This window comes from Flavobacterium sp. PLA-DH12, assembly GCF_059511845.1.
The window spans coordinates 1-57671 of sequence record NZ_JCAMPD010000014.1 but is presented as its reverse complement, the minus strand read 5'-3'; the positions used below and the strand labels follow the sequence as shown (position 1 = coordinate 57671).

Below are 57671 nucleotides of genomic sequence, written 5' to 3'. Positions count from 1 at the left end.
GATAATTAATAATTTATAATTAACAATTAAAAAAATAATATCATGGCAACAGCAGTAAATCCATATTTAATGTTTAACGGAACTTGCGAAGCAGCATTTCTGTTTTACAAATCAGTTTTTGGCGGAGATTTTCCGTATATCGGAAAATTTAAAGATGCTCCAGCGGAAGAAGGCGAAGTGCTTTCTGAAGAAGCTTTAAATCGAATCATGCATGTATCTCTTCCAATCGGAAGTAGTATTTTAATGGGAAGCGACACCCACCCACGATACGGAGATGTCGGTTTTGGAGATAACTTTTCTGTTTCTGTTAATGCAGAAAGCAGAGAAGATGCAGATAAAATCTTTAACGGACTTTCAGCTGGAGGAAAAGTAGAAATGCCATTGAATGACACTTTCTGGGGATCTTACTTTGGAATGTTTAAAGATAAATTCGGCATCAATTGGATGGTGAGTTTTGATAAAAATGAACCAATGAAATAATGTAAAAGTTACGTTATTTTAATAGTAGAGCATAATTGTTAAATTACTCTGAAAAGCACATGAAAATGTGCTTTTTCGTTTTAAAAAAACAAGGATTATTCTTTTTTATCAACGAGAGATTGCCGATTTTTGTCGCTTCAAAATCAAGAAAGAAAAATGGCAGCAGAAGACAAAGAAATAATTTTATTAAAAGTTTCTGGACACGATAAAATTGGAGTTACAGCAGGATTAACAGCTGTATTGGCAGCATACGACGCCAATATTTTAGATATCGGGCAGGCAGATATTCATGATACGCTTTCTTTAGGAATTTTGTTCGAAATTGCTGCAGGTTCTTCTTCGGCACCCGTTTTAAAAGATCTTTTGTTCAAAGCATATGAATTGGAAATTAAAGTAAAATTTATTCCGATTTCTATCGAAGATTATGAAACTTGGGTAAAATCACAATCAAAACAGCGTTACATCATCAATATTTTGGGAGAGACACTGGCGGCTTCACAACTATCTGCAGTTACACAAATATTGTCAGATCAAAATTTAAATATTGACTCTATTATCCGATTAACAGGAAGAACTTCTGTTGTAGAAAAGGAAGAATATCCGCGTTCTTGTATTCAATTATCTGTTACAGGCGAAATTGTCAACAAGATCATCATGACGGCAAGTTTTATGGAAATTTCCAGAACGCTAAACGTTGATATCTCTTTCCAAGAAGATAATATTTATAGAAGAAACCGCCGTTTGGTTTGCTTCGATATGGATTCGACTTTAATTCAAACCGAAGTAATCGATGAGCTTGCTGAATTGAATGGAGTTGGAGATCAAGTGCGAGCTATTACAGAATCGGCTATGAACGGTGAAATTGATTTCAACGAAAGCTTCAAAAAGCGCATGGCTCTTCTAGAAGGTTTAAGTGAAGAAGTTTTGCAAAATGTTGCTATCAATTTGCCGATTACACAAGGAGCCCATCGTTTGATGAAAGCCTTAAAATACTACGGCTATAAAACCGCAATTCTTTCTGGAGGATTTACTTATTTTGGAGAATATCTTCAAAAAGAATTAGGAATAGACTACGTTCACGCCAATCAATTAGAAATAAAAGATGGTAAGCTGACAGGTAAATATTTAGGTGACATTGTAGATGGTCAGAAAAAAGCAGAATTATTAAAAGCAATTGCAGAAAAAGAAGGAATTCATATTAATCAGACAATCGCGGTGGGAGATGGAGCAAACGATTTGCCAATGCTAAACTTAGCTGGTCTAGGGATTGCTTTCCATGCCAAACCAAAAGTTAAAGAAAGTGCTTCAACTTCAATTTCAAGTTTAGGTCTTGATGGTGTTTTGTATCTTTTAGGATATCACGATAGATATATTGATATGATGTAAAGTCTAGTTTGTCATTTCGATCATAGGTAGAAAGCACACTAGAAATTCGACAATCAAAATAAAAAAAAACAAACCTCAGTCTTTTAAAATAAAAGGTTGAGGTTTTTTATATGGGCATGTCCCTACGGGTCGGGCTATCCGTTCCAATCTTTTGTGGTGAACCCCACCACAAAAGGATTTCCACTTCTATCCCTCATGCGGGTTTAGTGGAATCATTAGTTTTGAAGTTGTAAGTAAGATTTGCATTTGAATTGCCTCTAGCTTTAGCTGGAGGAATAAAGGATGAAGATTAAAATTGGCTTTAGCTAAATTAACGGGTACGATAATTCGGCTAAAGCCAATAAATATTTAGAGACTCATTTAACCACTAACTAAAGTTAGTTGCAATTCAAGAATAATGTTTCTAAGAATTTTTGTAATTACTGATTTCTAGATTCCAACTCCTTCTTCATCTCTTTCAGATTTTTGAGATTTAGAAAAAGAATAGGCAATAACGCAACAGGAATAATATTCATAGCGCTAAATCCTTTCATAAAAACAATGAATGTGTTAAGAATGAATAACATAAAAAGAACAACGCAAAAAATAGTATTCACTGTTTTTAATGTCTTCTGATTTTTAATCAGTTCTTCGTTGCTCATTTCGCTAAATTTTGTGTCTTTCATTTTTATAAGTTGTTATTAGCACATTTCTTTCAATTGCTCCAAATAATCTCTCTGATTCGAAAGCCTCGGAATCTTATGCTGGCCTCCTAATTTGTCTCTTTCTTTCAGCCAATCATAAAATAAATTCTCTCGAGCAACATTAATCACCAAAGGATTTAAAGTCATATTATTGTAGCGTTTAGCTTCGTAATCTGAATTTAGAGTTTGAAGAGTTTCATCCAGCACTTTTTGGAAAAGGCCAACATCAGCGGGATGCTTCTTAAATTCAATCATCCATTCGTGAGCACCTTTTTCTTTATCATGCATAAAAATAGGAGCAACCGTATAATCGATAACTTCAGTTTGTGTTACTTGACAAGCTTTTGCAATAGCCTGATCGGTATTTTCTACCATTAATTCTTCGCCAAAAACATTGATATGATGTTTGGTTCTTCCCGTTACTCTAATTCTGTATGGATTTAAAGAAGTAAAACGAACCGTGTCGCCAATTAAATAACGCCACAAACCAGAATTTGTAGTGATAACAATAGCGTAATTTTTATTCAATTCAACATCGGCCAAGCGAACTACTTTTTGGTTTGGAGATCCAAAAGTGTCCATCGGAATAAATTCGTAGAAAATTCCGTAATCCAGCATTAATAATAAGTCGCTTGAATTATTCAAATCCTGAATTGCAAAAAAGCCTTCAGAAGCATTGTATATTTCGTAATATCTAAAATCCTTGCTTGGCAAAAGTTTTTTATACTGTTCTCTATAAGGAGAAAAACTTACGCCTCCGTGAAAGTAAACTTCCAGATTTGGCCAAAGTTCCAGTAGACTCTGTTTTCCTGTATTTTCAAGGACTTTATTCATTAAAACCAGCATCCAAGAAGGAACTCCTGCAAAACTGGTTACGTTTTCGTTTTTAGTTTCATTGATAATAGCGGCAATTTTCGTTTCCCATTCGCTCATTAGAGAAGTTTTGCTGCTTGGCGTACTGCTGAATTCAGCCCAAATAGGCATGTTTTCAATTAAAATAGCCGATAAATCTCCAAAGAAAGTATTATTGTTTTCGTAAATCTGAGAACTTCCTCCTAAACGAAGGCTTTTTCCTAGAAACAATTCAGAATCTTCATTATTATTTAGATAAAGACACAAAAGATCTTTACTGCCTTTGTAATGGCAATCCTCCAAAGCCTCATTACTTACAGGAATAAATTTACTTTTTGCATTTGTAGTACCGCTCGATTTGGCAAACCATTTAATAGGGCTTTCCCAAAAAACATTTTGTTCTCCCAAACGGGTACGTTCAATAAGTGGCTGTAATTCCTCGTAAGTTGCAATCGGAACTCTTTCAGCAAAGGTTTGATAGGAACTAATGGTAGAAAATTCATATTTTTTTCCAATAACCGTATTTTCAGATGCCGTCAATAAGTTATGCAATAATTCTTCCTGAACTTCATTTGGGTATTTTAAAAAAAGCTCGATTTGGTGAATCCTTTGTTTGAGGACCCAAGATGCAAACGAATTGATAATAGATAAAGGCATGAATCTGTTTTTTAGTTAACTAATTTTAGATTTTAAATCTTACAATCTGTGCAAAACAAAAAACTTAAAATTTGAATATCGATAGACAAATAGTAACTTTGTCTTCATATCAAAAATAATATTTTTTTGTAATAAACAATTCAATTTACGGTAAAGATTCTACCAAAAAAGTCGAATTTAACACAAAAAACTTTAAATCTTTTGAGAAGTTTAAATCAGCAATTATAAATAAAAAATTCAAATGCAATATCAAGGCGTACTGACAAAAATGCAAACCGAACTTGGGAGTCCAATTCAATATTATTTGGTTTTCGAGGATAGTTTCTTAAACATGAATCAATTATTAGATAAAGAAATTGAAATCAATTTTGTGGGTTGCCAATGTTTGAATTGCGGTAAAAAGAAAAAAATATACCGACAAGGTTTTTGTTATGAATGTTTTTATTCAAGTCCAGCTGTTGGAGATTGGATTATGAGGCCAGAATTGAGTACGGCACATTTGGGAATTGCAGACAGGGATTTAGAATATGAATCTAAAGTTCAGTTACAACCGCATATTGTATATTTGGCTTCGGCATGCGAGATAAAAGTAGGTGTTACTCGTAAAACTCAAGTTCCAACCAGATGGATCGATCAAGGCGCTTCTCAAGCGATTGCCATTGTTGAGGTTCCAAACCGTTATTTGGCAGGAATTACAGAGGTAGCATTAAAAGATCATTATACAGACAAAACCAATTGGAGAAAAATGCTTCAGAACTCTGTTGAGACTTTTGATCTGATTGCAGAGAAAGCCAAAATCGAAAGTTTAATTCCTGCAGAAGTCAAAGACTATTTTTACGCTCAAAAAAATGATGTTTACGAACTTCAATATCCAGTGTTAAGTTATCCTGCAAAAGTAAATAGTTTGAACTTGGATAAATCTCCTTCGTTCACTGGAAAATTGACAGGAATTAAAGGTCAGTATCTATTATTTGAAAACGGAACAGTTTTTAATGTACGTGGTTCCGAAGGTTATGTCGTCACAATAAACGTCTAGGTTTATCGGGAAGTTGTCGATGTTTTTTAGCTAACTGTCTATAAATTTGTTGATTACGTAATAATTTATTGTAAATTTATATCGCTTCCAAAAGCAAAAAATGTGAATATTGATACATTTCGTTACAATTTTGTAACAAATGCTTATTGGAAGAATTTATTTTTAGAAGATAAAAGAAATTAGATTTGAGACCTGCTCTTAATGCTAGTTTTCTAAAATTAAATTGAGATTTATAATCCGTAAATTATTCCATAAATGAGTGTTTTAAACAAAATAAACGTACACAGGCGCAGCATAATGCGGAACCTAACTAAGAATGTTGGAAAAGCAAATATGCAGGACGATTTTATTTTAGTCGATAAGAACGAAATCAAAAAAGTTCTTATTTGCAGACCAAATGGAAGGTTAGGAAATCTTTTACTGATTACACCACTTGTTCAGGAAGTGTCGGAAATGTTTCCAAATTGTACAATTGATTTATTTGTAAAAGGCACATTGGCTCCAATTATTTTTGAAAAATACGATGTTGTTGATAAAATAATTCATTTGCCTAAAAAACCATTTAAAAGTTTAGTGGAATACTCAAAGGTTTGGATTTCGTTAAAAAAAGCACATTACGATTTAGCAATCAATGTTGATCAAAATTCTTCTTCGGGCCGATTAGCGGTTCAGTTTTCAAATGCCAAATACAAGTTTTTCGGAGATTCTGAAGAGGAATTAACAGAGCAGAAAAGCGATTTTGAACACATTGCAAAATACCCAGTTTATAATTTTAGAAATTATTTGTCAAAACTGAGATTACCAACAAACAGCAATAAAATAATTGCTCCTTTGGATCTTAAATTAACAATTTCTGAAATCACTGAAGGCAAAAAAATATTGAACGAACTTACTGATAATAACAAAAAAACGATTTGCATTTTTACCTACGCAACAGGAGCAAAATGTCTTTCAGAAGAGTGGTGGGAAAAGTTTTATTCAATGCTTACCGGAGAATATAAAGATTATAATATTATTGAAATTCTGCCTGTAGAAAATGTATCTCAAATTGGTTTTAAAGCACCAACATTTTATAGTAAAGACATAAGAGAAATAGGGGCTGTTATTACAAATGCTGATTTGTTTATTGGTGCCGACAGCGGAATTATGCATTTATCAAGCGCTGTACATACACCAACCATCGGGCTGTTTTCTGTTTCAAATTTGAAAAAATACGAGCCTTATGATAATTGCAGCATTGGTCTAGATGTTAATCTGTACACGAAAAAGGAATATATAAAAACAATAAATTCTATTTTGAATAACGGTCGATTAAGTAGCTATTCAAAAGCAATATAAAAACAAAAAATCCTGTTCATTCGAACAGGATTTTTTGTTTTTTAAGGAGCTAAGCTTCTTAGGTGCTGAGGTTCTAAGTTTTTCTAAAGAAAAAAACTTAGAACCTTAGAGGCTTAGCATCTCAGTACCTTTTTATGGATTCTTTTTCTTAAACAATCCGTTCAATAAATCACTAGCTTTTTTAGTTACTTCTTGAGTTTTCTGCTCTTTTTCAGTTTTAGCAGCCTGAGTTGTATCTTTAGCTTTAGTGTTTTTGTTGATCAAATCGGTAAGTGCTGAGGTTCCTTTTTGAGTCAGTTTTTCTTTCTGCTGATTTACCAATTGTGTTGTCAAATTGCTCACAGCAGTTTTCATATCGGTACTGATTTTAGGATTTGAGAAATTACCTGTCAAAGAAGCATTGATTGGAATATTATCTAGTTTTGCAGCATCTGCAGGAGACATTTTTGCAATTAAGTTGTTAGCTTCGGTTCCCAAATATTTAGCAGGAACATCAAATTTTAGAGTATAATTCATAGTTTGATCGAAACCATGAGTTCCTCCAACCGTTACTTTAATATCTTGGTATTTAATGTCAAAAGGTTTAACATTTACTTTTCCATTGTCAAAAGTTAAAGCAGCTTTAATGTCATTCAGATTCACTTTATTTAAATCAAGAAACTTTACATTAGAACTTAATGCAGTAAGTAAAGTAGAGTTACTCGAGTTTACTGTAGTAGACAGTAATTGACCAATTAAATCTCCTGAAATTGATTTAAGATCTGGAGTAAATTCTTTTGCATCCAAATTACCATTCAGTTTGATTGTTGAATTCAGTTTCCCGTTAATGATTCCAGCAATAGGCGCAATTTTTTTCATCATATCCAACTGCGTAAATGTCTGTGCAATATCAACTTGATTAAAACCTAAATTCATATCAAAAGTTGGCACTTTTTCTTTTGTAGAAACTGCTCCGTTAAGACCAATTGATCCTCCGAAAATATTTGTTTTAAAGTTTTCAAGAGTTGCTTTTTCGTCTTTAATAAGCAGTCTTCCAGAAACATCTTTTAGTTTTAAATTATCATATAAAACCGTTGTTGCTTTTGCATTTAATGTACAATTCAAGAAAGCAGGAATCTTCATTGCATCGGCTGGTTTTGCAGGAGTTTTTGTTTCTTCTTTTGCAGATTCGCCAGCAGTCATAAAATCATCAACAGCCAATTGGTTTGAACTCATATTGAAGTTTCCTTTTAGTTCTTGTTTCTTAAACATAAAACCATAGAAATTCTCTAAAACACCGTTAATGCTGATATCACTTTTACCAGTCGTAGCATCAAATTGTTTTAAGTTAATTTTGCTCGGATTAAATTCAACCATCGCTGTGCTAATGTTCATCGATTTGTTGTTTTCGTCAGTATATTTAAATCCTGACAAGCTCATCGTACCAGCATTTTTGATGTTTTGATATTGGCTTTTTTCTACAGAAGCCATGTCAAAATTGGTAGTAACATCAGCTTTTAAAATACCAGCCAAAGGTTTATCCATTTTAATTGGATATGCTTTTGAAAGATTAGCCAAGTTGATCGTTCCTTTTAAAGCCGCATCGATAATAGGATTTACCGTTATGTTTTTAATATTCGCTTTAGCGTTAAAAACATCCTGATCGATTCTAAAAGATAACTTATCTAGGTTGACATAAGTATCATTTAAAATTCCAGTTTCGTTAATGATTTTTGTATCAATTACAATATTTTGAACCGATTTTGGTAGATTCGGATATTGGAAAGAAGCATTATTGGACGCAATTTCAACATTAAATTTCGGAACGGTTGTATCTGTAAGTTCTCCTTTTGCAAAACCGTTTACAGTAAAATCTCCAGTAGTTTTTACACCATCTAAACCTGCGGCATAAGCCGAAGGAATTAAACCTAAGAAATTGGTAAAAGAAGAAGTAGGAGTTTTAAACTTTAAATCGTAAATCTGCGCTTTCTCTGCCATTTGAATGAATCCATCAAATTCTAAAGGCAACTGATTGATTAAAGCTTTGTTTTCTTTAAAAGTATATTTGCTTTTTTCTAAATCAATTCCAAGAACAGCGTCTAAAGTTAGTTTTACATTTTTCATGTAATTTATTTTATCCATGTCCAATGAAACTTTTGCAGTAGATTTTGTAGTTAAATCTAGTTTAGAATTGGTAAAATCTCCAGTTCCTTCGTGATTTAAACTGTCAATTACCATTTTAATTTTAGAACCTTGATCGATGTATCTAAAAGTAAAATTTTCGATTTTATAGTTTTGAATTTTTAATGCAAGTGGTTTGCTTGCTTCGTCTTTCTTCTCTTCTTTTTTGTCTTTTAGAGCAATATCGAAGTTTCCAACACCATCTTTATTAAAAATAATGTTTACTAATCCGTTGGTAGAACTAATTCCCTGAATGCTTAAAGGCTCTTCTTTTCCTTTGAAAAGTTCTTTAATGCTCATTTTTAAATTCAATTCTCCAAGAGAAACCAAAGTGTCGCCTTCAAAAGGAGCTTTGTTAATGATAACTAATTTCTCGATTCCAACTGTAGCGTTTGGAAAATTTTTAAATAAACTTAAATCGGCATCAGTAAAACTTACTTTGGCATCAACACTTTCGTTGATAGCTTCGACGATTTTTGACTTGATCTGGTCTTTAAACAAAAATGGAATGGCAAATAATGCAGCAACAAATACCACAAGAACTATGGCACTTATTTTTAAAACTTTTTTTAGCATATAAATAGATTTGAGGGTTTACATCTTAAAATCGACTCCTGCAAAAATAGCTTTTTTTACTAGAGTTTGAAGATAAAGTTTTCTTAATTTTGTAAGAAATTTATTAAAATTGTTAAATAAAAAAAATCCGTTGAGAACTATTTTCAAAACGGATTTTTTAGGGTGTTTATTTTATTATTTCTGAATAAATGAAACTATTTTTTCAACCAGGATTTCAGAAATAGGAAGTGTTTCATTATTGTAACTGGCCAAATTATCTTCCTGGTTGCCGTCAATAATCTTCATAATATGATTCATCTTATCAATAATCTGTAAATCTGCATTTTTGTTGGCTTGCTTTAAATTTTCGGCATCTTTTACAGCAATCTGAATGTCATTATTTCCCTGTACTATTAAAACAGGAATTGTAAGTTTTTGTATTTCCGTCTGAGGATTGTATTTGAACCAAGAAATCAGATAAGGTTGAATGCTGGGTCTAAAAAGAGAATTCAGCATCGGATCGACTTTTTTTACCTCAAATCCGTTTTTTAAACTATCAATAATAGGGAAGGTCAAGTCATTAAGTGGTTTCATTGACTTGGCACCAATTTGAGTTTTTAAAATCTGATCTGCCGGTTCGCCTGCGCCTGCGATCGAAATAAATTTGTCTGCTTTTCCACTGGCAACCATGCCGATTAAAGAACCTTCGCTGTGACCGATTATAATTATTTTAGAAAAACGTTTATCCTGTTTTAAATAATTAATCCAGCTTTTTGCATCTTGAATGTAGTTTTCAAAAACAAGACTACTTTCAGATCCACCGGCAGCTTTACTTTCTCCGATTGCTCTTTTGTCGTATCGTAATGACGCAATTCCGTTTTTTGCCAAAGCTTCTGCCAGCATTTTTAAAGAATTGTTTTTCATCATTGGATTATTTCCGTTTCGGTCAGTTGGGCCAGAACCGGCAATGATTAAAGCAACTGGAAATTTTTTGGTCAAATCTGGCGTCGTCAGTGTACCAAAAATCTGATCGTTATTTATTTTTAATATAGCTGGTGTTTCCTTAAACGTGATTTCTTTTTGGGTTTGAGCATTTAAGAAACTCCAAAACAAAACCGTTAGAAAAAGAATTACTTTATTCATCTTTTAACTCAATTAATAAATATTGATTCCGTAAGGCAAAATTGCTTGTACTCCTTTTTGTTTTTGAAATTTCTTTACCTGTTCAATAAGAAGATAGTTTTCTTCTCCTATTTCTTCTTTAATGAAAGCTTCTTTCGATTTTGCAAAAGGAAGATTGCCCAATAGATCGTTTAACGTTTTCTCGTATTCAGGATAATTCTGAGTGCTGTATTTTTTTAATTTAGCGATTTTGGCAGCTTCAGCAATTGCATCATTTAGTCCTCCAATTTTATCCACTAAGCCAATTTTTAAAGCTTCAGTTCCAGACCAAACCCTTCCTTGAGCAATAGAATCTACTTGAGCAAAAGTCATTTTACGGCCTTCAGCAACATGTTTTACAAAAGTGTTATAGATTTTTTCAACGCCTTCTAAGGTAAAAGCCTTAAATTTCTCATCAACTGGTAAAAACGGACTGTAATTTGCAGAATTCTCATGTGTTTTAACCTGCTCAGAATTAATTCCTAATTTATTAGCCAAAGGGCTGAAATTTGGCAGCATTCCGAAAACTCCAATAGATCCTGTAATTGTATTGTTTTCAGCAAATATTTTATTAGCGTTGCAAGCAATATAATAACCGCCAGAAGCAGCATAATTACCCATCGAAACTATAACAGGCTTAACTTTTTTTGTAATTTCGATTTCTCTCCAAATTAAATCAGAAGTTAGAGCGCTTCCACCAGGACTGTCAATTCTAAGAACAATTGCTTTAACATCGTCATTTTTTCTCGCTTCTTGCAAAGAGCGTCTCATTGAGCCTTCGCCAATAGTATTTACATCTCCTTCGCCGCTTCCGATTTCGCCTTGAGCATAAATAATAGCAATCTGATCTGATGCTGTATTTGCTAATGCTGTTGTTAAGTGATTTTGAGTATAATCTGAGATCGAAATTTTATTGTAATCCTCGTCTTTGTCTACTTTCAGGGCTTTTCTAATAGCATCATGATAAACATCTTCATAAGCAATAATATCAACCAAATGCTGTTGTTTCGCCATTTCTGGAGTTCTTGCCAAAAGTCCGTTTGCAATTTCGTTTAATTTAGGCAACGGAATATTTCTGCTTTTTGAAATATCAGCAGAAACGGTAGACCAAATAGAATTTAAAAGTGCAGTGATTTGTTCTCTATTGGCATCGCTCATTTTGTTTTCTAAGAAAGGCTCAACGGCACTTTTATATTTTCCGTGACGAATGACTTCCATGTGAATTCCTGATTTATCCTGAAAATCTTTAAAAAACATAATTTCAGAAGAAAGACCTTTAAAATCAAGATCTCCCGCTGGATTTATATAAATAGTGTTGGCAATAGAATTTAAATAATATTCTTTTTGCGAATAAGTATTAGCATAAGCCCAAACAAACTTCCCTGATTTTTTAAAACTTTCTAATGCATTTCTTAAGTCTTTGTATTGTGCAAGACCAAGGGAAGATTCATCGTTTAAAATCGAAATACCTTTAATATTGTCGTCTGTTTTTGCAGCTTCAATTGCATTGATAACATCGGTCAAGCCAATGCCTTTTTTGTCCGAAAAGACAGTTACCCAAGGATCTTTATATTTTCCTGCGTAATCGTTTTTAATTTCTTTTAGATTGAATTCAATAACAGAATCTGACTTGACAGAAACGGAGTCGTCTCCACCAAAAATGGCTCCAATAAAGATCACTCCAAAAAAGAAGAGCATAATAAATACAAAAATGCCAATAACTGTGGCAATTACATTTCCTAAAAACTTCATATGTATATTTTTTTAATAAGTAGCGAAAAAGAGTAAAATGTTACAAATTAGACTTCTAAATTATGAATAAGATTTGAGACGTCGTTTCACAAATATATTGGTTAATTCTAAAATAGTTTTAGTTAATTTGCATTAATTATGAAATTACAGCATCAAGTCGTTTTATCGATAGGCAGCAACCAAGGCAGCAGACTAGAAAACATTCAAAAATGTATTGATTTAATACACGAAAATGTTGGGACTGTTATTCAGGTTTCAAAGCTTTATGAGACTCCTGCATGGGGTTTTGAGAGTGATGCTTTTTATAATTGTGCGCTGTTGCTTCACACCAATTCATCGGCCCAAAAAATACTCAATCAAGTTTTAAAAGTTGAAAAAGAACTTGGAAGAATTCGGTTGAACCAAGAAGGTTACCAATCAAGAATTATAGATGTTGATTTAATCGCTTTTGATAATGAAATAATTGATACGGAAAAACTTCAGGTTCCGCATCCGTTAATGCAGAATAGAAATTTCGTTTTGCTGCCAATGCAGGACTTAATGCTAAATTGGAAACACCCGATTTTACAGAAAACAATTTCTGAACTGATCGCGGTTACGCCAGATGAGAGTGTATGCACGGTTGTTCAGGATTTGAAAAGCCCAATTAGTGAAATTCCAATCAATCAATTCAATTATGTTGCTTTTGAGGGAAATATTGGAGCAGGAAAAACGACTTTGGTGCACAAAATTGCAGAAGATTTTAACGGAAAAACAGTTTTAGAAAGATTTGCTGATAATCCGTTTTTGCCAAAGTTTTATAAAGATCAGAACCGATATGCTTTTCCTTTAGAAATGTCTTTTCTGGCTGATCGTTATCAGCAATTAGCAGATGATTTGGCACAGTTTGATTTGTTTAAAGATTTTATAGTTGCAGATTATCATATTTTTAAATCATTGATTTTTGCGAAGATAACGCTTGCTGAAGATGAATATCGTTTGTATAGAAACTTATTCGATATCATTTACAAAGAAATGCCAAAACCAGATTTGTATATTTATTTGTATCAAAACACCGATCGTCTTTTGCAAAACATCAAAAAACGCGGACGGGTTTATGAACAGAATATTGAAGCTGCGTATTTAGAAAAAATCAATAACGGTTACTTGGAATATATAAAATCCCAAACTGATTTGAATGTTTTAATCATTGATATTTCAGATCGTGATTTTGTGAAAAAACACGAAGACTACCTTTATATATTAAATGAAATAAAAAAGAAAACGGCTTCTTAAACTTTAGATTATTCCGAGCTGTTTTTTAAGTTTTGCTGATAGTTTTTCCTGAACAAGACGATAAGACTGCTGAATGTACGTTTCCCACTCTGATTTTTTCATTCGAGTAATATCATCAATTAAAACCCATTTGTATTTAGCCACATAGGGCGCTGGTTTAAATCCAGGTTTATTGCTTATTTCTTCAAATTCTTCATCTGAAACTTTAAATGAAGCCGATGTGGGATTTTGGTCAAGTCCAATAACACAATACATTTTTGAGCCTACTGAGAATACAAGGTCGTGTTCCCATTTTATATCTTCAGTTGTGCCAGTTAGTTTTTGACAGATTTCTCGAATGGTTTCTATATTCATATTATCTTTTTAATGTAAAATGTCCTCTTAAAACTGGCATTGAATCGTCGACTTTTAGAGCATACCAATAATCAGATGCAGGAAGCGGAACTTGATTTAAAGTGCCATCCCAGCTCATTTTGAAACGGCTTAACTGCGCGACTAATTTTCCGTATCGATCAAAAATCGTAACTACAGCCTGAGGATAATTTTCCATTCCAGTTACTTCCCAGATATCATTGTAGGTGTCATTATTTGGCGTAAAGAACGGAGGGAAAACAAGTACTACAAATTGTTTTTCAGTTTCGCCGCATCCACTTTTTTCTCGTGCATAAGCAGTTTGTAATCCGCCAGGTACATCGTAAAAAATAGTTGAATCTTGATAATTAATACCATCAACAGAATACTCAAAATAATCTTCTTCTTTTACAGGGTAAATGATGGCTCTTGTTCCTTCAACATCCACACGGGCAATTTGAGGGACCATATGTTCTTCAACCGTAATTGTTTTTGTATTCGAACAGCCTTCAGGACTGGTTACAAGTACGGTGTATTTGCCTCCTTTGCTAACGGTAATTTGTTGAGTAGTTTCATTCGCATTTGACCATGAATAACTCATTCCAGAAATTCCTGCATCTAACGTTATAGATTGAAACTGGCATAAAGTCAAAGTCTCATCTGTAACAACTGGAGGTGTATATATTACAATGTTTACTGGAGTTCTGGTCGTATTTATGCATCCATTATTTGATGCCTCGGCATAGTAAGTTGTATTGGAAGAAATTGTTGGAGTTGTAAAAGTTGTTCCTTGAAAAACACTTGTTCCGTTAGTTGGCGAAGTAAACCAGTTTATAATTCCAATATTTGAAGTTGCTTTAATCGTTACAGTTCCTGGTCCACAGTTCTTATAGGTATCTTGTTCTGCAATTGGATCTGCAGGAGTTACATATACATTTGCTTTTACTGATTTGCGATTGGATTCGCAACCAGCATCAACAAAATAAGTTGTAGTTGCAGTTATTGTTGGGGTAGTGTAAGTTGGTCCAGTTGCTAATAAATTCCCTCCAACAAGAGCATCAAACCATCTAATTGTTGCTCCAGCAGTTGCAGTTGCATTAAAGGTAAAACTTCCAAAATCACAAACTGGGGTTGGGTCAATAGCTGGAGTTGCCATAGGAATTGTGATTTTGGTACTAGCAGCAATTTCTAATGGAGCCTCACCTGGCATTCCTCCGTATTCGACAATATATCCTTTTGGCTGATAAGCATCTCCAGGTGTAAGTGATCCTGAATTTGATAAATCATTCCAAGAGCCTCTTATTCCTACACCGGGTTGTGTGATGTGCGCATAGTCTTCATCGCCTTGCTGGTTGGGTTCGCCAGTGTTCCAAAAAGCATAATTTGGTGTTGAGCCATTTGCATTTCCGTTCCAAAAAATAGTTCCGGTTTCTGGGCCCGTAACCCATTTCCAAATCCCCTCTGTCTCGGCATCACTTCCTCCAATCCATCCAGTTCCAGAAGCTTGCTCGCCAATTAATTTGGCTTCATCAGCAGATAAGATAGTAGCTAAATAACCTTGAAGACCATAGTAAGTGCTTGAAGCAGCTAAATCTCGCGCTCTTGTCCAAGTCACTCCTATATTGGGAATAAAGAGATAATAATGACCAGTAGAGGGTAAATAATTAGCTTGTCCAATTGTAATGGAAAATGTTCTTGTTCCACTAGCTGTTGCAGAAGAATTAGTGAATACAACATCTTTCACTGCTGAGACAAAATCGTCATAAGGAATTTCGGAAGCAGTTGTTCCAGACAACCTTAGTTTTCCAGAAGTAGCGTCCCAACTGGTTACAATATTGGGATGAAAGCTCGGATTTGTTAGTTCTAATCGATCAAAACCATTTGAATAACCAGACGAAATCTGGATGTAAAGCACTTGTGTTCCGTTTTCGGCACTATCATGATCAATGCTAAAGTCGGTTACAATGTTAATTGATGTCTGCGGGCAATAAAATTGGTCTCCCTGCGCAATAAGCTTAGGAGGATCGATTACAAAACTACTTTTCTCTTGTTTTTTTATTTTTGATTTTACGTTAGATTTTGAGAAGTACGCATTTTTTTTGTTAAAAGTTTTTATATTTTCACTCGCATTAGAAAAATTAAAACTTAAAACAGAAAATAAAAAGAAAAAGGTTGCTAATTTGATATTCTTCATTCGCTAAAAATATCAATTAATTAAGAATAAAAAAATAAATTTTTATTCTGGCCAGTTTATTTTTTGAAACAAGTCCCAAACCACAATTCCGGCACTTACAGAAATATTTAGAGAGTGTTTTGTTCCAAGCTGTGGAATTTCAATACATCCGTCACAGATTGCAACAGCTTCTTGCGATACACCAAATACTTCATTACCAAAAACCAAAGCATATTTCTGCTTCTTTTCAATTTTAAAATCTTGAAGAAAAATCGCACTTTCAACTTGCTCAATAGCCATAGTCAAAACATTTTCTTTTTTTAGATTTTCGATAACTTCTAAAATATTTTCATGATGTTCCCAAGCAACAGTTTCAGTTGCGCCAAGAGCCGTTTTATGAATTTCTTTATTTGGAGGGGTTGCAGTAATACCGCAAAGAATTATTTTTTCAATCAAAAATGCATCAGCTGTTCTAAAAACAGAACCAATATTATGCAGACTTCTAATATCATCTAAAACTAATATTAAAGGTGTTTTTTCAGATTTTTTAAAATCTTCAATTGATTTGCGTTCCAGTTCGCTATTTTCGAGTTTTCTCATTGTTTTTAAATTCTAGTCATAAAAAAAGCTTCCAAAGATAAGGAAGCTTTTTGATTATTTTAAATGTTTCTCAGATTAGCTTTTTACTGGATCTGGTAAAACAGTACCTTTAATAGTAAGGATTTTTGTTGGTTGTCCTTCAGCGTTAGAAGTTACAGTTACAGTTTTTGTAAAAGCACCAACTCTGTCAGTAGCATATTTTACACCAATAACACCTTTAGCGCCTGGAGCGATTGGTTCTTTTGGAGTAGTTGGAACTGTACATCCGCAAGATCCTTGAGTGTTTGTAATGATTAATGGTTTTGTACCATTGTTAACAAAAACGAACTCACGTTTTCCATCTGCATTGTGAGCGATAGTTCCGTAATCGATAGTTTCAGTTTCGAAAAGCATTCCTGCTCCTTCAACTTTTGCAACTTTAGCAGCTTTAGCTTTTTTAGTTGTTTGTGCATTAGTAACTGTGATACCAGCAACAGCTAACATAGCGAATAAAATTATTTTTTTCATCTTTAAGGGTCTTTTTTTAAATGATAAACAAAGCTATATAAAAAACTTAAACCGCAACCTAAAAATGTCTTAAAAATATTTTAATTTTTGAAGCTTTCGATTTGCCACCAAAAAATCATAAATTCGCTGTCTTAATTTTTTCATTTAAAATATAATAATTTGGCAGCTAAAGAGAAAGTGGTGAAAGAAACACCTTTAATGAAACAGTACAACGAAATCAAGGCTAAATATCCTGATGCATGTCTGCTTTTCAGAGTAGGAGATTTTTATGAAACCTTTGGAGAAGACGCCATTAGAGCTTCTAAAATTTTAGGGATAACCTTAACTAAAAGAGGAGCAGGTTCTGATACTGAAACAGCATTGGCTGGGTTTCCGCATCATTCTGTAAATACTTATTTGCCAAAATTGGTAAAAGCTGGACTTCGTGTTGCAATTTGCGATCAGTTGGAAGATCCAAAAATGACAAAGACCATTGTAAAAAGAGGAGTGACAGAACTTGTAACTCCGGGAGTTTCTCTGAATGATGAGGTTTTACAGTCAAAATCGAATAACTTCTTAGCATCTGTTTATTTTGCTAATAAAAATATCGGAATTTCATTTTTAGATGTTTCGACAGGAGAGTTTTTAACAGCTCAAGGGAATGCAGAATATATTGATAAATTATTGCAGAACTTTAATCCAAGTGAGGTTTTGGTTCCAAAAAATAATAAGAATGATTTTAAAACTGCTTTTGGAGAAGATTTTCATAGTTTCTATCTAGAAGATTGGATTTATAAAGAAGATTATGCTTTAGAAACCTTAACAAAGCATTTTCAGACGAATTCCTTAAAAGGATTTGGAGTTGAAGAATTGAAAGAAGGAATTATTGCTTCTGGTGCCATTTTGTATTATCTGTCGGAAACACAGCATAATCGTGTGCAGCATATTACAGCAATTCAGCGTATTGCTGAAGATGCTTACGTTTGGATGGATCGCTTTACGATTAGAAACTTAGAATTATATCACAGTTATAATCCAAACGCAGTTACGCTTTTGGATGTTATTGATAAAACACTTTCTCCAATGGGGGGACGTTTGCTTAAGCGGTGGCTGGCTTTGCCATTGAAAGATGCTAACAAGGTAAAAGGTAGGCATGAAGTTGTAGCTTATTTAAAGTCAAATCCTGAAATCCTTCATAATATCCAATATCAAATCAAACAGATTTCAGATTTAGAACGTTTAATTTCTAAAATTGCTGCGGGAAAAGTTTCTCCTCGTGAAATCGTGTATTTAAAGGAATCTTTGGATGCGATTATTCCAATTAAAACTCTTGCGCTAGAAAGTCCGCAGGAAGCTGTGAAGGTTATTGGGGATAGTTTGCATGCTTGCGATTTGCTTCGTGAAAAAATTAAAACTACACTAAATCAAGATGCTCCAGTTGCCATTTCGAAAGGAAATGCTATTGCGAGCGGAATAAATGAAGAGCTGGATGAACTTCGTGCGATTTCGACTTCGGGAAAAGAGTTTTTAGAAGGAATTGAAAAAAGAGAATCTGAAAGAACTGGAATTTCGTCATTGAAAATTTCTTTTAATAATGTTTTCGGATATTATATAGAAGTTAGAAACACGCATAAAGATAAAGTCCCAGAAGAATGGATTCGTAAACAGACTTTGGTAAATGCGGAACGTTATATTACCGAAGAATTAAAAGAATACGAAACTAAGATCTTAGGGGCTGAAGAAAAAATCTATAAAATCGAAAGCGAACTTTTTGAGCAATTGGTAGCTTGGATTTCTACTTATATCAAACCAGTTCAAATGAACGCGTATTTGGTTGCGCAATTGGATTGTTTGTGTTCGTTTACGCAAATGGCTGTCGAAAATCAATATGTGCAACCTGAAATCGATGATACATTCGAATTGGATATCAAAAACGGAAGACACCCTGTAATTGAAAAACAATTGCCAGTTGGTACGCCGTATATTGCCAATGATGTTTTCTTAGACAGAGAAACGCAGCAGATTATTATGATTACCGGACCTAATATGTCGGGTAAGTCGGCGATTTTGAGACAAACGGCTTTGATTGTGCTTTTGGCTCAAATGGGAAGTTTTGTTCCTGCTGATAATGTTAGAATGGGAATCGTAGATAAGATTTTTACCAGAGTAGGAGCTTCAGATAATATTTCGATGGGAGAATCTACTTTTATGGTAGAAATGAATGAAACGGCTTCTATTTTGAATAATCTATCAGATAGAAGTTTGGTGTTGTTGGATGAGATTGGAAGAGGAACAAGTACTTATGACGGAATCTCGATTGCTTGGGCAATTGCTGAATTTTTGCACGAACATCCAGGAAGAGCAAAAACGCTTTTTGCAACGCATTATCATGAGCTGAATGAAATGACAGAATCGATGCCGAGAATCCAGAATTTCAATGTGGCTGTAAAAGAATTAAAAGATACCGTTCTTTTTGTTAGAAAGCTTGTAAAAGGAGGAAGTGCTCATAGTTTTGGAATTCACGTGGCAAAAATGGCTGGAATGCCTCAATTGGTTATTTCGAAAGCGCAAAAGCTGTTAAAGAAATTAGAAAAGAATCATTCAAGCGATGCTTTAAACGGAATAAAATCGGCAAATGAAGAAATGCAGATGAGTTTCTTTAATTTAGATGATCCTTTGTTGGAAGAGATAAAAGAAGAAATTTTAAATCTCGATATTAATGCAATTACACCAGTAGAAGCGTTAATGAAACTGAATGAGATTAAAAGAATGCTGGTTAAAAAATAAAATTTAAAAATTTTTCAAATTTAAACTTTAGGTTATCAGAAAGTTATAAAATAAGTGGATTTTTTTTTGAAAAAACGCTTGTGTAATTGAATAAATGTCCTAAATTTGCACTCGCAATACGAAACAAAACAAGTGTTGCGGTTCTTAATAAATTTGAAAATGCGAAAATAGCTCAGTTGGTAGAGCGCGACCTTGCCAAGGTCGAGGTCGCGGGTTCGAGCCCCGTTTTTCGCTCTAAAACCATACAATGCTCGGATGGTGAAATTGGTAGACACGCTGGACTTAAAATCCAGTGAACAGCAATGTTCGTGCGGGTTCAAGTCCCGCTCTGAGTACTAAAGCCTCTTCTTTTGAAGAGGCTTTTTTTATTTGCAGACTTGCAGAAGATAAATTTACGTAGTAAATTTATGAGAATCTCAGAATCTCAGAATCTCAGAATCTCAGAATCTCAGAATCTCAGAATCTCAGAATCTAAAAAAATCAACAATCTAATATCTAAAATTTATAAATGGGTGCTTTTGTAATTAGCAAGCGATTTAATGATGAATATAAGTTTACGTTTACTTCTCGAAAAGGGAAAGTTATTTTTACAAGTTTGAGTTATGAGTTGAGGTTTGAATGTGAAGAAGATATTGAGAAGTTTAAAGCAAATGTAGAACTTGCGAAATTCTTGAAGTTTAAAGGCTCTGGAGGGAAGTATTTTTTTAAATTGATGTTGGGTGATGTCCATTTTGCTACAAGTCGAAAATACAGTACGGAACTGCTTTTGCAGAAAGGGATAAAAGAAATTGTGACATATTCTTCTAGGTCGGAAATTTTGGACTTCTCTTCGAGTGAGTCGATTTTTGGAGATGATGAGGTTGAAGAAGAAATGGAAGAGGCGGCTGAATAAATAAAAAAAAAGCGTTCATGATTTGTGAACGCTTTTTTTATTGCTTGTAGATTAATGGAAAAATTAATCACAAAAAAAAACCATCTAAAAGATGGTTTTAAAATCGTTAGAATTTAGGTTCTAATTATTTTTTTACTTCTTCTACTTTAGCAGCAGCAGAATCAACTTTAGCAGCAGCAGAATCAACAGTTGCAGCAGCAGAATCAACAACAGCAGCAGCTGAATCAACAGCAACAGCAGTAGAATCTACAGCAGGAGCTTCAGCAGCAGCGTCAGCTTTTTTACAAGATACAACAGTTAATACAGCAACAACAGCTAAACTTAAAAATACTTTTTTCATCTTACTTTATTATAAAAGGTTAATTATTAATTCGTGGCAAAGATATAAATTTTTTAATATGTAAAATATTTTTTCACTTTTTTTTTAAAATATTTTCCTTACTCACGTTTATCTTATTTATCAAAGAATATGCCAAAATTATAAATTTTTCTTAAATTATCTAATTTCTCGTCTAAATTATTTTTTGTTGAATAATCTTTATGAAAATCAGCTATTTAGTTTCTCAGATTTAGGGTTTGTTTTGTTTTTTAAGAATATTTAAGCAAGATCTTTTTACTTATTTTTTCAAATTTAACAACCTTTGACAAATCAAAAGGTTACGAGATGCGTTTTATAATCGTTTCGGTGGCTCCTTTATTATCTTGAATAAACACTTTGCAGATCTTGCTTTTTTCTTCTAGAAAGTTTTTATCATTCAATAATTGATCAAAAACTGCTTTAAGTTCTGCGTTTGTCGATATTGTTAAGCAGCCGCCAATTTCAACTAAAGCGACAGCTTCTGCAAAATTCGAATAGTTTGGCCCAATTACAATTGGAATTCCAAAAGTAGCAGGTTCTAATATATTATGTATTCCTGGGTTTCCAAATCCGCCTCCTACGTATGCGATCGTTCCATAGCTGTAAATCTTAGTCAAAATGCCAATTGTATCTATTATAAGAACATTATAATTAGATAAATCTTTATTTTCTTTTTCTGAGAATAAAATGGTTGGTTTTGTGATTTTCGATAATAGATCTGAAATTTGATCTGGCTTAATATTATGTGGAGCAATAATGAATTTTACATTTTCAGGAGCTTGATTGATGTACTCAGCAATTAATACTTCGTCTTTTGGCCATGAGCTTCCAACGACAATTGTGGGTTGGTTATTTTTGAAATTCTCTACAAAATCTAAGCGATTGTCTCTTTCTAAAATAGCATTTACACGATCAAAACGGGTGTCGCCAGAAACAATTACATTTTTAAAACCAAGTGATTCTATTTTTTGTTTGGAGCTTTCATTCTGAACAAAAAAATAGGTGAATGCATTCAATGCTTTTCGGTAAAAACCGCCATACCATTTAAAAAACATTTGATTGTCTCTGAAAATTCCTGAAATTAAATAAGTCGGAGTTTCGTTTTTTTCTAATTCCTTTAAATAGTTTAGCCAGAATTCGTATTTAATAAAAAATGCAAATTCAGGATGAACTAGTTTTAAAAATCTCTTTGCATTGCTTTTAGTATCAAGCGGTAAATAAATGGTCACATCGGCAACTGTGTTATTTTTACGCACTTCGTATCCAGATGGTGAAAAAAAGGTTACAATAATTTTATGAGAAGGGTATTTTTCTTTGATTTTTTCGATTACCGGAAGACCTTGTTCATACTCGCCCAATGAAGCAGAATGAAACCAGATTGTTTTGTCGCTTGCTTTAATTTTTTCTTCTAAAATTGAAAATACATTTTTTCGCCCTTCAACAAAAAGCTTAATTTTCGGACTAAATAGCGCTATGATTTTTAAGAAAAATCCTGCGATGTAAATGGTTAGATTGTATAAAAAAAGCATGTAATTTTTTTTGCAGCTAAATTACATTTCTTTCGACTATTTTCATTGGTTTGAAGCTATTAATAACTATTTTTGTTCCTCCTTTTAGAGATTTCTGTTAAAAATAGAGTCTTTAATTTTTAAATATTATTCGAAAATGAAAAAAATACAAATGGTTGACTTAAAAAGTCAATACGAGAAAATAAAATCTACTGTAGATGCTTCAATCCAAGAAGTTTTAGATACAAATACTTATATCAACGGACCTTTAGTTCATCAGTTTCAAAAGAATCTTGAAGATTATTTGGGTGCAAAACACGTTATTCCTTGTGCTAACGGTACAGATGCGTTGCAGATTGCCATGATGGGATTAGATCTGAAGCCAGGAGACGAAGTTATTACTGCCGATTTTACTTTTGCAGCAACTGTTGAAGTTATTGCATTGTTGCAATTGACTCCAGTTTTGGTTGATGTTGATTTGCATAATATGAACATCGATATCGAAGTGGTTAAAAAAGCAATTACACCAAAAACAAAAGCAATTGTTCCGGTTCATTTATTTGGACGTGCAGCTAATATGAATGCAATTATGGAAATTGCTAAAGAACATAATTTATATGTAATCGAAGATAACGCACAAGCAATTGGTGCAGATTATATTTCTAAATCTGGATCAAAAGTGAAAGTAGGTACAATTGGGCACGTTGCGGCAACTTCATTCTTTCCTTCTAAAAATTTAGGTTGTTATGGAGATGGAGGAGCAATTTTTACAAATGATGATAAACTAGCTCACATCATCCGCGGAATTGTAAACCACGGAATGTATGAGCGTTACCATCACGATGTTGTAGGAGTGAATTCTCGTTTGGATAGTATTCAAGCAGGGGTTTTAAATGCTAAATTACCGTTGTTAGATGAATATAATGCAGCGCGTCGTTTGGCGGCAACAAAATACAATGCAGCTTTTGCTGGAAATGCAAAAATTATCACTCCAGATTTTGATGTAAACGAGAATGATCACGTTTTTCATCAATACGTTTTAAGAATTTTAGACACAGACAGAAATGCTTTAATGCAATATTTATTAGATAAAGGAATTCCATGTGCAATTTATTATCCAATTCCATTGCATTCTCAAAAAGCATATTTAGATCCTCGTTATAAAGAGGAGCAATTTCCGGTTACAAACCAGTTAGTGCAGGAAGTAATTGCTTTACCAATGCACACAGAACTTGACGACGAACAAATTAAATTTATTACCGATTCTGTTTTAGAATTTTTGAATAAATAAAGATGAGAAAAGGTAGTCTTTTAATTTTAATGATTTTTCTTCAGTTTTCGGTTTTGGCTCAAAAAACGAATTCTAAAGAAGAGAATGCTGTCAGCAGTCAAGTTGAAATTTTGCGTCAGGCAATGATTGAAGCTGATGGAGCGAAATTGAAAGCGCTAACTTCTGACAAATTAAATTATGTCCACTCAAATGGTAATTTTCAAAACCAAGCTGAATTTATAGAAGGAATCGTAAGTGGAAAATCTGATTTTGTTTCGATCGATTTTCAGAATCAAACTATAACTATTCAGAATGATGTTGCCATAGTTCGACATGTTTTATCGGCTCATACCAAAGACGATGGAATAGATCGAGACATTAAAATAGGAATAATGCTCGTGTGGCAGAAACAAAAAGGCAAATGGGTTTTAATTGCTAGACAAGCTTATAAATTAACTACATAAAACAACCACGAAAAAATGAAAGTATTAGTAACAGGAGGATTAGGATTTATCGGTTCTCACACTGTAGTCGAATTACAAAATGAAGGCTTCGAAGTTGTGATCATTGATAATCTTTCTAATTCTTCAGAAGATGTTTTAAAAGGAATTACCGCTATTACAGGAAAAACGCCTTTATTCGAGAAAATTGATTTAAGAGAGAAAAGTGCCGTTCGGGATTTTTTTAAAAAACATAATGATGTTACTGGTGTCATTCATTTTGCTGCTTCAAAAGCTGTTGGTGAAAGTGTTGAACAGCCTTTGTTGTATTACGAAAACAACATTAGCAGTTTAGTTTATCTTTTACAAGAATTACAGCAAAAACCTGAAGCAAGTTTTATTTTTAGTTCTTCTTGTACAGTTTACGGTCAAGCTGAAAAGATGCCAATTACAGAAGATGCTCCAGTTCAGGCAGCGATGTCTCCGTACGGAAACACCAAACAGATTGGAGAAGAAATTATTACAGATACAGCTAAAGTTACCAACATCAGCGCTATTTTATTGCGTTACTTTAATCCAGTAGGAGCACACGAATCTGTTGAAATTGGAGAATTGCCATTAGGAGTTCCTCAAAATTTGGTTCCGTTTATTACACAAACTGGAGTAGGATTGCGTCAGGAATTATCGGTTTTTGGGAATGACTATCCAACACCAGACGGAACTGCTGTTCGTGATTACATTCACGTCGTAGATTTAGCAAAAGCACACGTAATTGCTTTACAGCGTTTGTTAAACAAAAAGAACTTGGCAAAAGTAGAAACCTTTAATTTAGGAACAGGAAAAGGAAGTTCTGTTCTAGAGGTCATTCATAGTTTTGAAAAAGTCAGCGGTAAAAAACTGCCTTACAAGATGATGCCTCGTCGTGAAGGTGATATTACTGAAGCTTATGCAAATACAGATAAGGCAAATAATGTCTTAGGATGGAAAGCTGAACTAAGTTTAGACGAAGCAATGGCAAGTGCTTGGAAATGGGAACAAAAAGTGAGGAATAAGTAGTTTTTTAAATAAAATTATAAATTTTTAAGATCCCAGATTATAGCAATATAGTTTGGGATTTTTTATTAACTGACATTTTATGAAACAGAATTTAGATTATAAATTAATTATAGCCCTTGCTGCTGTTGGAATCGTTTGGGGCACAACATTTTTAGGAATTAAGGTGGCAGTTGAAACGATCCCGCCTTGGTTTGTAACTTCAATTCGTCAGGGATTGGCGGGATTGATTATGATGACGATTTTATTATTCAAAAAAGAATTAGAATGGATTGGTTGGCAGAATTTCAAACAACAGCTTATTGCTTCGGTTTTAATGCTTGTAATTGCAAATGGTTTTACAACAATTGCAGAGCAGAATATCCCAAGCGGACTAGCATCGGTCATAAATGCGCTGACTCCAATTCTTATTTTCTTGGGTAGTATTATGTTTGGATTGCAAAAAATGAGTTTAAAGGGATTTACAGGAGTGATTATTGGGTTTTCTGGTGTAGTTTTTATTTTTAAAGATGGACTTGTATCGTTTTTAGATGCTAATTATAGAACAGGAATGATGTTTATGGGATTTGCAATTTTGGCTTGGGCAGCAGGGACAATTTATACCAAAACGCATGCTAATAAATCGAAAAATATAACCCTTAATTTGTTTTATCAATTTACAATCTCATCTTGTATCCAGTTAGTTTTGGCTTCGATTTTTTCACCAAATCCTGACTTTACTTCGTGGAGTTCAAGAAGTATTTTTGCAGCTTTGTATTTATCAATCTTTGGATCTGTGATTGCTTTCTTCTGTTATAATTATGCTTTAAAACATGTTACAGCAGTTCAGGTTTCTATTTTGTCCTATATCAATACTATAATTGCAGTTTTTCTAGGTTGGTTGCTTTTGGATGAAGTAATTACAATTGATTTTATTATTGCTACAGCTCTCATTATTCTTGGAGTTTTTATTGTGAATTACAAAAAGAAGGAGAAGAAAGCTGTATAAATTTTGATTCAATTTATTTTGTAAATTTGTAAGATTAAAATGTAGGAATAATGAATTCGGATAAAGAAAATAAAAAGAATAACAAGGTCGAAGAGCCAAGAGTAGAATACGAAGCTCAAAAAACTAAATTTAAAGGTATAGATCATGAAACTTTTGATTTTGATGCTGAATTTGCAAAAGGATTAACACCCGAGGAGTTTAAAGCTGAAATGTCTAAAAGAATAAAAGCTTATCCTTGGAAAAAATAATTTTTGAAAATAGCGTTCTAGAATATTTTGATAATTTAGTTTTTGTTCTTTTTGAAAAAGAGTATTTCGGGTTCGTTGAGTCAGCCCAAATTTATATCAACAAAATAGTAGATTATATTAAATCAAATATATCAACCTTTCCACCCAGCAAAACTCCAGATTCTCTCCGTTATCTAGGTTCAAATTATATTTTCTATAAAACTAGCTCAAGAACAACTTGGTATATATTTTTTGAAAAGAGTAATCAAAATTATCTGATTACTGGAATTCTAAATAATTGTGCTGAAGAAGCAAAGGAATTATAAAATAAAATCCTCATAAACTTTTCAAAGTATATGAGGATTTATTGTTTTTATACAGTTAACAACTGAAAACTATCACTGTGACTGAATACTAAAAATTAAGCGTTAGCAACAGCAGCTTCTTTATCAATTTTATTAATCAAACCAGTTAATACTTTTCCAGGACCAACTTCAGTAAACAAAGTAGCGCCGTCAGCGATCATTTGCTGTACAGATTGTGTCCATCTTACAGGAGCAGTCAATTGAATGATTAAGTTCTTTTTAATTTCATTTGCATCAGAAACAGCATTTGCAGTTACGTTTTGATATACTGGGCAAATAGGAGTAGAGAAAGTTGTCGCTTCAATTGCAGCTGCCAATTCTTCTCTCGCTGGTTCCATCATCGGAGAGTGGAAAGCACCACCAACAGGTAATATTAAAGCACGTTTTGCTCCAGCCACTTTCATTGCTTCGCAAGCTTTTTCAACAGCAGTAGTTTCTCCAGAAATTACTAATTGTCCTGGGCAGTTATAATTTGCTGCAACCACAACTCCATCAATAGAAGCGCAAACTTCTTCAACAACATTATCAGCTAAACCTAAAACAGCAGCCATTGTAGATGGAGTGATTTCGCATGCTTTTTGCATTGCAAGAGCACGTTGAGAAACCAATTTTAAGCCATCTTCAAAAGACAAAGTTCCGTTTGCTACCAAAGCTGAAAATTCTCCTAAAGAGTGTCCTGCAACCATTTCCGGTTTGAAATCTTCTAAAGTTTTAGCTAAAATAACAGAGTGTAAAAATACAGCTGGTTGTGTTACTTTAGTTTCTTTTAGTTCTTCGGCAGTGCCTTCAAACATGATATCTGTAATTCTGAAACCTAATATTTCATTAGCTTTTTCGAATAATTCTTTGGCTAAAGCCGAATTTTCATAAAGGTCTTTACCCATTCCTGTGAATTGTGCACCTTGACCTGGAAATACGTATGCTTTCATTTGTCTAATTTGTTTTTTATTTTTTTGGAATTGAAAATTAGCTTCAATTGAAAGGCAAAAATAATACTTTTTTATTTCGTATAATCCTTAAACATGTAAATCCATGCTAATCGTGAAAATCGTAGATTGAAAGAAGTGAGCAAAGTGATCACAACAGCAATAATTGGAATGATTCGTAAATCGAAATTTTTCTCAAAGAAAAACTGAGCAATACAATACGTTGCAATTCCTTGAGCTACTGTTAATCCGTAATTTACGTACATAGCTCCAAAAAAATAACCCGGCTCTTTTTGGAATTTATAGTTGCAATGACTGCAGTATTCGTTCATTTTTGGAAGACCAAAAGTCAGAAAAATATTTTTGTCTGTAAAGACTTTTCCTTTATGACAAACAGGACATTCGTTGCTTAAAATATGAGTTAGTGCATTTGACATGACTTTGATGTTTTTTATTTGTACAAAGGTAATTTGGAGTAGAATGAAAGTCTTTTTAGTATCTTCGCTTATTATAGCACAATAAAGACATTTTTTATGAAACGATATCCCATTTATAGCGTCCAGAATTTTAGCTGTAACGATATTCACCGTGATTTTTATGTCAATACTTTTACGGAACATTTAAAGAATCACAGTTTTGTCGAAGAACCGCATCGTCATGATTCGTATTTAATGGTTTTTTTTACAAAAGGTTCAGGATTGCATGAAGTCGATTTTGACCAATTCGAAATCAAAAGAGGAAGCCTTTTTGTGCTACAGCCTGGACAAATGCATCATTGGAATTTATCTAAAGACGTTCAGGGTTTTGTAATTATCTTTTCACAGGAATTGTACAATCTGTATTTCGGACAGAAAAAAATTAACGACTACAATTTTTATCATTCTATTCAAAACCGGCCAGAAATGGTTTTTGAAGAAAAAGAAATCCCGAAAATCCAGCCTTATTTCGATTTACTGATTCAGGAAAATAACCAAGACAATAAATATCAATTAGATAAATTATTGAATTTACTAGACTGCATTCACATCGAAGTAGCAAGAAAATATGGAGAAACCTATTCGCACCAAACGCATTCATACAATATCAAAATTAACAGGTTCGAATCGCTTTTAGAAGAATATTTTAGAACCGAGAAACTGCCTTCGTTTTATGCAGAAAAATTAAATATAACGCTGAAACATTTAAACCGAATCTGCAATGAAATCCTTCAAAAAACCGCTACAGACGTAATCACTGACAGAGTAATTCTGGAAATAAAAAGAATGTTGATTGATAAGCAATTAGCTGTAAACGAAGTTGCCTTTAAAGTAGGTTACGAAGATTATTCCTATTTCTCTCGATTCTTCAAAAAACAAACAGGAATGTCGCCGACTGAATTTAGAAACACAGTACGATGAATTTTGAGGTCTTCCAATAATTACACGAATTTCCACGAATTATTTTTTAGCCACAGATTAAAAAGATTATCTGGATTTCTAATCTGTGGAAATCCTTTAAATCTGTGGCAAAATTTCGGCTTTAAGAGAAAAAATTTGTGGAAATTCGTGTAATTTGAGGCAAACAAAAAGCCCTGCAAAATGCAGAGCTTCAATAACCAACCAATTAAATCCGAGAATGCTTAATTAGGCTTGTTTTACAAATTGTAATTCAATGTTTAAACGAACTTCTTCACCAACCAAAACACCACCTGTTTCAAGAGCTGAGTTCCAGTTTAAACCCCAATCTTTACGATTAATTTTTCCTTCTATGCTTAAACCTACTTTTGTATTTCCCCAAGGATCAGTCATGATTCCACTAAATTCAACTGGGAATTTTACTGTTTTAGAAACACCTTTGATGTTTAAATCTCCAGTTAATTCAAATTCACCATCATTGATTTTTTTGAAAGAAGAAGATTTGAAAGTTAATTTTGGATGATTCTCAGCGTCAAAGAAATCACCGCTTCTTAAATGTCCGTCACGATCTGCATTTGCAGTATCTACTGAAGCGATATCAGCAGAAAAACTGAAATCTGCATTATCAAAACTATCTCCTTCTGTGATTGCAGAAGCTTCATAAGTTCCAAATTTTCCTGAAACATTTGTAAACATCATGTGTTTAACTTTAAAACCAATTTCTGAGTGAGTTGGGTCAATTGACCATTTTGTAGTTGCCATAATTTTATTTTTTAAATATTTTAAATAATTAATTTCATTTTGATAGGACAAAGTTACGGTAACAGTTGTCCTGAAGCACTTAATCTAGATTAAGAAATAAAAAATGTGATGATTTTGCCACAGATTACACAGGATAGAGGGTTAAAAAGTATATTGAAACGAATTGTACGAATTACCACGAAATAAATTGAATCAAAATTTGTGAAAATTTGCGCAATTTGTGGCAAAAAAAATCAGTTTAATCCTTTTAATCTGTGGCAAAAAAACTGTGCGAAAAGCTTAACTTTTATTATTCATGTAAAAGCTCAACGCTCCGGAAGGGCACTTATTAACTGTCGAAATTATTTTCTCAGTTGTAGATTTTTCTGGAGTAATCCAAGGTTTTTCTTTTGGACGAAAGACATCTGGATTGTTTTTGACACAATTTGTCGAATGAATACATTTTCCAGATTGCCATACAATCGTAACTTCTCCGTTTGTATATTCTTTAATGAGGTTGTTTGGATTCATGGTTTAAAATTTTAAGGATGAATTTAATTTTAAAGTCAGACCAATTTTCTTATTTATAAAGTTAGTCTTTCTTTTTTTAAATTGAACAAAAAAAGAAACGATAATAGTCTGATTTACAGATTTATTATCGTTTCAAGGTACAGGTATTAATTGTTTTTGTTTGAATTAATAATTCATCGGAATGTCCATTAATAAAAATTCAGCGTCTGTATTGGCTTTAATATTCAACGTATCAGTTCCTGAAATTCCAACTGCATCACGAGTGTTCAATTCCTGACCGTTGATTGTAACATTTCCTTTTAAAACGAAAGCATAAACTCCGTTTCCTTCTTTTTTGATTTTATATTCAGTTGCAGTTCCTGCATCAAAATTTCCCATGTTGAACCACGCATCTTGGTGAATCCAAACTCCTTCGTCATCGGCATTTGGAGATAAAACCTGAGCTAATTTATTATGTCTGTCGGCAACATTTAAAGTAATTTGCTGGTAACGCGGGGTAACGTTTCTTTTGTTTGGAAACAACCAAATCTGCAATAATTTAGTCTGCTGATCTGCATTTGGGTTAAACTCACTATGCTGAATTCCAGTTCCAGCACTCATAACCTGAATGTCACCGTTTTTAATAACTTCAGTATTTCCCATGCTGTCTTTGTGAGCCAAATCACCTTCTAACGGAATCGTAATAATTTCCATATTATCATGAGGGTGAGTTCCAAATCCCATTCCGGCTGCAATCGTATCATCGTTCAAAACACGAAGTGCTCCAAACTGAATTCTATCTGGATTGTACCAGCTTGCAAAACTAAAACTATGATAAGCATTTAACCATCCGTGATTTGCATTTCCTCTTGTGTCTGCTTTGTGCAATACTATATTTTCCATGATTTTGTCTTTTATTGATTTTGATAGTACAAAGATACAGCCGATGTAAACGAAAAGCACTTAATGTAGATTAAGAAAAGATTCTGAGGCTCTAAGATGCTAAGTTTCTAAGTTTTTTTCTGAAGCAGATATTTTTGTTTTCAAAAGACGTTTAGTCCCGCTATCCGTTGCAATCTTTTGTGGTGAACCCCACCACAAAAGGATTTCCACTTCTATCGGGGCTATGTGAGAAGTTTTATTTTTATAAGAAGGTTCAAAGGTGCGAAGTTGCAGAGGTTTAAAGGTTCTACCTCAAAGTAACCACACGGTTTGTCATTTCGACGAAGGAGAAATCTTCGCAAGTAACTCTACAAAGATTGGATTTTTTTTATTATATAGCTTCAAATTAATCATACGGTTTGTCATCCTGAGGAACGAAGGATCACACGAGAAATTCCGCCTGCATACTCGCAAATCTTTGTCGACTTTCGAGTATGATCCTTCGTTTCTCAGGATGACAAGAATGCGCTGAATTACTTAATCCTAATCAATTTTCCTTTCCCAACCACTTCATCAAGATAATTTGTAGAAGAGCTTTTTTTATCATGCATGAAAAAAGGAATAGTATCTTTTTCGATTTGATCTTTAGCAATACTTATAACTAAATCGGTATTGATGAAATTATCCAATACTATTTTGTTGCCATAAGAAACTTTTCCTTTTGGCAGATATTTGTTATCAAAGGCAAAAATGCTGTCCTTAAAAGTAATTTTATCTTTTTGAATATAAGTATTGTTCTCTTCAATCAAGTAATTGTAACGGCCAATAAGCTTGTCTGTTTTCTGAGTAAAATTAATTAAAAGCAGTGTCGTTATTAAGGCAAAATATTTCATGGCATTCTAACTATATTGATTCATAAACTGCTGTACAACAGCATCGGTATTCTCATGGCTTTTTTTTCTTTCTAGAACAATTGGCGGCGCCGCTCTTTCTAGACAATCTTTTACAGCACAGGTTTCGCAAGTTACACCAACAATTCGTTTCACCAAAGGTTTTCCGTCAATGACCTTGAATTTCTTTTTCATTGTTGGATTAATCAAAATGCCGACAGAAATACTTCGAATGGTATCATGTAAAAAAGGATCTTTTGTGGCCGATGAAAATACTAAATATTCATTTCCGCTATTAGCATAACTCGAAATTTGAGCATCAAAAAAATGAGATTTATTTTGTTTAATGGCTTCATCAATCGTTTTAACCGAAACCCATCTTCGGCAATAATGCTCATTGGCTTCGTTGGCATGGGGTTCCTGCTGATGTGTAATGTGTAATTCCTTATTTATTTGGTAAATGTCAGAATCTACGCGATGTGATAATCTTAAAAAGAATAAGTTTTTCAGCTGAAAATCTTTCGGTAACAAATTGGTCAATCTTTGGTAAAACGATTCAGGTGAAACTTCAAAACTTTCAATTAATTGAACAAATTCTTCTGGTTTCGGATTTTCATTTTCTAAAAACGAATTGATTTTGTCAACAACTAATTTTCTAGGCAATAATAAAGCGCCGGCAAAATAAGAAGCGTAAAAATTATGCAAAACCTGATCGAAATTTTCAAACTTAATCCAGCTGAAAGTCAGTAAGCGATCTGATATTTTTAAGTAATTATAAGCAATTTCTTTGGCTAAAATAAATGCTTTCTGCGGAGCGTCAAGTTCTGTGGAAAGCAATAATGTTTTGCTTTTCGGAACATAAATTGAACGCAAATCGCCCAATGCTTCCTGATCTGTAAAAGCGATTTCTTTAATGTTGTATTCGTATTCCTCTTTTAAAATCGCTTCCAGTTCTTCAATGCTGATTTTAGAATCCAAATTGATTTGAAATGACTTCGAAAATGCAATTACTTTTTCTTCTAAATCTTCAAAATAATTACTGTGTGCTTCCTGATACGAGCGCAAAGCGGCTAAAAAGAAACTTTCGCGGCTTAAATTATAGTGCTGTGCAATTTCGATAATCGTACTAATAAAGGCATTGACTTTTGCAGGAGCATTAGCAATAATATCAATTAAATCGGCTTCCTGAATTCCGAAAAGTTCCAACGGAATCTCTTTTAAAATACCTGATTTCAAGATTTCGCCAATAGGAGCGAGGTTATTATCGAGTTTTAAAGACACCATTTGGTCGTAAGTCACGTCCAAATGTTCGCAGAGCAGTAGAATTTTATCTGTTTTTGGATATTTTTTTCCCTTTTCAATTTCGTTTAAATACGATTTTGAAAGATTTGTCAATTTGGCCAAGCCAAAAAGAGACAGATTTTTTTGCGTTCTGACTTGCTTCAATTTTAGTCCGAAGATCAGCTTTATATAGTCTTTTTCGATATCCATGAACCAAATATAGGTATTCTAAAAATAATCGCCAAAAAATTATTTTTCATTTTTAGCGAACGTTCGCTTGTTTTGTAAAAAACTTTTTTCTAATATTGTGGTGTAGAAAATATTAATTATCAGTTTGTTATGTATTTGTGTTTTTGAAAAACATATAAACGATTCAATTGCTGCTAATGAAATTAAAAACCACAGCTATGAAAAACCAATTAGAAATTACCGAAACGGCGATGGAATTTTTAGCCGAAAAGAAGCTTCGTTATCCAAAGATCTGGACAGAGGAAGCCATTGTTTTTATAACTGAATTGCATAGAAAATTCGAATCACAGCGAAAACTATTGCTTTTACAGCGCGAACAGAAACAAGTCACTTTTGATCAGGGAATTATGCCGGTTTTTATTCCGGAAACCAAAAGCATCAGAGAAGGTAATTGGAAAGCTGGTGAAATTCCGAAAGATTTACTGGATCGAAGAGTTGAAATTACTGGACCAGTTGATCGCAAAATGATCATCAACGCTTTGAATTCGGGAGCTAAAACTTTTATGGCCGATTTTGAAGACAGCACTTCACCAACCTGGCAAAACCTGATGGACGGTCAAGTAAATTTAATCGATGCGGTAAACAAAACAATTACGTATACTGATTTGGTGAAACAGAAATCATATCATTTAAATGAAAAAATCGCAACGCTAATTGTACGCCCGAGAGGTTTGCATTTGCCAGAAAAACATGTTCTAGTTGAAGGAAATGAAGTTTCGGGTTCATTGATAGATTTTGGTTTATATGTTTTTCATAATCATAAGCGACTTTTAGAAAACAATTCTGGACCGTATTTCTACATTCCGAAATTGGAACATTATCTGGAAGCGCGTTGGTGGAATAATGTAATTGATTTTACAGAGGATTATCTAAAACTGAAAAGAGGAACGATAAAAGTGACGGTTTTAATTGAAACCATTACAGCAAGTTTTCAATTAGATGAAATCATTTACGAATTGAAAGAACATATCGTTGGCTTGAATTGCGGACGTTGGGATTATATTTTTTCATACATCAAAAAGTTCAGAAAGAATCCAAAATTCATCGTTCCAGATCGTGATCAGGTAACTATGACATCACCTTTTATGAATGCTTATTCCAATTTGGTTATTCAAAGATGTCATAAAAGAGGAATTCATGCGATTGGTGGAATGGCAGCGCAAATTCCGATTCGAAATAATGAAGAAGCCAATGCTGTCGCTTTCGCGAAAGTAAAAACGGATAAAGAACGCGAAGTTCGAAACGGTCATGACGGAACTTGGGTTGCGCATCCTGATTTAGTTTCGCTGGCTAAAGAAATTTTTGATAAAGGAATGCCAACTCCAAATCAGATTCATATTAAAAGAGAACACCGAAAAATCACTGAAGCTGATTTGATTGAACCACCAATTGGAATCATTACTGAAAATGGCGTTCGAAAAAATATCAATGTTGGTGTTTTATATCTGGCTTCATGGCTAAACGGACAGGGAGCCGCTGCATTGCACAATTTGATGGAAGACGCAGCAACGGCCGAAATTTCGAGATCGCAATTATGGCAATGGCTTCAGAATAAAGTGATTTTGGATAATGGACGAAAATTAGATTTGGCTTATTATCATGAATTGGCTTTAGATGAATTCAGAAAAATCAAGGAAGAACTAGGAGAAGAAAATTATGAAAAACAACAATTTCCATTAGCGGAAAAAATGCTGGAAAGACTGGTTGTAAACCTGCATTTTGTAGATTTTCTTACTCTACCATGTTATAAATATCTATAAACTTTTAAAATCTGCTCAATCTGCCAGATCTGCGAGCGAATAAGTTTTTCTCGCAGATTTAGCAGATAAAATGAGAGAAAAAATCAGTCTGGTTAAACTGAACACTTAAAACTGTGACTGAACACTAAAAAACGAACCACTTTAACTAAACTATATTATGAAAACAACAGAAGACAGAATTCAGGAATTGATTAACGATTGGATTACGAACCCGAGATGGAAAGGCGTTGAACGTCCTTATACTGCGAGTGAAGTAGTAACGCTTCAAGGGTCTTATAAAATTGAGCATTCTATTGCCAAAATGGGTGCAGAGAAATTATGGAGAAAGTTAAAAAGTCAGGATTATGTTGCGGGTTTGGGAGCGTTAACTGGAAATCAAGCGATTCAGGAAGTCGATGCGGGTTTAGAGGCGATTTATTTGAGCGGATGGCAGGTTGCTGCTGATGCAAATCTGGCGGGAGAAATGTATCCTGACCAATCGCTTTATCCGGTAAACAGTGTTCCGATGGTGGTAAAAAAGATTAATAATGCATTATTGCGTGCAGATCAAATTCAGACCGTTAATAATATTGAAGATAGAAAAGATTATTTGGTTCCAATTGTAGCTGATGCCGAAGCTGGTTTTGGCGGGAACTTAAATGCTTTCGAATTAATGAAATCGATGATTGAAGCTGGAGCTTCTGGAGTTCATTTTGAAGATCAATTGAGTTCTGCTAAAAAATGCGGACACTTGGGAGGGAAGGTTTTAGTGCCAACGCAAGAGGCTATTAATAAATTAATTGCGGCACGTTTGGCATCAGATGTTATGGGCGTTTCGACTTTAATTGTAGCGAGAACAGATGCAGATGCAGCAAATTTATTAACAAGTGATGCAGATCCAAGAGATAGAAAATTTCTAACAGGAGAAAAAACGGCAGAAGGTTTCTTCTACGTAAAAAACGGAATCGATCAGGGAATTGCGCGAGGTTTAAGTTACGCACCCTATGCCGATTTAATTTGGATGGAAACCAGTAATCCGGATTTAGATTATGCAAGAAAATTTGCAAAAGCAATGAAGAAAGAATTTCCAGATAAAATGCTAGCGTATAATTGTTCGCCATCTTTCAATTGGGCAGCAAAATTATCAGTTGCTGAAATGGAAACATTTAGAGAAGATTTGGCAGCAATGGGATATAGTTTTCAATTCATCACTTTAGCAGGATTCCATGCTTTGAACACAAGTATGTTCGAATTGTCTAAAGCCTACAAAGAAAGAGGAATGGCAGGATATTCTGAATTGCAGGAACGTGAATTCGCTTTACAGAAAAACGGATTCAGAGCAGTAAAACATCAAGCTTTTGTTGGGACTTCTTATTTTGATGCTGTACAGAACACGGTAATGCTAGGAAAATCAGCAATAACGGCAATGGAACATTCTACGGAGGTTGAGCAATTTTAATTCAAAAGAAAATACGGTTCGATTACGAGCCGTATTTTTTGCCACAGATTTCACAGATTAAAAGGATTAAAAAATGTTGCCACGAATTACACGAATTTCCACAAATTTTTTATTCAATTTAATTCGAGGAAATTCGTGTAATTCGTGGCTAAAAAAAAATCACTTTAATCTGTGAAATCTGTGGCAAAAACTATTTCTTCAAAAGCCTAGCTTTCATTTTACTAAAGAATTCAGGCGTTACACCAATGAAAGAAGCGATTTGTTTTTGAGGAACTTTGTGCACCAATGTTCCGTATTTTTTTGTGAATTTTTCAAATCGTTCTTCGGCGGGCAAGCTCAAGTTGTCCATTAATCTCTGCTGATTTGCAACTAATGAATTTTCAATTAAAATTCTGAAAAAGCGTTCCAGTTTTGGAATTTCAAGATACAATTGTTCCTGATTTTCTTTGGATAACGAAACAACTTCAGCTTCTTCCAGAACTTCAATAAAAAGCTGCCCTGGTTTCTGCGAAAAATAACTGTACATGTCACTCATCCACCAGCCTTCGCAGGCAAAAGAAAGTACGTGTTCTACAATATTATCGTTGATGTTGAAACTTCTTAAAATACCTGAATTTACGAAATAGGAATGTTTGCAGACTTCACCAGCATTTAGTAAAAGCGTTTTAGCTTTGTAAGTGTTCGTTTCTAGTTTAGATAAAAAAAGCGCCTGTTCTTCTGGTGTCAGAGAAACGTGTTTGGCAATATTTTCGAGAATTAATGCCATTATTTTTTATCGTCGATTAAAGTAAATGAAGTTGCTTTGAATCTATCTCCTTTAATTTCTCCTGTAACCAAAGCTTTGCTAATAGCATTACAGAAACCTTTTTCTGAGTGTGCATCACCGTGATCGTGAATTGTAGTTCCGTCCACGAAATAGCTTTTTCCGTCGATGCGAACTGCTAAATCACAGCTTTTGCCTTTCATTCCGAATTGACATTCTCCGCATGAAGCCTCAACAACTGTTGGTTTGTCAAATTTCTTTTTGTCTTGTGCCTGCACTGCGATTCCAATAAAAAGGAAAGTAGCCAATAATATATTTTTCATAGTTAAGAATTTACAGTTATTAATTTCGCTGTTTCTTTTGCGCGTTCAGTTACTTCGTTAATTGGAGTTGAAAGTGAATCGTGACTTAAAACAACTCCCATTCTTCGGTAAGGTCTTGAAGTAGGTTTGCCGAAAATTCTGAAATCAGTTTTTGGTAAAGCGGCTACTTTTTCGATTCCGCTGAAAGTTGGATTTGTCGAATCTTCTGATGCTAAAATTACGGCACTTGCTCCAGCTTTTTCTAAAGTAATTTCGAAAATTGGAAGGCTTAAAATGGCTCTTAAATGCAATTCGAATTCGTTGAAATTCTGCGTTCCCGCCAAAGTTACCATGCCAGTATCATGCGGACGAGGAGAAAGTTCAGAGAAATAAACGCCCTCTTTAGTAAGGAAAAATTCAACGCCAAAAAGCCCAGCTCCGCCAAGCGCTTCGGTAATTTTTTCGGCCATATCTTGAGCTTCGTACAAATCTTTTTCTGAAACCAAAGCCGGTTGCCAGCTTTCTTGATAATCGCCTCTTTCCTGTCTGTGTCCAATTGGTGCACAGAATAATGTCGGGTTATTATTTTGAGTAATCGTTAAAAGCGTAATTTCAGAATCAAAATTGACAAAAGCTTCTACAATAACTTCGATAACATCGCCACGCGAACCTGCAACGGCATATTGCCATGCTTTTTCGATATCGCTTTCTGTTTTAATTGTCGATTGTCCTTTTCCAGATGAAGACATTAATGGTTTTACTACACAAGGAATTCCAACTTCCTGAACGGCTTTTTGAAGTTCTTCGGCTGAAGTTGCGTATTGATATTTAGCGGTTCTTAGCCCAAGTTCTTTCGAAGCTAAATCACGAATGGCTTTACGATTCATAGTAAAGTTTGCCGCTTTCGCTGAAGGAACAACCGTGATTCCCTGTTTTTCGTAATCGTAAAAACGTTCGGTGCGAATGGCTTCTATTTCAGGAACGATAAAATCGGGTTGGTGTTTGGCTACGATTCGGTCAAGTGCATCGCCGTCGAGCATGTTGATGACTTCAAAACCGTGTGCTACCTGTATCGCTGGTGCGTTTTCGTAACTGTCAACTGCAATTATGGTTTGTCCGATTCGTTGTGCGGCAATGACAAATTCTTTGCCTAATTCGCCTGAACCTAGGAGTAGTATTTTCATTTTGGAGTGTTGTATTGTTTGAGTAGTAAAAGTAGGGAAAAAGGTTTTAACCGCAAAGTTCGCAATCCCGATAGCTATCGGGAACGCAAAGAGCGCTAAGTTTTTGTTTTTTTAGATAAGGAAAATTTTCTCGCAGATTTTACAGATTCAGCAGATTTTGATTTTTAAGATAAAGTAACCCACAAAGTTTGTTATTTCGACGAAGGAGAAATCTCCACAATTAGCTCTACAAAGATTGGCATATTGGAACGGAGTTGCTTACGAAGATTTCTCCTTCGTCGAAATGACAAGATTGTGGAAATTGCAGAATAAATTTAACCACAAAGAGCGCAAAGAATTACGCAAAGAACGCTAAGTTTGTTTTTAAGTTAAAAAAAAGGTTCGCAAAGATTGGTTTAAAATCTTTGCGAACCTTTGCGTAATTCTTTGCGCTCTTTGCGGTTAAAAAACGTTGCGGTTAAACTTTTTTAATGAAAATGATCTTCTTCAATTTCAAATTCAGCATCTTTTTCCCAGATTTCCATTTCGCAGGGTTTGCAGTTGAATTTTAGTTTGTATTCAAGTTCACCTTGTTTTAAAACCAATGGTTCTTTTACTTTAACACCTACAATGTCTTTTTGGTGTATCGGGCATTTTTTTAATTCGTATTTGATGCAATATTTGGTTGTCATTACACGAGATTTTCCTGGATCCCATTGTAATTCAAATGCTTTTTCGATTTCGGTAACACCGTGACGTTCGTAGAATTTACGAGCCGTTTTGTTCGAAACGTTGTACATGAAATCCAATTTGGTTTCAGGATATGGGTGTGACGTTTTTACCAATTGATGTTCTTCGCGAACGTAATTTGCTAAACGAATTTCTGATAATTGTTCGAAAACATTTCTTCTCATTTCGTTGATTTTTGAAATAGGAAGGAACCAGTTTTCGGTGAACATTACATTGATTTCATCGGCGCTGTAAGGTGTAAAACCTGTTTTAGCCAATTGAACTTTGATGTTTTCTTCGATTGATTCGCCTGTTTTTGTTTGTTCTTTTGGATGCTGTAATTTTACTGTACTTACATTTCCGTCTTCGTCGGTTGCGATTAATTCAAAACCGTTTTCGTTTTCTGTAAGCAATAAAGTAGTTCCGATTTTACGGATAGCACTATCTTCTCTTTCTACGATTTTAATGAAAGCCGCATCGTTATTTCTGTAAATGAAAGTTCCGTCTTTGATTTCTTTAAGAACGTTTGGATATACTTTTCCGTTTTCCGCTTTGTTTACGTAGATTCCGTCAGCTTCATTATTTTCGTTGATGAAGCAAAGTCCGTCACCGTTGTTTAATAATTCCCCGTTTTCAATTTCGTAAGCATTTCCAACAGTTCTAATTAATTTACCAATATATTGTCCTTTTGATTTTGGGCTTTCCCAAGAACCAATAGAACTGTGTCTTTCGTTTACAAAATAATCGGTATAACCACGATTGAAAGTTCTGCTTAATGTAGAATCAAAAGTATACGTACATTTTCCAGAAGAAGCTTTAATGTATTTATCGCTTCCTTCTAAAAAGCTGTCTAATTTTTGACGTAAATAGGAAACATTGTTTTTAACGTAAGCAACATCTTTTAATCTTCCTTCGATTTTAAAAGAAACAATTCCAGCTTCAATTAAATTCGGAATCTGATCTGAAACATCTAAATCTTTAATAGAAAGCAAGTGGCTGTTTCTGATTAAAGTATCTCCATTTCCGTCGATTAAGTTATATGGTAAACGGCAGTTTTGCGCGCAAGAACCACGGTTTGCACTTCTTTCTCCGTTAGCCACACTCATATAACAGTTTCCGCTAAAAGAAACACATAAAGCTCCAGTTACGAAAAACTCTAGTTCAACATCAGCGTGATCGTAAATCGTTTTAATTTGATGCAGGTTTAATTCACGTGCTAAAACGACACGTTTGATTCCTGCATCTTTAAGGAATTTAATTTTATCGGCGTCACGATTATTAGCTTGTGTACTGGCATGAAGTACGATAGGAGGCAAGTCCATTTCCATAATCGCCATATCTTGAATGATCAATGCATCGACACCAATATCGTATAATTCCCAAATCATTGCGCGACAAGTTTCTAATTCGTTGTCGTATAAAATGGTATTCATAACCACAAAAACCTGTGCGTTAAATAAGTGCGCGTATTTAACTAGTTCAGCAACATCTTCAATTGAGTTGTTGGCATTTGAACGTGCACCAAACTGTGGCGCACCAATATATACTGCGTCGGCACCACTGTTTATGGCTGCGATTCCTCCAATTAAATCTCTAGCAGGAGCTAATATTTCGATTTTCTTCTTCATTTCTAAAACTTTAGACTTTTGTGGTATTCCCGAAAAAAAGTGTGCAAAGGTCTAATAAATTATTCGAGTTTGCTAGTGATGAAGCGATTTTTTTGAAATTGTTAACCTAATATGGAATGCTTAAAGAAAAGTTCGTTGTTTTTATTCAATAACAAATTCATATTCAGATTTAGGGAAAAGTGTTGCGAATTTCAACATTTCATTAAAAGATTCTTTAAATACTGAACCTCTCATTCCTCTATTAATTATTTTTTCATATGAACTTTCAGAGGTAATTCCTCCCAAATTTATTGAAATATTCAATTTTGACATTCCAGTTAAAACTATTAAGCTGTCTTTAATCACAAAATTTAAGTAATAAATAGCATTTAGTTTTTCTAAGTTTTTTGGAGATGTTTGTATTGATAAAAAGTCATTGTCTTTTTTCTCAATTTGACAATCATTTTCCAAGATTGTTCTTCCAACCAATGTAAAATTTTCCTCTGCAGATTTATCATTTTTAATTAATATTTTCCAAGTTTTCTTAGGAGGGTTATCAATAGAATTATTTTGACTAAAAGAGATTTGAGTTATAAATAAAAATACAATTGCTAAATTTTTTACAGTCATTAAGATTTGTTTTTCTTTAAATTAAAAGAAATAAGATTTTAAGTTAGGGATTGATTGTAACGCTAATGTAAGATTTATTTTCCATTTATATAAAAAAAAACCGCCCAATCCGAAGACTGAGCAGTTTTCAAAAAAAAAGCATGAATCGTTTAGCTTGCTTTCATTTTTATTTGCGATAAAGTATTTTGAATACTGTTTAATTGTTTTGAAATGATGTAAACCTGATCATGTTCCAAATGGTTTTCATCAAGTGCCATTTTGTATTTTTCGACTGCAGCTTCTTCGCCTGTAATACAAGCATTGATGATTGCTTTAGTGTCGCCTCCTGTAAATGATGATTTAATATCAATCCAAGTTCGGTGCAAAGCTCCAAGTGGACCTCCGCCTGAATTGTCTGTTGATTTTCCTAGTTTGTTGATTTGATCCTGTAATTCTACAATAAATAAGGCTCTTTCTCTGGCATATTCCAGAAAATCAGTTTTTATGGCTGGATTTTCGACATGTTCTGCAGCGTTTGTATATCCAAGTTTTCCGTCTTCAAGAATTGATATTAATCCTTCTAAGGTTTTAACTGTTTCTTGTGTGGTTTCATCTGTATGTATCATGACATATAATTTTTGAAATTAATATGTTACAAAGTTTGCAATTTAAAAGAAGCTTTGTTTTACAGGATTACAATCGAGGTTTTATAATATTGTAGAATGGGAATTTTGTAATTTTTTAGTTTCACGCTCCCGATAGCTATCGGGATGGTAGATTTTAGCAGATTTTTTCTTTTGAGAATGAATTTTTATTGTTGGTCGTTTTGCGTGAGGGATAGGAGCGATATCCTTTTATGGCGGGGTTCGCCATAAAAGATATAGTGGATAGCCCGGCCGTAGGACACGCCCATAAAAAAAACAGCTTAAAGTATAAAAGTGATGAAACTTTTGAACCTTAAGCCGTTTTTAATAAAACTTAGAATATTGTTATGCAGTCAAAGCTTCTTTGATTCTGCGTAATGCTTCTTTTAAAATATCGTTGCTTGTTGCATAAGAGAAACGAATACAGTTTGGATTTCCGAACGCGTCTCCAGTTACTGTTGCAACGTTTGCTTCAGCTAAAAGATACATCGAAACATCGTTTGCATCTTTGATTTCGTGACCTTTTAAAGTTTTTCCGAAGAAAGAAGAAACGTCTGGGAACACGTAGAATGCACCTTCTGGAACGTTGATTTTTACTCCTGGAATTTCTTTTAATAATCCAACTACTAAATCTCTACGACCGTGGAAAGCTTCAACCATGTGGTTTAAAACACTTGGATCAGCATCTACTGCAGTGATTGTAGCGCGTTGAGCTACAGAATTTGCACCAGAAGTTACTTGTCCTTGAATTTTTGTACACGCTTTTGCGATGAATTCAGGCGCTCCAATATAACCAATTCTGTATCCTGTCATTGCGAATGCTTTTGCAACTCCGTTTACGGTGATTGTTCTATCTAACATTCCAGGAATAGATCCGATGCTACAGAAAGTTCCTGAGAAATTGATGTGCTCATAAATTTCGTCTGAAACTACATAGATATTTGGGTGTTTTTCTAAAACTTTTGCCAATGCTGTTAATTCTTCTCTGCTGTAAACAGAACCTGAAGGATTACAAGGAGAAGAGAACCACATCATTTTTGTTTTTGGTGTGATGGCAGCTTCTAATTGTTCTGGTGTCATTTTGAAATCTGTTTCTACAGAAGTTGGAACTTCAACAGGAACTCCACCAGAAAGTTTTACGATTTCGAAGTAAGAAACCCAGTAAGGTGCTGGTAAAATAACTTCGTCACCGTCGTTTAACATTACTTGCGCAATGTTGTATAAAGATTGTTTTGCACCTGTAGAAACTACAATTTGAGTTGGTTTATAATCTAATCCGTTGTCTCTTTTGAATTTTCTGCAAATTGCTTCTCTCAATTCAAGGTAACCTTCAACTGGAGAATAAGTGCTATAATTTTCGTTTACTGCTTTTATTACTGCTTCTTTAATAAAGTCTGGTGTGTTGAAATCTGGTTCACCTAAACTTAAGCTGATAATGTCTTTTCCTTGTGCTTTTAATTCTCTTGCCAAAGCGGCCATTGCTAATGTCTGCGAAGTCGCAAGATTGTTGATTCTGTCCGAAAGAATATGATTCATTATAAAATTTTTGAATGTCCTTAATTTGCTGCGCCTGTTAAGGAAGGTTAATTATTAATAGATTTTCTTTAGTTATTAAACTGATAATTCTGGTTTCATTCCCAAATCGCGTAAATGCTTAAAGTGAGCAACAACGGCACTTCGCATTGTTTTATACTCGTAATAAGGCAAGTTGCATTCTTTTGCCGTTTCTTTTACGATTTTTGCAATTTTACCATAGTGAATATGACTGATATTTGGGAAAATATGATGTTCGATTTGATGGTTTAATCCGCCAGTATACCAGTTTACGATTGCATTTTTTGGCGCAAAATTAGTCGTAGTATACAATTGGTGAATTGCCCAAGTATTATCCATTTCCCCTAAATCATTTGGAGTTGGATTTGTCGTATGATCAACCACGTGTGCTAATTGAAAAACGATACTTAAGATTAATCCGGCTGTGTAATGCATTGCAAAAAATCCAACAAGAACTTTCCACCATGTAATTCCAATTACAATTGGCAAAACAATCCAGATCGAAACATAAATCATTTTAGTAATGATAAGTGTTGTCCAAAGTATTTTAGGATTTTTTGGTTCTCCGTAAGATAATTTTCTTTTCAGGTAATTTCTCATCTGCTTAAAATCAGTCGTTAAAGCCCAATTGAAAGTCAATAAACCGTATAAGAAAACAGAATAATAGTGTTGGAAACGATGAAAACGATGCCATTCTGCATGTTCTGTAAAACGAATAATTCTTCCAGCATCTAAATCCTCGTCATGTCCTGGAATATTAGTATAAGTGTGGTGCAATACATTATGCTGTACTTGCCAGTTGTAAACATTCCCAGCCAGAACGTAGATTGTTCCGCCCATAAATTTATTAATCCAACTTTTAGTAGAGTAAGAACCATGGTTACCGTCGTGCATTACGTTCATCCCAACACCAGCCATTCCTATACCCATTACAATCGATAACAATAGCATTAGCCAAAATGGCATCTCGAGAGTAAGAATTAAAAAATAGGGAGTTAGAAAAACAGCAAATAGAATAACAGCTTTTAAGTGTAACTTCCAGTTTCCGGTTTTTTTGATATTGTTTTCTTTAAAGTAATTGTTAACGCGAGAGTTAAGCGTTCTAAAAAACTTTAAATTGTCTTGCCGTGCAAAAGTTGGAGCAGTGTTATTCATAATTAATTTAAATAGGTTTCAAAGGTAATTATTATAAATTCTCAATTTGCAAAATTGAGTTAAATATTTCAATCGTAAAGTAGTACTTTTGTTAAAAATTTACAGCAATGGATGAGATATTGAAATATTTTCCCAATTTGACCGATCTTCAAATCGAGCAATTTCAAAAATTAGACTTTTTATACCACGATTGGAACGAAAAAATCAATGTTATTTCGCGCAAAGACATTGATTCATTATATACAAAACACATTTTGCATTCCTTAGGAATTGCTAAAATCATGAAATTCGAACCTGGAGCTACTGTTCTGGACGTTGGAACGGGAGGCGGTTTTCCTGGAATTCCGTTAGCGATTCTTTTTCCTGAAACTCGTTTTTATTTGATTGATGTTATTGCAAAGAAAATAAAAGTGGTTCAGGGGGTTGTTGATGCATTAGAATTGAAGAATGTTAAAGCAGAACAAAAACGTGCTGAATTAGTAAAAGGCGATTTCGATTTTATTGTGAGCCGCGCCGTAACCAATATGCCTGATTTTGTCTCTTGGATAAAAGATAAGATTAAAAAGCAGCATAAACATAAATTAAAGAATGGTATTCTGTATTTAAAAGGCGGTGATTTAGCTGAAGAACTAAAAGATTTTCCAAGCGCTACTTTGTATGACTTGGCCGAAATATTTGAGGATGAATTTTTTGAAACTAAAAAAGTAGTGCATCTTCCTTTAAAATTTAAACCATAAATAAAATAAACCCGATTAGTAATTTCTAATCGGGTTTGTTTTTAAATTTAGTATTAAGAAGCTTTCTTTGAAAAATTAAGAAAAGTATTTGCTTTAAGGTCTAAATTGTCAATAAAATTGTGAATTGCATTTTCTGATGCTTCAACAGTATATTGAAATTCTGGATCAAAGAAATATTCTCTGGAAATTGTTGGTTCACTATGTGAATCATAAACAGCTTCATCACTTTCATCTAATACATCATTTTTATAGGTGTTAGGATGAGATTCTGTTAAATGAGTTACAGTTTGGTCAAGCCAGTTGTCAAAATTTTTCTTTTTTGGTGTGATATGACGTGCTAACTGAATCAATCCAACAATGTCATTTTGCAAGAAGTAAGAACCTTTTCTGTATCTGGCATCAATCATTCTAACATTCATTAAGGCAATCCAAAGTACTCCGTTGACTGGCCCATTGGCTGGTATTTCGAAATCAGTGTCAAATAATAATGGATTTGTCTGTTCGCGATTATTGATAGAACACCAAAGTGCTTCGATACGCTTTTTTGTATCGTGAGTGGCTTGACTATATCCAGTAAAACGCCAATATATCCATTCTAAAAGAGCTGCTGTTAATCCTATAGAACCTTTATGATTTATCTGCATTAAAGCGTTTTCTAGTTCTTCATTTCCTTCTACGCAATCTAAAAGTTTATTTATTTTCTTCTTAGTCCATTTGTAATTAATCGGATGTCCTATGCTTTTTGATTTCATAATGACTTCAGGAACATTGTTTAAATTTCTCATACGTATGTAGTTTTTTTTCTAATATCTTTTAATGTTGTTTATTATTAAGCAAATTTAGAAGGATGTGCTTTTCCTGAACGGAACAAAAAGGTATTAAAATATTAAAATAAGACATTTTGGTATTTAAAGTGCTGATTTTTAAATAAATAAGAAAAGTATTACAAAAAAACTAATGCTTGTAAAATATAAAATGTAAGTCTGAAAATCTGAAAGTTTTGGAGGAGTTAGTGTTTTTATAATTTAATAATATAAAAAGCAAAAGCAGGAATTTCAAATGAAATTCCTGCTTTTTTATAATCTAAACTCTTTAAAATAAGATTATCCTAAGAAAGGGTATCTGTAATCTTCTGGAGTTACAAAAGTTTCTTTAATAGTTCTTGGAGAAGCCCAACGCAATAGGTTTAATGCAGAACCTGCTTTATCATTAGTTCCAGATGCTCTTGCTCCACCAAATGGTTGCATTCCTACAACTGCTCCAGTTGGTTTGTCATTAATGTAGAAGTTACCAGCAGCGTTTTGCAATTTAGTTGTAGCTACTTCAATAGCATAACGATCTTGGCTGAAAACTGCTCCAGTTAAAGCATACTCAGAAGTAGTATCTACTAGTTCTAAAGTTTCTTCCCATTTAGCATCTTCATAAACATAAATTGTGATAACTGGTCCAAATAGCTCAGTTTCCATTGTAGTATATTTTGGATTTGTAGTTACAATAACCGTTGGCTCAATAAAGTATCCAACAGATTTATCGTAATTTCCTCCAACGATGATTTCAGCATCAGCATCTTTTTTAGCTTGGTCAATATAACTAGCTAATTTATCAAAAGAACCTTCGTGGATTACTGCTGTAATGAAGTTTCCGAAGTCTTCTGGAGAACCCATTTTCATAGATTTTACATCAGCAACTAATTGCTCTTTTACAGCAGGCCATAAACTTTGAGGAATATAAGCTCTAGAAGCTGCAGAACATTTTTGCCCTTGGAATTCGAAAGCTCCACGAGTAATTCCTGTAACTACTTGTTTTACATTTGCACTTGGGTGAGCAATGATAAAATCTTTACCTCCAGTTTCGCCAACAATTCTTGGGTATGTTTTGTAATTGTGAATGTTTGCTCCAATTTTAGCCCAAATATCTTTAAATACATGAGTTGATCCTGTAAAGTGAATACCAGCAAAATCGCGGCTAGCTAAAACAGTATCGGTAATCATTAAAGCGTCTCCAAAAACTACGTTGATAACGCCATCAGGAACTCCAGCTTCTTTGAAAACTTCTAAAATGATTTTTGTAGAAAATACTTGGCTGTCACTTGGTTTCCAAACCACAACGTTACCCATCATTGCAGCACTTGCAGGAAGGTTTGCAGCGATTGCAGTAAAGTTGAAAGGAGTAATTGCGTAAACAAAACCTTCAAGAGGTCTGTACTCTACACGGTTCCAAACAGAAGAATCAGATTTTGGCTGATCGTTGTAGATTTGAGTCATAAACTCAACATTGTAACGTAAAAAGTCGATTAATTCGCAAGAAGCGTCAATTTCTGCTTGGTGAATATTTTTAGACTGACCAATCATTGTAGCAGCGTTGATACGAGCTCTGTATGGTCCTGCGATAAGTTCAGCAGCTTTTAAGAAAATAGCAGCACGTTGTTCCCATGCTAAGTTTGCCCATGCTTTTCTTGATTCAAGAGCATTTGCAATGGCTTTTTCGATATGTTGTTTTTCAGCTAAATGATATTTTCCAACAACGTGTTTGTGATCATGAGGTGCTGTAATGTTTCTTGTATTCCCAGTTCTAATTTCTTCGTTTCCAATATACAAAGGAACGTCAATTTGAGAATTCCACATTGTGGTATAAGCAGCCTGAACAGCAGCTTTTTCTGGTGAATTTGGTGCGTAGCTTTTTACAGGCTCGTTTACCGCTTTTGGTACATGAAAAAATCCTTTAAGCATGTTATTTAAAATTTTGTGAATTAGACAATTTAAAGTTAGACGATTTGTTTTGTTACGAATAATCTAACGCTGCACAAAAGTACAAAGGATAAATTAATAAATTGACAATTTTATGATTAAGATAACGATAAAAGCTATAGATGTAGACTATATCTTAATTTAATGCAAAAGGAGCACACATTCTAAAAGTAGGAACAATTACTTTGAATGTTTTTGTAGTAGTAAAATTGATCATGTTGAAATGACCTTTCATTGCGCCGTAAGGAGACGATAATAAACAGCCAGAACTGTAGGTGTGGTTTTCACCAGGTTTTAAAACTGGTTTTTTACCAATAACGCCTTCGCCATCTACAACTTCTAGATCATTTAAAGAATCAAAAATTTCCCAGTGGCGAGAAGTTAATTGAACAGAATCTTTACTATGATTTTCGATGGTAACTACGTAGCTAAAAGCAAAATGAATCTTGTAGTTTTTGAAATATGTACCTTCAAAACTAGTCAAAACAGATATTTTTATGCCTCGTGTAATTTGAGAAACCATACTAACGCCGTATATATGTGAGTGTTATAAAGGCAAAGCTACGAAAAAAAATCATTTAATCTAAAACCTTAACATTGTTTTAATTGACTATATTGATAGAGTTTGCATTTCCTTTTCCGATAACGCGCTGGTAACGATCGGTTGCTTCTTTATAATAAACCAAGATGGTGTACTCGTTTTCAGTCTGATAAAAGTTTCCGTCAATGGCATTTTCAAAATCGATTACTCCTTTTTTGTCTGCAACGGTATATTGAAAATTAGTAAAACCTTGTTTGATCATAATGGCTTTTTCAAAAATTCCTTTGTCTGCATTATAATCCATTTTGTATTCTGGCGAAAGACTGTAGTTGTTAAACATTCCAGTAATATAGATGTCTTTGTTCATTCTAAAAGCAGGAGCAGAAAGAGTAAAATAAACCCAAGCATAATCGGCTTCAATGTCGTTATTAGAACCGTTGATATTCTTAACTACAAAATTTCCATTTACGTCTTCATAATTGGTGTAAATCTGATTTCCTCTTGCAGCATTGGTATATAAAAACGCATTGTAAATGTCATTGTTTGAACCTATTTTGGCAACATTATTATTTGCTGCTCGAATGTCTTTGTTTTCAAAATATAAAAACTCATTTCCGCCCCAAAATTGGGTTTCTTTGTCATATTTATAAACCAGCTGATTGCCAATTGTGTATTGGGGAACAACATTTTTTATCTCAGTATGAAGGTTTCCGTTTTGCAGTAAAAGAACTTTTACATTTTGCAATGGGGTTTGAAAAACTATATCATTAGATAAGATGGCAAAATCAAGATTCTGTTTATAATCAATATTACTCAGGTTACGGGTTCTTTTTACTTGAACACCAACTGTACAATGATTTTCATGCAAAATAAATTTTCTTGAGAAAACAACTTCTCTGTCTTCATTAAGAATTCGCAGCATGTAATTGCCAGAAAGTTTCAATAATTGCGTAAACTGATTTGGAAAAGAAAGTCTATAATGTGTATAAACTTGTAGAGTATTAAACGAATTCGAAAAATCGGTAATTCTCTGATTGTCCATGCCGAGAATATAATCTGTTTTTGGAATGACCGTAGGAAACCAGTTGTAGTCGCAATGAATAACTTCAAAATAATAATTAGCTTCATTACCAAATAAATCATCAAATTGAAAGGTAAATGGAGAACCTAATTCGAAAATTGGCGGAACATTACTGCCATTCTGAATAAATGAAACAGTTTTAATATTATAAGGAGGATCGATTTCTTTTTCTTGAGCTTTCGCTAAAGTAATAATGAAAAGAAAAATAAAGCTTGTATATAAAAATTTTGGCATCTTAAAACATTGTAAGATTGTAAATATAACAATTTTATATAACGAAAAAGATGCCATTCTATTGGATTTAACGATTATGAACCCAAAATATATTCTAAATTACCTTCAATTTCATCATTAATATAGCTTTCTTCCAAAAGGGAATCTGATAGTAGTTTTTTGTTTTCCTGCAGTTTGATGATTTTCTCTTCGACTGTATTTTTCGAGATAAAACGAATCACGTTTACTTTATTCAATTGCCCAATTCGATGCGCTCGGCCAATACCTTGTTTTTCTGCAAAAGGATTCCACCACGGATCTAAGAATAAAACGTAAGAAGCTTTGGTGATATTTAAACCAACGCCTCCCGCTTTAAGCGAAATAAAAAACAGCAACGGATTTTCCTTTTCCTGAAACATTTTGACTTGCTGTTCTCTTTTGTCTGATGGAGTTTCGCCTGTAATTTCACAGAAATCTATTTTGTTTTCTTTACACCAATCAGTATAGAAATTTAAGTTGGTAACAAACGAACTGAAAATGATTACTTTCTGTTTTGCTTTTACTAAATTTTCTAAATAATTGGTTACGGCAATATATTTTCCCGAATCAACTTCAGATTCCTGATCAACCATTTTCGGGTGATTACTAAGTTGTCTCAGCTTCATCAAAGTATTAATAATACTGATTTTGTCAGGAGATCCATCTGTTTTAAGAAGGAAATTACGAGCTTTAGATTTTTCTTTTTCGTATAATTTTTCCTGTTCAGGATCCATGTCGCAATAATAAATCTGCTCTGTCAATTCAGGAAGATCTTTTAAAACCTGTTCTTTTGTTCTTCTTAGGATATAAGGCTGTATAAGATTTTTTAATTCAGCGAGAACTTCTTCATTTTGTTTTTTCTCAATCGGATTTTTGAAATTTTCCATAAAGAAAGCATAACTGCCCAAAATGTCCGGATTGATAAATTGCATTTGCGACCATAAATCGTCAAGCGAATTTTCGATTGGTGTTCCACTCAAAGCAATTTTATGTCCAGTACTTATTTTATTTATGGCTTTAAAAATCTTAGAATTTTTGTTTTTGATGTACTGACTTTCATCTAAAATTAAATAACGGAAATCGTATTTTTCTAAAATAGAAATATCTCGATGAACGATGCTGTAACTTGTGAAAATCAAGTCGGTTGAATTGATGCTGCTTGCTAACATTTTTCGATCATTTCCGACATATTGCATTTTAGAAAAGTGAGGCGTAAACTTTCCAGCTTCGTTAAACCAGTTAAAAACCAATGAAGAAGGAAGAACGATTAAAGCCTTAAGTGGTTCTCTTTCAATTGTGGTTTCGTTAGCAAACAAATCAAAATTGGTGGTTTTAGTGGTAAAGCCTAATTGTTCCTGAACAGAAACTAAAACGGATAATGTTTGCAAGGTTTTTCCAAGTCCCATATCATCGGCCAGACATGCACCCATGTTGGAATTGAAATGGCCTAAAAGCCATTTTACACCATCAACTTGATAAGGTCTTAAAGTTGCTTTTATTAAGTCTGAAGCTGTAAATTCGGCTTGATGAATCTGATCCAAATCATTGTCGATTTCCGAAATTCCGTCTAAAGCTGTAAAATTGCTTTTACGTAAAAGCAAAACGCCGTTTTCTGTTTTGGCTAATTTCGCTAAAGAACCATATTTACTAAACCATTCTAGCGGAATCAAAAAGTAGTTTCCGTCAGGCAATGCAAAAAGCCTTTCTTTGCTTTTTATATTCGGAATTATTTCACTGAAATTGATTTTATAATTTCCAACCGTGATGATTATCTTAATGTCAAACCAATCGCCTGTTGTTTCTTTTGAAGCAGAAATAGTGTGGCTTTCTGTAATGATTTCTTTGCTTTCCAGTTTTAGATTTTCGATGGTAAAGCCTAAACTTTTTAGCTCTTCTTTATGATCAATTATCAGTTGAATGTTTACGTAAGGATCTGTGTTTTCGGCTTCTGAATTTATTCCAAATAATTCGTTTTTGATTTTTGATAAACCAATTTCATTTAATTTATCTGTATATAAATTTTCGTCTGGATTCCTTTTAAACTGAATTATTTTAGGTTCGTTAGCAATACTGAAATCTACAAAAGAATGTGTTTTTTTAGTTTTGCTTCCATCAAATGAATATCCGTTATAATCAAAATAAAGATTAAGATAATAACAGTTTTTAAAGAAATCGTGAATAGGCTGAATTGTACAGGAAAGGATTTTGTCTCGAAGCTCAATCTCAAAACCAGTAGCTTCAATATCTATTTTCTTTGCGATTTGCGGAATAAAACTTTTAAAGTAATCGTCAACTAATTTTGAAGGTATTTCAATTGACTTTTTCTTTAAAAAAGGCATTAGTTTTTTCGAGTTTAGCTCTTTTAATTGTCCTAATTTTTTATTGATAATAAGCCAGCCCGGTTCGTCCAAAAGAATTTCTGCTTTGATATCCATTGGAGAAAAAGTGGTTTCATTTTCCTTTAAAGAAAGGGTATAAGTAATTCCTTCGGCATGTTTGTCAAATTGAATCTGAGGTTCAAAATCTAGGGGATCAATGCTGACTCTTGAACGATAAAAATCTTTTTCAGGTCCGAGGTTTAAAGACAAAGGAAATTGTTCTTTTACAATTAAATCGTAAAATGAACTTAAATTGAATTTTAAATGCTGGCGAATCGCAAATTCAATTTTTGAATCTTTCTGCAAATCAGCAATTGTTTTGGCTGATTTAATTTTGGCTCCGAATTTTTTAAAAATAAATTCAGGTTTTAAAGAATCGCAAGCAGTTAATATTCTTTTTGAGTTGGAATCTAAATTGTCAAAAGTGATTCCGAAACTTTCAAGTACATCGGGACTTGCTTTTTTGTCTAAATATTTGATTTCGCTAGTATTCTCGACAATGTATGCAGTTGGAATATAGGTATTCAGATTTTTATCCAAACTGATGTCAAAACAGAACTGAAATGATTTTGTAGGTTCCAAGGTTTAGGGATTTGGTTAGGCTTATATTTTGGGAATTGGGCAAAAAAATAAAGAGTTTTCAAATCTGATATTTTGAAAACTCTTTATTAAATGAACTTATATGGTGAAAAATTAGTTTTCCTGTTTAAAGCAAAGCGGAATAATCTCGCCTTTTGCTAAACAGTATTTCTCAACCAATTCTGGTGCAATTTTGTTAGTGTAATCTTCTTCGATAACTATAAATCCAATACTTCTTAATTTATCGAAATAATCGCGTCCGTAAACACGAACGTGATCGTATTGGCCGAAGATTTTAGCGCGTTCCTTTTGGTCTGTAATCGAATCATCGGCAAAAGTAACTTCGCGAGATAAATCCTGAGGAATCTGCAAAATTGCCATTCCGCCTGGTTTTAAAACTCTGAATAATTCCTGCATTGCTTTTGTGTCGTCAGGAATATGCTCTAAAACGTGATTACATAAAATAACGTCATATTCATTGTCTTTGAAGGGTAAATTACAGATATCTGCTTTTACATCGGCCAATGGCGAAAGTAAGTCAGTTGTTGTGTAATCTAAATTTTTCTGCTTGCGAAATCTTTTATAAAAAGCTTGCTCTGGAGCAAAATGCAATACTTTTTTTGGTGCTGTAAAAAAATCAGTCTGATCGTTTAAATACAACCAAAGTAAACGGTGCCTTTCTAGAGAAAGTGTACTTGGTGAAAGCACATTATTACGCTGTTTTCCGTATCCGTAAGGCAAAAACGATTTAAAGCTTTTTCCGTCAATTGGATCTGTAAATTTGTCTCCTTTTAAAGAGAAAGCTAAAATTGGACGCGCCACATAACTTAAACGAATTAATAAAGGACGCGGGATTGTATTTAAAACTAATTTGAAAAGTTTTTTCATGGGGTTATTTCACAGAGTTGCACTAAGTAAGACACAGAGCTTCACAGAGTGTTTATAAATCTTTTTATGTTGTTTTTTAATATTTTTGAATCAAAGTTTATGAGCAATCCTAAAGGATAATTTCCAAGTTTAAGATATGTTAGTATTTGTGCAAAATGTACATCTGTAAAAGCCTCCACAGTCTTTAATTCAATTACAATTTTGTTTTCAATTAACAAATCGATTCTATATCCGTGATCTAATTTTATATCTTTATAAATTATAGGTAAAGCTTTTTGTTTTTCAACTATTAAACCAGAATTTACTATTTCGTAGTACAAACATTCTTGGTAAGCAGATTCTAGTAAACCAGGGCCTAATTGTCTGTGGACTTCAATTGCTAAACCAATAATTTTGTATGAAATAGAATCTAGTTCATCTTTCGAAACTAAATTTTCAGCATACATTTCAAAAAAGGCGTATAAATAATTTTTTGTGAATCTTGGCGTATATCTTTGTGTATCTCTGTGTAATAGCTATACTATTAACGGAACTTGTCTAAATTCGTCTTCTTCGTTGCTTTCGATTCCTAAAGCTTTGTAGATATATTGGAAAGTTGATAATAATTCAGGTTTTCCATCGATTAAAGCTACGTCGTGCTCGAAATGCGCGCTAGGTTTTCCGTCAGCAGTCAAGATTGTCCAGCCGTCTTTAAGTTGTTTGATGTTTCTAGTTCCCATGTTGATCATAGGTTCAATTGCTACAACCATTCCTTCAACAAAAAGCTTTCCTCGACCACGTTTTCCGTAATTTGGCATTTCTGGTTCTTCGTGCATTTTTTGCCCAACACCATGTCCAACCAATTCACGAACAACTCCGTAACCGTGAGCTTCAGTATATTTTTGAATCGCATTTCCAACATCTTCAACGCGATTTCCAGCTTTAAATTCTCTAATTCCAACGTAAAGAGATTCTTTAGTTACGCGTAAAAGTTTTTTAACTTCAGGTGCGACTTCTCCAATTTCGAAGCTGTAAGCATGGTCTCCATGAAAACCATTTTTAAAAGCTCCGCAGTCAACCGAAATTACATCACCGCTTTTAAGAGGTGTATTATTAGGAATACCATGAACAACCTGAGCATTTGGACTCATACAAAGTGAATTCGGGAAATCATACAATCCAAGGAAACTTGGAACTGCTCCGTGATCACGAATAAATTCTTCGGCTAATTTGTCAAGATATAATGTAGTAACTCCTTCTTTAATTTCAGAAGCAATCATTCCTAATGTTTTCGATACGATTAAAGCACTTTCGCGCATTAATTCGATTTCCTCTCTAGTTTTTTGGATAATCATATTTTTTCCATTTTCAGTTGGCAAAAATACAACTTTTAATTAAAATTTTTCGCCACGAATTCACGAATTATCTCAAAACAAAATTTTTAAAAATGTATTGCACTAATGAATTGGTTAATTTTAAAAGAATATATATGAATTTGTGGCTATCAAAATGATCAATAGAGTTAAACCTTTTCAGAAAAAAGCCATAAATTAGTAGTACAAATGTTTATAATTATGGAAACTATTATAGATCGAGATATTGCCAAAGTAAAAGCTCTCAAGAAAATGAAGCAAAATGCTTTGGGGCTTTTGGGGGTTGCTGTGCTGTTGTTTGTAATTGCCATTTACTTCAAAATTCCAATACTTCAAGCTTTTAGTGAGGCGGCTATGGTTGGAGGAATCGCCGATTGGTTTGCTGTTGTGGCGCTTTTTCGTCACCCTATGGGAATTCCGATTTGGCATACGGCAATTATTCCAACCAAGAAAAATGAAATAGGAGAGAACTTAGGGAATTTTGTTTCTGAGGAGTTTTTAGACCGAGAAAAATTGGAAATAAAACTTGACGAATTCAATTTTGCCACCAAAGCTTCAGAGTGGCTTTCGAAACAAGAAAACGCCAATAAAATTGCCAATGCGGTTGCTGTAAATATTATTCCAGGAGTTTTAAGGACTATAAAAGATGAAGATGTCAGAAGGTTTATTCAGGTTCAGTTTAAGGAAAAAATAGAAGGAATTAATTTTGGCGATTGGGTAGCGTTGGCATTAGAACCTTTACAAAAAGGAAATTTAAAAAATCAGATGCTGACAAATCTTTTAGAAGTAATGAGTACTGAATTGACTAACAATAAGGATTTAATTAGGCAAAAAGTAAAAGCTTCAACCCCGCTTTTAAGTTTCGGATTGGCTGATAAAAGCATCACAGAAGGTGTTTTTAATGGTTTGCAAGATTTTCTAAATGAAGCTAAAAAACCTGAAAGCGCAGTACGCGTAAAAATAGACGAATACATTTTTAATTTCTTAGAAAAAGTAAAAAACTCAGAAGAAATGAGAACCAAAATCAACGATATGATTTTGGGTTTTGTTGGGAAAAAAGAGGTTCAGGATTATATTAATAGCATTTGGGATGAAATTAAATTGTCCATTACAAACGATTTAAATAAAGGTGATAATTCTTCAATAAAAAATAGCATTTCAAATTTAATCCAGACTTTCGGAAACGGAATTAAAGAAGATCCAGTTATGATTGACAAAATAAACGGTTTTATTAAAAACGATTTGCTATCGATGCTTTTGAATAACAAAAAAGTAATAGGGGATTTGATTTCATCAACTGTAAAAAGCTGGGATGGGAAAGAGGTTTCTGAAAAATTAGAATTAGAAATCGGCAAGGATCTTCAATATATTCGAATCAACGGAACTTTGGTTGGAGGTGTTATTGGTCTAGTGATTTATGGAGTAGAGCAGATTTATCATTATTTTATGGTTTAAGATTATCTAGAAGTGCACGCAGTTTTGTGATTTCGACGAAGGAGAAATCTCCACAAGTAATTCCGTAAAGAAAAGCCAATCTTTGTCGAGCTTCTCACGGAGATTTCTCCTTCGGTCGAAATTGTAAAGGTTAGATATTTCGGTAACAAAATTTAAATTTAATAAATTTTGTTACGATGAGAAATAATAGTCAAGATTGTACATTAGAGAGGAACTATTTAGAGAAGTATC

Annotated in this window: 52 protein-coding genes and 2 tRNA genes; 20 read left to right on the top strand and 34 right to left on the bottom strand. The window is 33.6% G+C overall.

All coding sequences use genetic code 11. The features are described 5' to 3' along the window. Positions 1-42 precede the first annotated feature (42 nt). Together AC5ZCW_RS21305 and serB are read left to right on the top strand one after the other, a co-directional pair. Positions 43-480, top strand: coding sequence for a VOC family protein (locus tag AC5ZCW_RS21305; RefSeq protein ID WP_343543072.1), 438 nt, complete (start codon positions 43-45; stop codon positions 478-480). A gap of 156 nt (positions 481-636) precedes the next feature. Further along, positions 637-1866 carry a phosphoserine phosphatase SerB gene (serB, locus tag AC5ZCW_RS21300; RefSeq protein ID WP_343543071.1) on the top strand — a complete coding sequence of 410 codons (1230 nt, stop codon included), beginning with the start codon at positions 637-639 and terminating at the stop codon, positions 1864-1866. Positions 1867-2285: 419 nt separating this feature from the next. On the opposite strand, the gene AC5ZCW_RS21295 is transcribed toward serB, so the two are convergent. Further along, entirely contained in the window at positions 2286-2531 is a 246-nt protein-coding gene (locus tag AC5ZCW_RS21295) for a redox-active disulfide protein 2 (RefSeq protein ID WP_343543069.1), read from the bottom strand. Between the two features lie 15 nt (positions 2532-2546). Further along, positions 2547-4058, bottom strand: a complete 1512-nt coding sequence (locus tag AC5ZCW_RS21290; RefSeq protein WP_281631194.1) for a GH3 auxin-responsive promoter family protein — start codon at positions 4056-4058, stop codon at positions 2547-2549. 241 nt (positions 4059-4299) lie between these two features. Between AC5ZCW_RS21290 and AC5ZCW_RS21285 the strand changes: the two genes are divergently transcribed. After that, a complete protein-coding gene (locus AC5ZCW_RS21285) occupies positions 4300-5094 on the top strand; it encodes a DUF2797 domain-containing protein (protein WP_343543068.1) in 795 nt (264 codons plus the stop codon). A gap of 255 nt (positions 5095-5349) precedes the next feature. Further along, entirely contained in the window at positions 5350-6432 is a 1083-nt protein-coding gene (locus AC5ZCW_RS21280) for a glycosyltransferase family 9 protein (protein WP_496121630.1), read from the top strand. A 132-nt stretch (positions 6433-6564) separates the two neighbouring features. Here the strand turns inward: AC5ZCW_RS21280 and AC5ZCW_RS21275 are convergent, their stop codons facing one another. From AC5ZCW_RS21275 to sppA, 3 genes are all read right to left on the bottom strand, one after another. Further along, positions 6565-9168 (bottom strand): AsmA-like C-terminal region-containing protein, encoded by a 2604-nt coding sequence (locus AC5ZCW_RS21275; RefSeq protein ID WP_343543066.1) that lies wholly within the window; start codon positions 9166-9168, stop codon positions 6565-6567. Between the two features lie 174 nt (positions 9169-9342). Further along, a complete protein-coding gene (locus AC5ZCW_RS21270) occupies positions 9343-10290 on the bottom strand; it encodes an alpha/beta hydrolase family protein (RefSeq protein WP_496121628.1) in 948 nt (315 codons plus the stop codon). A gap of 12 nt (positions 10291-10302) precedes the next feature. After that, the gene (sppA, locus tag AC5ZCW_RS21265) at positions 10303-12060 is read right to left on the bottom strand and encodes a signal peptide peptidase SppA (protein ID WP_343543062.1); all 1758 of its coding nucleotides are present in this window, start codon (positions 12058-12060) and stop codon (positions 10303-10305) included. A 138-nt stretch (positions 12061-12198) separates the two neighbouring features. Between sppA and folK the strand changes: the two genes are divergently transcribed. Continuing rightward, positions 12199-13335 carry a 2-amino-4-hydroxy-6-hydroxymethyldihydropteridine diphosphokinase gene (gene folK / locus AC5ZCW_RS21260; protein WP_496121626.1) on the top strand — a complete coding sequence of 379 codons (1137 nt, stop codon included), beginning with the start codon at positions 12199-12201 and terminating at the stop codon, positions 13333-13335. A gap of 3 nt (positions 13336-13338) precedes the next feature. On the opposite strand, the gene AC5ZCW_RS21255 is transcribed toward folK, so the two are convergent. The 4 genes from AC5ZCW_RS21255 to AC5ZCW_RS21240 form a co-directional block, all read right to left on the bottom strand. After that, entirely contained in the window at positions 13339-13689 is a 351-nt protein-coding gene (locus AC5ZCW_RS21255) for an MmcQ/YjbR family DNA-binding protein (RefSeq protein ID WP_343543059.1), read from the bottom strand. 1 nt (position 13690) lies between these two features. Beyond that, positions 13691-15880: an Ig-like domain-containing protein gene (locus AC5ZCW_RS21250; RefSeq protein ID WP_496121625.1), complete on the bottom strand. Its 2190-nt coding sequence runs from the start codon at positions 15878-15880 to the stop codon at positions 13691-13693. Between the two features lie 42 nt (positions 15881-15922). Further along, positions 15923-16459 carry an RNA methyltransferase gene (locus tag AC5ZCW_RS21245; protein ID WP_343543057.1) on the bottom strand — a complete coding sequence of 179 codons (537 nt, stop codon included), beginning with the start codon at positions 16457-16459 and terminating at the stop codon, positions 15923-15925. Between the two features lie 75 nt (positions 16460-16534). Then, a complete protein-coding gene (locus AC5ZCW_RS21240; protein ID WP_129748767.1) occupies positions 16535-16966 on the bottom strand; it encodes a DUF1573 domain-containing protein in 432 nt (143 codons plus the stop codon). Positions 16967-17125: 159 nt separating this feature from the next. On the opposite strand from AC5ZCW_RS21240, the gene mutS reads away from it, so the two are divergent. The 4 genes from mutS to AC5ZCW_RS21220 all read left to right on the top strand — a co-directional run bounded on the left by mutS (position 17126) and on the right by AC5ZCW_RS21220 (position 20624). Then, on the top strand, positions 17126-19732 hold the full coding sequence (gene mutS, locus AC5ZCW_RS21235) for a DNA mismatch repair protein MutS (RefSeq protein ID WP_496121624.1): 2607 nt from the start codon (positions 17126-17128) through the stop codon (positions 19730-19732). Positions 19733-19893: 161 nt separating this feature from the next. Next, positions 19894-19966 (top strand) — tRNA-Gly (locus AC5ZCW_RS21230). Between the two features lie 15 nt (positions 19967-19981). After that, positions 19982-20067, top strand: a tRNA-Leu gene (locus AC5ZCW_RS21225). 173 nt (positions 20068-20240) lie between these two features. Further along, a complete protein-coding gene (locus AC5ZCW_RS21220) occupies positions 20241-20624 on the top strand; it encodes a DUF1508 domain-containing protein (RefSeq protein WP_496121622.1) in 384 nt (127 codons plus the stop codon). 124 nt (positions 20625-20748) lie between these two features. Here the strand turns inward: AC5ZCW_RS21220 and AC5ZCW_RS21215 are convergent, their stop codons facing one another. Continuing rightward, positions 20749-20964 carry a PG1828 family lipoprotein gene (locus tag AC5ZCW_RS21215; RefSeq protein ID WP_008467260.1) on the bottom strand — a complete coding sequence of 72 codons (216 nt, stop codon included), beginning with the start codon at positions 20962-20964 and terminating at the stop codon, positions 20749-20751. Between the two features lie 317 nt (positions 20965-21281). Beyond that, positions 21282-22511, bottom strand: a complete 1230-nt coding sequence (locus tag AC5ZCW_RS21210; RefSeq protein ID WP_343543051.1) for a 3-deoxy-D-manno-octulosonic acid transferase — start codon at positions 22509-22511, stop codon at positions 21282-21284. A 136-nt stretch (positions 22512-22647) separates the two neighbouring features. Between AC5ZCW_RS21210 and AC5ZCW_RS21205 the strand changes: the two genes are divergently transcribed. The 6 genes from AC5ZCW_RS21205 to AC5ZCW_RS21180 all read left to right on the top strand — a co-directional run bounded on the left by AC5ZCW_RS21205 (position 22648) and on the right by AC5ZCW_RS21180 (position 26794). Beyond that, a complete protein-coding gene (locus AC5ZCW_RS21205) occupies positions 22648-23781 on the top strand; it encodes a DegT/DnrJ/EryC1/StrS family aminotransferase (protein ID WP_496121620.1) in 1134 nt (377 codons plus the stop codon). Between the two features lie 2 nt (positions 23782-23783). Next, the gene (locus AC5ZCW_RS21200; RefSeq protein WP_496121619.1) at positions 23784-24224 is read left to right on the top strand and encodes a nuclear transport factor 2 family protein; all 441 of its coding nucleotides are present in this window, start codon (positions 23784-23786) and stop codon (positions 24222-24224) included. Positions 24225-24239: 15 nt separating this feature from the next. Next, the gene (gene galE / locus AC5ZCW_RS21195; protein WP_177210867.1) at positions 24240-25256 is read left to right on the top strand and encodes a UDP-glucose 4-epimerase GalE; all 1017 of its coding nucleotides are present in this window, start codon (positions 24240-24242) and stop codon (positions 25254-25256) included. 79 nt (positions 25257-25335) lie between these two features. Beyond that, complete coding sequence (locus AC5ZCW_RS21190; RefSeq protein WP_496121618.1) at positions 25336-26241, top strand: DMT family transporter; 906 nt, start codon at positions 25336-25338, stop codon at positions 26239-26241. Between the two features lie 50 nt (positions 26242-26291). Next, positions 26292-26489 (top strand): hypothetical protein, encoded by a 198-nt coding sequence (locus AC5ZCW_RS21185; protein ID WP_496121617.1) that lies wholly within the window; start codon positions 26292-26294, stop codon positions 26487-26489. Next, positions 26477-26794, top strand: coding sequence for a hypothetical protein (locus AC5ZCW_RS21180; protein WP_496121616.1), 318 nt, complete (start codon positions 26477-26479; stop codon positions 26792-26794). The genes AC5ZCW_RS21185 and AC5ZCW_RS21180 overlap by 13 nt, the downstream gene beginning before the upstream one ends. Before the next feature lie 95 nt (positions 26795-26889). Here the strand turns inward: AC5ZCW_RS21180 and fabD are convergent, their stop codons facing one another. Further along, entirely contained in the window at positions 26890-27762 is an 873-nt protein-coding gene (gene fabD, locus AC5ZCW_RS21175) for an ACP S-malonyltransferase (protein ID WP_343543040.1), read from the bottom strand. Positions 27763-27833: 71 nt separating this feature from the next. Next, complete coding sequence (locus AC5ZCW_RS21170) at positions 27834-28196, bottom strand: DUF983 domain-containing protein (RefSeq protein WP_281631213.1); 363 nt, start codon at positions 28194-28196, stop codon at positions 27834-27836. 96 nt (positions 28197-28292) lie between these two features. On the opposite strand from AC5ZCW_RS21170, the gene AC5ZCW_RS21165 reads away from it, so the two are divergent. After that, entirely contained in the window at positions 28293-29156 is an 864-nt protein-coding gene (locus AC5ZCW_RS21165) for a helix-turn-helix domain-containing protein (protein ID WP_496121615.1), read from the top strand. 225 nt (positions 29157-29381) lie between these two features. Here AC5ZCW_RS21165 and AC5ZCW_RS21160 read toward each other — a convergent pair whose 3' ends face one another. The 5 genes from AC5ZCW_RS21160 to AC5ZCW_RS21140 form a co-directional block, all read right to left on the bottom strand. Continuing rightward, positions 29382-29915 carry a YceI family protein gene (locus tag AC5ZCW_RS21160; RefSeq protein ID WP_177210862.1) on the bottom strand — a complete coding sequence of 178 codons (534 nt, stop codon included), beginning with the start codon at positions 29913-29915 and terminating at the stop codon, positions 29382-29384. A gap of 279 nt (positions 29916-30194) precedes the next feature. After that, positions 30195-30425: a (4Fe-4S)-binding protein gene (locus tag AC5ZCW_RS21155; protein WP_281631216.1), complete on the bottom strand. Its 231-nt coding sequence runs from the start codon at positions 30423-30425 to the stop codon at positions 30195-30197. Between the two features lie 165 nt (positions 30426-30590). Beyond that, a complete protein-coding gene (locus AC5ZCW_RS21150) occupies positions 30591-31307 on the bottom strand; it encodes a pirin family protein (RefSeq protein WP_149208427.1) in 717 nt (238 codons plus the stop codon). A 512-nt stretch (positions 31308-31819) separates the two neighbouring features. Beyond that, positions 31820-32179 (bottom strand): hypothetical protein, encoded by a 360-nt coding sequence (locus AC5ZCW_RS21145; protein ID WP_496121614.1) that lies wholly within the window; start codon positions 32177-32179, stop codon positions 31820-31822. A gap of 6 nt (positions 32180-32185) precedes the next feature. Then, positions 32186-33667, bottom strand: coding sequence for a helix-turn-helix domain-containing protein (locus AC5ZCW_RS21140; protein WP_496121613.1), 1482 nt, complete (start codon positions 33665-33667; stop codon positions 32186-32188). Positions 33668-33864: 197 nt separating this feature from the next. Here AC5ZCW_RS21140 and aceB point away from each other — a divergent pair, with 197 nt between their 5' ends. Further along, a complete protein-coding gene (gene aceB / locus AC5ZCW_RS21135) occupies positions 33865-35466 on the top strand; it encodes a malate synthase A (RefSeq protein WP_496121612.1) in 1602 nt (533 codons plus the stop codon). Between the two features lie 157 nt (positions 35467-35623). After that, the gene (gene aceA, locus AC5ZCW_RS21130) at positions 35624-36904 is read left to right on the top strand and encodes an isocitrate lyase (protein ID WP_496121611.1); all 1281 of its coding nucleotides are present in this window, start codon (positions 35624-35626) and stop codon (positions 36902-36904) included. Positions 36905-37094: 190 nt separating this feature from the next. On the opposite strand, the gene AC5ZCW_RS21125 is transcribed toward aceA, so the two are convergent. The 8 genes from AC5ZCW_RS21125 to AC5ZCW_RS21090 form a co-directional block, all read right to left on the bottom strand. Next, entirely contained in the window at positions 37095-37670 is a 576-nt protein-coding gene (locus AC5ZCW_RS21125) for a Crp/Fnr family transcriptional regulator (RefSeq protein ID WP_066032734.1), read from the bottom strand. Then, the gene (locus tag AC5ZCW_RS21120) at positions 37670-37990 is read right to left on the bottom strand and encodes a DUF6370 family protein (RefSeq protein ID WP_149208422.1); all 321 of its coding nucleotides are present in this window, start codon (positions 37988-37990) and stop codon (positions 37670-37672) included. The genes AC5ZCW_RS21125 and AC5ZCW_RS21120 overlap by 1 nt, the downstream gene beginning before the upstream one ends. Positions 37991-37992: 2 nt before the next feature. Further along, on the bottom strand, positions 37993-39168 hold the full coding sequence (gene purT, locus AC5ZCW_RS21115; protein ID WP_496121671.1) for a formate-dependent phosphoribosylglycinamide formyltransferase: 1176 nt from the start codon (positions 39166-39168) through the stop codon (positions 37993-37995). 452 nt (positions 39169-39620) lie between these two features. Beyond that, complete coding sequence (locus tag AC5ZCW_RS21110) at positions 39621-41489, bottom strand: peptidase U32 family protein (RefSeq protein WP_496121610.1); 1869 nt, start codon at positions 41487-41489, stop codon at positions 39621-39623. A gap of 141 nt (positions 41490-41630) precedes the next feature. Continuing rightward, positions 41631-42098, bottom strand: a complete 468-nt coding sequence (locus tag AC5ZCW_RS21105; protein ID WP_496121608.1) for a hypothetical protein — start codon at positions 42096-42098, stop codon at positions 41631-41633. Positions 42099-42247: 149 nt separating this feature from the next. Then, entirely contained in the window at positions 42248-42703 is a 456-nt protein-coding gene (locus AC5ZCW_RS21100; protein ID WP_496121607.1) for a ferritin-like domain-containing protein, read from the bottom strand. Between the two features lie 363 nt (positions 42704-43066). Next, positions 43067-44257, bottom strand: coding sequence for a pyridoxal phosphate-dependent aminotransferase (locus AC5ZCW_RS21095; protein ID WP_177210852.1), 1191 nt, complete (start codon positions 44255-44257; stop codon positions 43067-43069). A 75-nt stretch (positions 44258-44332) separates the two neighbouring features. Beyond that, the gene (locus tag AC5ZCW_RS21090) at positions 44333-45430 is read right to left on the bottom strand and encodes a fatty acid desaturase family protein (protein ID WP_343543023.1); all 1098 of its coding nucleotides are present in this window, start codon (positions 45428-45430) and stop codon (positions 44333-44335) included. A 107-nt stretch (positions 45431-45537) separates the two neighbouring features. Between AC5ZCW_RS21090 and rsmG the strand changes: the two genes are divergently transcribed. Continuing rightward, a complete protein-coding gene (rsmG, locus tag AC5ZCW_RS21085; RefSeq protein WP_343543022.1) occupies positions 45538-46167 on the top strand; it encodes a 16S rRNA (guanine(527)-N(7))-methyltransferase RsmG in 630 nt (209 codons plus the stop codon). Between the two features lie 53 nt (positions 46168-46220). Here the strand turns inward: rsmG and AC5ZCW_RS21080 are convergent, their stop codons facing one another. From AC5ZCW_RS21080 to map, 8 genes are all read right to left on the bottom strand, one after another. Further along, entirely contained in the window at positions 46221-46952 is a 732-nt protein-coding gene (locus tag AC5ZCW_RS21080; protein ID WP_343543021.1) for a hypothetical protein, read from the bottom strand. Between the two features lie 318 nt (positions 46953-47270). Then, positions 47271-48896, bottom strand: coding sequence for an L-glutamate gamma-semialdehyde dehydrogenase (gene pruA / locus AC5ZCW_RS21075; protein ID WP_177210848.1), 1626 nt, complete (start codon positions 48894-48896; stop codon positions 47271-47273). Positions 48897-49050: 154 nt separating this feature from the next. Further along, positions 49051-49437, bottom strand: coding sequence for a Co2+/Mg2+ efflux facilitator ApaG/CorD (apaG, locus tag AC5ZCW_RS21070; RefSeq protein ID WP_008467225.1), 387 nt, complete (start codon positions 49435-49437; stop codon positions 49051-49053). A 79-nt stretch (positions 49438-49516) separates the two neighbouring features. After that, complete coding sequence (locus tag AC5ZCW_RS21065; protein WP_496121605.1) at positions 49517-50770, bottom strand: type IX secretion system plug protein; 1254 nt, start codon at positions 50768-50770, stop codon at positions 49517-49519. 74 nt (positions 50771-50844) lie between these two features. Then, entirely contained in the window at positions 50845-53748 is a 2904-nt protein-coding gene (locus tag AC5ZCW_RS21060; RefSeq protein WP_496121604.1) for a DEAD/DEAH box helicase, read from the bottom strand. Positions 53749-53859: 111 nt separating this feature from the next. Further along, a complete protein-coding gene (locus AC5ZCW_RS21055; RefSeq protein WP_308852765.1) occupies positions 53860-54633 on the bottom strand; it encodes a class I SAM-dependent methyltransferase in 774 nt (257 codons plus the stop codon). Positions 54634-54674: 41 nt separating this feature from the next. Then, on the bottom strand, positions 54675-55079 hold the full coding sequence (locus AC5ZCW_RS21050; protein ID WP_496121603.1) for a GxxExxY protein: 405 nt from the start codon (positions 55077-55079) through the stop codon (positions 54675-54677). Between the two features lie 69 nt (positions 55080-55148). Further along, the gene (gene map / locus AC5ZCW_RS21045) at positions 55149-55967 is read right to left on the bottom strand and encodes a type I methionyl aminopeptidase (RefSeq protein ID WP_343543008.1); all 819 of its coding nucleotides are present in this window, start codon (positions 55965-55967) and stop codon (positions 55149-55151) included. Positions 55968-56186: 219 nt separating this feature from the next. Between map and AC5ZCW_RS21040 the strand changes: the two genes are divergently transcribed. Then, positions 56187-57440, top strand: coding sequence for a DUF445 domain-containing protein (locus AC5ZCW_RS21040; RefSeq protein WP_496121602.1), 1254 nt, complete (start codon positions 56187-56189; stop codon positions 57438-57440). Positions 57441-57671: the final 231 nt, after the last annotated feature.

Excerpts from the sequence above, each read along its gene's own strand:
- AC5ZCW_RS21305 (WP_343543072.1), top strand. The coding sequence starts at position 43 with ATGGCAACAGCAGTAAATCCATATTTAATGTTTAACGGAACTTGCGAA.
- serB (WP_343543071.1), top strand. The coding sequence starts at position 637 with ATGGCAGCAGAAGACAAAGAAATAATTTTATTAAAAGTTTCTGGACAC.
- AC5ZCW_RS21295 (WP_343543069.1), bottom strand. The coding sequence starts at position 2,531 with ATGAAAGACACAAAATTTAGCGAAATGAGCAACGAAGAACTGATTAAA.
- AC5ZCW_RS21290 (WP_281631194.1), bottom strand. The coding sequence starts at position 4,058 with ATGCCTTTATCTATTATCAATTCGTTTGCATCTTGGGTCCTCAAACAA.
- AC5ZCW_RS21285 (WP_343543068.1), top strand. The coding sequence starts at position 4,300 with ATGCAATATCAAGGCGTACTGACAAAAATGCAAACCGAACTTGGGAGT.
- AC5ZCW_RS21280 (WP_496121630.1), top strand. The coding sequence starts at position 5,350 with ATGAGTGTTTTAAACAAAATAAACGTACACAGGCGCAGCATAATGCGG.
- AC5ZCW_RS21275 (WP_343543066.1), bottom strand. The coding sequence starts at position 9,168 with ATGCTAAAAAAAGTTTTAAAAATAAGTGCCATAGTTCTTGTGGTATTT.
- AC5ZCW_RS21270 (WP_496121628.1), bottom strand. The coding sequence starts at position 10,290 with ATGAATAAAGTAATTCTTTTTCTAACGGTTTTGTTTTGGAGTTTCTTA.
- sppA (WP_343543062.1), bottom strand. The coding sequence starts at position 12,060 with ATGAAGTTTTTAGGAAATGTAATTGCCACAGTTATTGGCATTTTTGTA.
- folK (WP_496121626.1), top strand. The coding sequence starts at position 12,199 with ATGAAATTACAGCATCAAGTCGTTTTATCGATAGGCAGCAACCAAGGC.
- AC5ZCW_RS21255 (WP_343543059.1), bottom strand. The coding sequence starts at position 13,689 with ATGAATATAGAAACCATTCGAGAAATCTGTCAAAAACTAACTGGCACA.
- AC5ZCW_RS21250 (WP_496121625.1), bottom strand. The coding sequence starts at position 15,880 with ATGAAGAATATCAAATTAGCAACCTTTTTCTTTTTATTTTCTGTTTTA.
- AC5ZCW_RS21245 (WP_343543057.1), bottom strand. The coding sequence starts at position 16,459 with ATGAGAAAACTCGAAAATAGCGAACTGGAACGCAAATCAATTGAAGAT.
- AC5ZCW_RS21240 (WP_129748767.1), bottom strand. The coding sequence starts at position 16,966 with ATGAAAAAAATAATTTTATTCGCTATGTTAGCTGTTGCTGGTATCACA.
- AC5ZCW_RS21220 (WP_496121622.1), top strand. The coding sequence starts at position 20,241 with ATGGGTGCTTTTGTAATTAGCAAGCGATTTAATGATGAATATAAGTTT.
- AC5ZCW_RS21215 (WP_008467260.1), bottom strand. The coding sequence starts at position 20,964 with ATGAAAAAAGTATTTTTAAGTTTAGCTGTTGTTGCTGTATTAACTGTT.
- AC5ZCW_RS21210 (WP_343543051.1), bottom strand. The coding sequence starts at position 22,511 with ATGCTTTTTTTATACAATCTAACCATTTACATCGCAGGATTTTTCTTA.
- AC5ZCW_RS21205 (WP_496121620.1), top strand. The coding sequence starts at position 22,648 with ATGAAAAAAATACAAATGGTTGACTTAAAAAGTCAATACGAGAAAATA.
- AC5ZCW_RS21200 (WP_496121619.1), top strand. The coding sequence starts at position 23,784 with ATGAGAAAAGGTAGTCTTTTAATTTTAATGATTTTTCTTCAGTTTTCG.
- galE (WP_177210867.1), top strand. The coding sequence starts at position 24,240 with ATGAAAGTATTAGTAACAGGAGGATTAGGATTTATCGGTTCTCACACT.
- AC5ZCW_RS21190 (WP_496121618.1), top strand. The coding sequence starts at position 25,336 with ATGAAACAGAATTTAGATTATAAATTAATTATAGCCCTTGCTGCTGTT.
- AC5ZCW_RS21185 (WP_496121617.1), top strand. The coding sequence starts at position 26,292 with ATGAATTCGGATAAAGAAAATAAAAAGAATAACAAGGTCGAAGAGCCA.
- fabD (WP_343543040.1), bottom strand. The coding sequence starts at position 27,762 with ATGAAAGCATACGTATTTCCAGGTCAAGGTGCACAATTCACAGGAATG.
- AC5ZCW_RS21170 (WP_281631213.1), bottom strand. The coding sequence starts at position 28,196 with ATGTCAAATGCACTAACTCATATTTTAAGCAACGAATGTCCTGTTTGT.
- AC5ZCW_RS21165 (WP_496121615.1), top strand. The coding sequence starts at position 28,293 with ATGAAACGATATCCCATTTATAGCGTCCAGAATTTTAGCTGTAACGAT.
- AC5ZCW_RS21160 (WP_177210862.1), bottom strand. The coding sequence starts at position 29,915 with ATGGCAACTACAAAATGGTCAATTGACCCAACTCACTCAGAAATTGGT.
- AC5ZCW_RS21155 (WP_281631216.1), bottom strand. The coding sequence starts at position 30,425 with ATGAATCCAAACAACCTCATTAAAGAATATACAAACGGAGAAGTTACG.
- AC5ZCW_RS21150 (WP_149208427.1), bottom strand. The coding sequence starts at position 31,307 with ATGGAAAATATAGTATTGCACAAAGCAGACACAAGAGGAAATGCAAAT.
- AC5ZCW_RS21145 (WP_496121614.1), bottom strand. The coding sequence starts at position 32,179 with ATGAAATATTTTGCCTTAATAACGACACTGCTTTTAATTAATTTTACT.
- AC5ZCW_RS21140 (WP_496121613.1), bottom strand. The coding sequence starts at position 33,667 with ATGGATATCGAAAAAGACTATATAAAGCTGATCTTCGGACTAAAATTG.
- aceB (WP_496121612.1), top strand. The coding sequence starts at position 33,865 with ATGAAAAACCAATTAGAAATTACCGAAACGGCGATGGAATTTTTAGCC.
- aceA (WP_496121611.1), top strand. The coding sequence starts at position 35,624 with ATGAAAACAACAGAAGACAGAATTCAGGAATTGATTAACGATTGGATT.
- AC5ZCW_RS21125 (WP_066032734.1), bottom strand. The coding sequence starts at position 37,670 with ATGGCATTAATTCTCGAAAATATTGCCAAACACGTTTCTCTGACACCA.
- AC5ZCW_RS21120 (WP_149208422.1), bottom strand. The coding sequence starts at position 37,990 with ATGAAAAATATATTATTGGCTACTTTCCTTTTTATTGGAATCGCAGTG.
- AC5ZCW_RS21110 (WP_496121610.1), bottom strand. The coding sequence starts at position 41,489 with ATGAAGAAGAAAATCGAAATATTAGCTCCTGCTAGAGATTTAATTGGA.
- AC5ZCW_RS21105 (WP_496121608.1), bottom strand. The coding sequence starts at position 42,098 with ATGACTGTAAAAAATTTAGCAATTGTATTTTTATTTATAACTCAAATC.
- AC5ZCW_RS21100 (WP_496121607.1), bottom strand. The coding sequence starts at position 42,703 with ATGATACATACAGATGAAACCACACAAGAAACAGTTAAAACCTTAGAA.
- AC5ZCW_RS21095 (WP_177210852.1), bottom strand. The coding sequence starts at position 44,257 with ATGAATCATATTCTTTCGGACAGAATCAACAATCTTGCGACTTCGCAG.
- AC5ZCW_RS21090 (WP_343543023.1), bottom strand. The coding sequence starts at position 45,430 with ATGAATAACACTGCTCCAACTTTTGCACGGCAAGACAATTTAAAGTTT.
- rsmG (WP_343543022.1), top strand. The coding sequence starts at position 45,538 with ATGGATGAGATATTGAAATATTTTCCCAATTTGACCGATCTTCAAATC.
- AC5ZCW_RS21080 (WP_343543021.1), bottom strand. The coding sequence starts at position 46,952 with ATGAGAAATTTAAACAATGTTCCTGAAGTCATTATGAAATCAAAAAGC.
- pruA (WP_177210848.1), bottom strand. The coding sequence starts at position 48,896 with ATGCTTAAAGGATTTTTTCATGTACCAAAAGCGGTAAACGAGCCTGTA.
- apaG (WP_008467225.1), bottom strand. The coding sequence starts at position 49,437 with ATGGTTTCTCAAATTACACGAGGCATAAAAATATCTGTTTTGACTAGT.
- AC5ZCW_RS21065 (WP_496121605.1), bottom strand. The coding sequence starts at position 50,770 with ATGCCAAAATTTTTATATACAAGCTTTATTTTTCTTTTCATTATTACT.
- AC5ZCW_RS21055 (WP_308852765.1), bottom strand. The coding sequence starts at position 54,633 with ATGAAAAAACTTTTCAAATTAGTTTTAAATACAATCCCGCGTCCTTTA.
- AC5ZCW_RS21050 (WP_496121603.1), bottom strand. The coding sequence starts at position 55,079 with ATGTATGCTGAAAATTTAGTTTCGAAAGATGAACTAGATTCTATTTCA.
- map (WP_343543008.1), bottom strand. The coding sequence starts at position 55,967 with ATGATTATCCAAAAAACTAGAGAGGAAATCGAATTAATGCGCGAAAGT.
- AC5ZCW_RS21040 (WP_496121602.1), top strand. The coding sequence starts at position 56,187 with ATGGAAACTATTATAGATCGAGATATTGCCAAAGTAAAAGCTCTCAAG.